The following is a 54,949-nucleotide window of genomic DNA, read 5'->3' on the forward strand; positions in this document are numbered from 1 at the left end:
ACCTGAAGCCCGAAGCGTCGCGCATTTTCCAGGGCATGTTCGATACCGCGCTCTACCAGGACCAGAAGCGCCTGCCGGAGCTGTTCTGCGGCTTCATGCGGCGCAACCAGCGCGGACCAGTCTCCTATCCGGTCGCCTGCTCGCCGCAGGCCTGGGCGGCGGCGGCACCCTTCGCCTTCCTCTCCGCCTGTATCGGCTTGGAGATCCAGCACGACCGCAACCGCATCCGGCTCCGCAACCCCACCCTGCCGGACTTCCTCGAAGGAGTCTCGATCTTCAACCTCAAGCTCGGCGAATCGCGGATCGACCTGCGTGTCCAGCGCTACGGCAGCGATGTCACGGTCAACGTGCTCAGGCGTGTCGGCGACGCGCAGGTGTCGGTGGTGAAGTAACCCTCGGGGGCGGTTCACACGCCGCCCCTCCCCTCTCCGCGGATGCAAAGCCGTGCCGAATCACGGGATACCGTGAGTGGTCGCGAGGCGATAAAAAAGCCGCTTCCCGGATCGGGAAGCGGCTTTCAATGTTCTCAAGTCCAGTGAAGGGATGGAAAGCGTCTCAGCGCGGCGCCAGGATCATGATCATCTGGCGGCCTTCGAGCATCGGCTCGCTTTCCACCTTGGCGATTTCCTGGGTCTCGTTCTTCACCCGCTCCAGCAGGCGCAGACCGATATCCTGGTGAGCCATCTCACGGCCGCGGAAGCGCAGGGTGACCTTCACCTTGTCGCCTTCCTCGAAGAACCGGATGACGGCCTTCATCTTGGTGTCGTAATCGTGCTTGTCGATGCCGGGGCGGAGCTTGATCTCCTTGACCTCGACCGTCTTCTGCTTCTTACGGGCCTCGTTCTGCTTCTTCTGTTCGTTGAAGCGGAAGCGGCCGTAATCGAGCAGCTTACAGACGGGAGGAACGGAGTTCGGCGCGATCTCCACGAGATCGAGGCCCGCCTCTTCGGCGAGGGCCAACGCGTCGAAGAAGGCGACGACACCGCGGTTCTGCCCGGTATCATCGATGAGCTGCACTTCGCGGACGCCACGGATGTCCCTGTTGGCGCGCGGCCCGTCCTTCTGCGGGGCCGGCATGGCTCTCATTGGTCTACGAATGGCTTCAATCTCCTCGTGAACGACGAAACGGCAGCCTGCGGACATCGCCCCGAGGGCTAGACCTGGCCACCAATCGCTCCGGCAATCCGGTTGCGGACACCATGTCCGAACTGCGTCTCGTGTCAACAGGCTCGAACCGCTTTGGTTCACGAACCCGTCGATACGGCATCATCGCGCGCGGCCCGCGAGGAGCTCCGCATAGATGTCCAAGGTGGCGCCCACCATGCCGTCGAGGGAGAAATGCGCCTCCACATGCGCACGTCCCCGGCGGGTCATGGCGTCCCGCGCGCTGGCCCCGAGATTCAGCGCCTCGAGCAAGGCCTCTGCCAGGGCCGGTGCGTCGCCTGGAGGCACGCGCCAGCCGGTGCGCTGCGCGGCGGGCACTTCCGGCGGGGCGAGCACCGTTTCGGGCACCGCGCCGAGGTCCGAGACCACCACTGGAGTTCCGAGGGCCTGGGCCTCCACGGCCGAACGCCCGAATGCCTCGGGCTCTACGGAGGGGACGGCCACCACCGAGGCCGCCCGGAAGGCGGCCGGCATGTCGGTGCAATGACCGACCCGCAGCACGATATCGCGGAGCCCGCGGGCCTCGATCAGCGCATCGAGCTCACGTTCGTAGGCAGAGCGACCCTGCGGGTCTCCGGCCAGGATGAACGCGACATCGGCGACACCCCGGTCCCGCAGGACGGCCGCCGCTTCGATCAGCACGCGCTGGCCCTTCCAGGCCGTCAGCCGGGCGGCGAGAAGAACAACGCGCTGGTGCGGGGCGACCCCCCAGGATCGGCGCAGGGCCTCGACGCGCGCCGGTGCCACGGCGCCGGGCGAGAACTGGGCGAGGTCGGTACCGCGATGGACGACCCGCACGCGGTCACCGGCCTGCTCGGGATGAAGCATCCGGATGAGGTCGGCGGTGTAGTGGGAATTGGCGATGACCACGTCGCCCCGCGCCATGACCGAATTGTAGAGCACCTTCACCCCGGTCCGGCCGGAATAACTGCCGTGATAGGTGGTCACGTAGGGGATCTTCAGCCGTCGTACCGCCCCGAGCGCCACCCAGGCGGGCGCACGTGAGCGGGCATGGACGATCTGAACTCCCTCGCGCCGACACAGGCTGGCGAGGCGGCCGATATTCACGGCCATGGCGAGGGGATTCTTGGAGGCAGCCGGAAAGGGAAGCCAGGTTCCACCCTTGGCCTGCATCTCGCCGACGAGCCGCCCGCCTTCCGTCGCCACCAGGGCACGGGCCCCGACGGCGGCCAATGCCGCTGCTACATCCACCGTCGTACGCTCCGCGCCGCCGGCATCGAGGGCAGGAATGATCTGCAGGATCGTTGCGCCCGCCAGAGGCTGGATGTCACCGGGAAAGCCTGCGCCCGACCGCTCGCCGCCGTTCACTCCGGTGATCCTTTTCGGAACCGGAGACACGACGGACATTGGTTTTCGGCGCAGGCCCGGTATTCGTCTCGTGTCTCGATCATGGTCTCCAGCATCGGGGGCACGCTTTACGTCTCGGTAAACGAAAAGCGACTCCGAGGCATTCAATTCTCGTTTTCTTCGGATTACGGATGAAGCATGGATTTCGCGACCCGCCAGAACCCGATCTTCATCTCGGTTGGAGAGGGAGACGCCGCGCGCCGCATCGCGATACGGATCCGCGAGGGGGACGGGCCTCCGCTCGTCTGGCTCGGGGGATTCCGATCTGACATGGGGGCGACCAAGGCGACAGTCCTCGACGCTTGGGCGCGGGACCAGGGCCGCGCCCTCATCCGGTTCGACTATACCGGACATGGAGAATCGGAAGGCGAGTTCGCCGCCTCGACCATCTCCACATGGCTGGAAGACGCCATGGCGGTGCTGGACGCGACCGTGACGAGGCCACCGATCCTCATCGGTTCGTCGATGGGGGGCTGGATCGCCTGTCTGGTCGCGCGAGCCCGAGCCTCGCGCGGCGACGCCGCACCGGCCGGAATGGTGTTGATCGCACCGGCCGTCGATTTCACCGAGACGCTGATGTGGGAGCGTTTCCCGCCGGAGATCCGCGCGACGATGGAACGGGACGGCGTCTGGTGGCGGGCGACGGAATACGGGCCCGACCCGGTCCCCACCACCATGTCGCTGATCGAGGACGGACGCCGGCACCTGCTGCTCGATGCGCCGATCGATCCGGGCTGCCCCATCCACATCCTGCAGGGCATGAAGGACCAGGATGTGCCTTACGAACACGCGATCGCGACGGTGGGCCGGCTGCCAGCCGCCGGCACAGTCCTCACCCTCATCGCCGATGGTGACCACCGGCTGTCTCGTCCGCAGGATCTAGCCCGACTGACGGCAGCGGTGGCCGAGATCGCCTGAGCGCCCCCTTGCGCCTCAGTGGAGGCTGACGGCGAAAAGGTCGTTGGCCATGGCGTTGGCGACGATCGCATCCCGCGAATCGGCGAGGAGGATCGGAGCCCCGCTGGCCGAGAGCAGGGCGAACAGGTCGAGGCCCGGCGACAGTTCGGGAGCCTGCGGGAACAGCCGCTTCACCTCATCGGAACGGATCGGGCGCACATAGGCAATGTGGCCTTCGCCGAGGGCGGCGAGATCGGCAGCGTTGAATTCGGCCGGGTCGAGATCGGCCTGGGTGATCGGGTTCGCATTGAAATCGGTCATGATGCCCTCCTTTCGAGGCAGAGCGTATAGGATCGGCGCCGCGTTCGGCCCGTATCCGGGTGAAAACTCAGTGTGCCCTCAGACCTCGTCGCGCGACGCGATGGTGATCTTGCGGACGATCCGCTCCGGCTCGGGGCGGGTCAGATCGATGGACAGGAGCCCGTTCGAAAGGTCCGCGCCCATCACCTCCATGCCGTCGGCGAGAAGAAACGCACGCTGGAACTGACGCGCGGCGATGCCTCGGTGCAGGAATTGCCGCGCCTTGTCGTCGACTTGCCGCCCTCGCACCACGAGTTGGTTCTCCTCCAGCATCACGTCGAGCTGGTCCCGGGTGAACCCGGCCACCGCGAGAGTGATCCGCAGCCGCTCCGGTTGATCGTCGGAACGGGCCACCCGCTCGATATTGTAGGGCGGATACCCGTCATTGGCCGCCTTCGACACGCGGTCGAGGGCCTGTTCGATTTCGTCGAAGCCGAGAAGAAACGGATGTCCGAACGGTGAAGGCCGTGTGGTCACGTGATCTAGTCCTTGGCGAAGCCCCGGGGTCGATAGATGAGGCACTTCGATCTGTCGGAGCCCGCCTGAAGCAGCACTCCTCCCGGCGGTCGTCTGCCGGTCACCGCGATATGGAGATGTGGAAAAGCGGCATCAAGGGCACCGCTCTCAGACCGGTCCTCGCGTCGACTCGCCTCCCTGACCGCACGGAAATGTCGAGCCTGAAGATCAGCGGAGCGGACAGGAAGAGGCTGTGGATGTCGTCAAAAAGGGAAACCTGGGATGATCAAGCAATAGACATGGGAGCATTAGGCAATCCCTTCGCTGCGCCGAGCGTCGCAGTAACAGTTTGGAACTGCTCTGATTTTCAGCGCAAAGCTTGATCTTACAGGGACAACTCGGATACTCCGCGCCACGTCGAACGATGCGGCGGTGCGAGCGCCGGGCGTCATGCGTCAGGTTGGAGCGGCACCGCACCGCGAGCGTCGCGCTCAACGCCAGAGGAACCGCCGAAGACGATCCCCTTGGGGGTCTCTGCGATTGCCGTTCGCGAAGGCGCGTCGACGCAGGCGACCTGGGCAGGTGACCTGGACACGCAACTTGGGCATGCGACTTGGGACTGCCGTAACCGAGGAGAATCGGACCGTTATGAACGAGGCGCACTGCGTGACCGAATTCCCATCCTTCCCGGCCGGCCGTGCCATTGGCGCCGCGCTGATCGCTGCTGCCCTTTCGGTGGGATGGGGCGCGCCCGCCGTCGCCCAGGATGCGAAACCCAGCCCCCTGAAGCTCGAGCTCAACCGTCTCGAGCCGGCGGGCGAGGCGTGCCGCACCTATCTCCTCGTGGACAACAGCCGCGGCCCCGCGCTGAAATCCCTCAAGCTCGACCTCTTCGCGTTCGATACGGAAGGCGTCGCGCAGAAGCGCCTCGCCGTCGAACTCGGCCCCATTCAGGACCGAAAGACCATGGTGCGGCTGTTCGATTTCCCGGCCCTTTCCTGCCCGAAGATCGGCCGCGTCCTCCTGAACGACGTGCTCGCCTGCGAAGGCGGCGAGGCCAGCCGCGAGACATGCCTCGACCGGATCGAGACCGAGAGCAAGACGAGCGCGAGCTTCACGCGCTGATCCCACGGGCTGACACGCCGACCTTCTGATTGCCGATCCGGTCGCCCCTCGGCGATCGCCACCACCCAACGAACCCCGAGGAGCCCGCCATGGATCCGACTTCCGCGCCGGCCGCTGTCGCCCACGACTTTTCCTTCATCGGCCTGTTCCTTCAGGCAGACCCGATCGTCAAAAGCGTCATGATTCTACTGGTGATCGCCTCGATCGCCTGTTGGACGGTGGTGTTCGAGAAGCTGGTGCGTTTCGCCGCCGCCAAGCGTCAGGCCAAGGCCTTCGACACGCTGGTGCGCTCGGGCGGCTCCCTCGAAACGACGGGATCGGGTATCGATGCCGGTATCGTGCAGGCCGGGCTCGAAGCCTGGCGTGACCAGGACGCCACCGAGACCCGCGCCGAGCGGCGCGAACGCATCGAGCGCGCCATGCGGGCCGCCCTGACGCTGCGGGTCAAGCGCCTTCAGACGGGCCTGCCGCTCCTGGCGACCTCCGGTTCCACCGCCCCCTTCATCGGTCTCTTCGGCACGGTCTGGGGCATCATGAACTCGTTCTCGTCCATCGCCCAGAGCCAGGACACCTCGCTCGCCGTGGTGGCCCCCGGCATCGCCGAGGCCCTCTTCGCCACGGCGATCGGCCTCATCGTCGCGATCCCGGCGGTGATGGCCTACAACAAGCTCACGAACGATCTCGGCCGGGTGCAATCCGCCTTCGTCGCCAGCATCGGTACCCTCGGCAACCGCCTCGCGCGGGACCGCAAGAGCGTGCCGCACGCCGCGGCCGCCGAGTAGCGCGGCGTCTCCCACGCAACGAACATTCCATGGCCGGCGCGGACGCGACGGCACGATGACGACATGCGGCGGGCCATCGAGCCGGCCGCCGAAGCCCCGGAGGGCTAAACGATGGGTATGGGTTCGGTCCGCGCCAGCGGCGGCGGCGATGACGAGGATGACCTCGATTCCGCGCCGATGTCTGAGATCAACGTCACCCCGATGGTGGACGTGATGCTGGTGCTGCTGATCATCTTCATGGTCGCGGCGCCGCTGATGACGACGGGCGTGCCGGTGCAATTGCCTAAGACCACCGCCGCCAAGGTCGCACAGGCGAAGAAGCCTCTGGAAATCTCCATCGACAAGGAAGGCAAGCCATTCCTCGCCAAGGACGAGCTGACAGCGGAGACGATCATGCCGCGCCTGAAGGCGCTGGCGGCGGAAGACCCGTCCCAGGTCATGCTGGTACGCGGCGACAAGGACGTGCCCTACGGCAAGATCATGGAAGTGATGGGCCTCGTCGGCCAGGCCGGCTTCACCAAGGTGTCCCTCATCGCGCAATCCCCGGGCGGAGCGCTTCCGGCGGCCCCTGCGGCGAGCGGAGCGACGCGGTAGACCCGATGAACGCCCTCGTCTCGACACGTGAGCCCGGACAGCGAGGTCCCACGGGCCTCGCTGCGGCCTTCCTCGTGGCCTTCGTCCTGCACCTGACGGTTCTGGCGGGCATGATGCTGTTCGGCCAGCCGCCCAAGGCGCCACCCGGCGAGAACACGATCACCATCGATCTGGCGCCGCAATCGACCGAGGCCGAAGCCCCGTCCGCCCCCGCCATGACGGAGGCGGTGCCTCCCCCGGCGGAAGAATCCCCCGTCGAGACGCCGGACGTCGTCGAAGAGGTGCAGCCGCCGGAGATGGCGGAGGTGACGCCGCCCGAGACTGCGGAAGTTCCACCCGAAGAGACTCAGCCCATCGTCACGCCCGACACGATTACGGAGGTGCCGCCGGAGGAGCAGGTCGTGACTTCCACCGCCGAAGTGGCCGAGCCCCTCGCTCCCCCGCCGCCCGTCGTGGCCAAGCCGCCCGAGCCGGTGAAGCCGCCCAAGCCCGTCGAGATCGTCAAACCGAAGCCGAAGCCCGATCCCAAGATCGAGGCGAAGCGTCGGGAAGAACTGGAAGCCAAGCGCGAGGCCATTCGCGAAGCAAAGCTGAAGGCGGCCAAGGAGGCCAAGCTCAGGGCTGCGCGTGAGACCAGCCGACGCGCCGCTCAGGAGGGCGGTCCGAGCAGCTCGGCCTCGTCCGCGAGGCAGGCGAGCACGGGCTCATCCGCCTCCGGCAACGATCCCAGCGCCCTGCGTCAATGGCAGGGAGCCCTCGCCTCGGCCATCAATGGGCGCATGAACCGTAACGCGGCGGCGGGGACGGCGGGCGGTACCGCCGTGGTGCGCTTCACCGTCTCGCGGTCGGGTCAGGTGCTCAGTGCCGGGCTGGCTAGCAGCAGCGGCATCAGCGTCATCGACGGGGCGGCGCTTGCCGCCGTGCGCGGATCGCTGCCGGCGGCTCCTCCTGGCGTCACCGTGAGCAGCCTCGCCGTCACCGTCCCCATGCGCTTCCGGCCAGGCGGCTGAGCCGGGAGGGGCGGTGGCGGTCTGGTTCACCAGCGATACGCATTTCGGCGACCGGCGTGCGCTGAATATCGACCGCCGCCCTTATCCGGACCTCGCGGCCCATGATGCCGGGTTGATCGCCAACTGGAACGAGAGGATCGCACCCGACGACACGGTCTGGCATCTCGGCGACGTGGCGGTTGGCCCCTCCGACGCGCGCATCGCCGAGATCGTCGGCGCCCTCAACGGCGTGAAGCACCTCATCATCGGCAACAATGACGGGCCCGGCACGCTGGCGCTGCAAGCCTGGGCCTCGGTGGGCCATTATGCCGAGATCGACGTGGACGGACGCCGGCTCGTGCTCTGCCATTATGCGTTCCGAACCTGGAACGGCATCGGGCGGGGCGCACTCAACCTACACGGACATTCGCACGGCAAGCTCGCGCAGGCCCCGCGCCAGTACGATGTCGGGGTCGACGTTCATGCCTGCGCCCCGGTGCGACTCGACGAAATTCTGGTTTCTCGCAGACGCAGGAAACCTGCGGAACCTTCGCCGTGAGTTCGCCGTTTGTGACGCAGACTGGACGATAGGGATGTGTCTTTGGCGCTAACCTTGCTCTGGCACTGAACTCGAAAGACGGACATCCGCCTTCAACGAGACGCACAATTGGATTTCCCCATGCGCTTCGCTCCTGCAACGCCCATCGCCGCATTTGGCTTCGTGCTGTGCATGATCACTCCGACCCTGGCGGCGCCGTCATGCCTCCAGGGTGAACGGAAGGTCCAGGAAGCCGCAGCCCTTCGCTATCAGGCCCGTGAAGAAGCGCGGCTCGGTAATCGCGACCGGGTCTGCGAAACACTCGATGAAGTGGGCGATCGCTACGAGGAGGCCAAGGACGCGTTCGAGGATTGCGGTGCCGGCATCGTCGCCATCGACCTACGCAGCGAAACGCGGGCGTTGCGCGCAGCAAAATCTGTCAATCGCTGCGACTGAACTCTGCGGCCGGGATGCCGATACTTCCTCCCGGCCACGCGCTACCGAAGATCAGTATCTGACAACACTTTCACATATGTGGATATTTTCCGCACGTGCTGACCCGGTGCGGCCACGCACAGCCACGCTTTTCCGTTCACATCACAGATCAAGGAACGACGGAGGACTTGTCCGTCGGGAGGCCAACCCCATGAACGCATCCGCCCAGCATAGCGATCTCTCCCTGCTTTCGTCCCAGGCTACGCATACGGCTGCAACCGGTCCGTCCTTCGCCGCAGCCTTGTGCGGCTTCCTCTCGACGACGGTCGCCACGACGATGGTGATGTTCCTGCTCAGCAGCCTCTGATCGAGCGCCGCGGCTACGGGGCGACGAACCAGAACCGTCGCCGGGAGAACAGCATGTCCGCGTTGCCGACGCTCTGGTCGCCCTGGGGACGAGCCGGGACCAGACTGCAGGGAGGCTCGATCCGCGGCGGTGCAGCGGGGAGCAGAAGCGCCGACGAGACTGGATGAAGACCGAGCTTGGTCTGTACCTCCGGATGACGCACGGCGACGATGGTCACGATTCCGGCGATGAGACCTCCGGCGAGCGTACCGAGCAGAAAATTCATCATGTCAGTGAAGGGGCGTACCCGTCGGGGGCCCGACTCGGCCCATCTCCAGGATGCTCGCAAAACCTGACGGATGCGTTGCAAAAAGCCGGATCTCGGTGACTATGTGTTGCAATGCACGCCATCGATATAGGTTGATCCCGCCGGATTGATCAGGGTCGCTGCCCCGTCGCTCCGTCCTCCCCCAGCTTCCCGGCATGATTGGGGCGATCCCGCCGCCTTACCGTCTTTTAACCTTACCTCGACTACGGTCTGATTCGAGCGGCACGAATCGGCATGGCCGCGTCGGGAGAAGGAGCGATCATGTCCTATGGAGCCAGTGCCTATGCGCGGGTCGCGCAGACCGCGTTGACGCCTCGCGGCGCCGAGGCAGCTGTCCTTATCAAGGCGGCAGGTAGGCTCCAGGCAATTCAGGCGGATTGGGACAATCAGCGCCCGGCTTTGAACGATGCCTTGAACTTCAACCAGAAAGTCTGGACCATCATCGCCGGCTCCGCAACCGAACCGGAGAATCCGTTGCCGGATTCGATCAAGACGAGCATCGCCGAACTCTCGACCTTCGTGTTCAAGCGCATGATCGACACGATGATCGAACCCAAGGCCGAAAAACTGACGGCACTCATCAACATCAACCACCAGATCGCGGCCGGCCTACGGACCTGACACCTCGCTGGGCACTCACGACGCGAAGCGAACGCCCATCGCTGGCGTCGCAGCGGAACGTGCCTCGCTACAAGGTCGGCGGAGCCCGGATAAGTGCGGGCTCGAGCGGCGAGCCCGCCGCGCCTTGTGACGCTCACACCGCCCGAATGCATCCATTTGGGAGACCGGGTTCGTCTCGGCCGAAGCGGAGCCGTTTCGATCGTCCACAGGCTCAGCGAGCCTGAGTTGGGCGTCCTGCGCAAGTACCAAAAGGCCGGAGCCTTCGCTCCAGCCTTACGTGTTTCCTATCGATGAATGGGGCGATGCGTCGGCCCTGATCAGGCGGTCCGATCCACGGGCTGCTCGTCTTCCGTCGCCCGGAAGGCGCTGGCCCGATTCGCCGTCGCCTCCGCATAGGCGCGCGCTCTCAGGAGAGTGGCCTCGGGCAGTTGCACGACCACGTCGCCGGAATCCGGGTCCACTACCTGATACACGATGCTCTTGGTGTCCTGATCCACGATGACCCGACGCTCATCTGCGGTGGGCAGCCCAATATCCGACTTGGACGCCGGTTCATCGGCGGCGGGTGTTTCGTCCCGGCGAACATCGAACTTCACAGGCGGGTCCAGAGGCGTGGCGACGCGCGTCACGGGCGCAGCCTTGGGCACCGGCGTCGGTGAATTCACGGATGGATTATTTGGAGCGACGGGAGCCGTCGACACCGAAGAAATACTCAGGATCGTCATTGCACGCCCTTTCGAAGGTGGTCGTGTCATGCAACCAAAAACGATGGCGAGGATGAATCGCTTCTTAAGATGGGCCGGTTACTCACCGCTGTTCAACAGAACGGCAAAGAAGTCGTTCAGAGAAAGCATGAAATTTTAACGATCCTACCAGCCCGCCATCAGATCTCCACCGGCGCGGGCCCGGCCGTCCCCACCCCCTGGGGATCGAAAGCGATGCTTTTCACCACGGCATAGACGGCGCGGCCGGGCGCAAGGGCGAGATCGCGCACCGAGGCGCGGGTCAGGCGGGCGGCGAGCAGCACGCCGTGGCAATCGATCTGAACCATGGCGGCCGCTTCCCCGAAGGCATGGATCGAGACGACATGCCCTTCCAGAATATTGCGCGCGCTCAAGCCGACAGGGGCTTGCGTCGCGAGGAGAACGTCCCGCGCCGGCACGCGGATGCGGACGGCTGTGCCGATGCTTCGTAGCAAGCGGGGAACCCAAAGGCGACCGACGCGTCCGCTCAGACGGGTCAGGCCAGTCTCGGAATCCGTCTCCTCCACGATCATGTCGAGGATCGCACCGGCTTCGGCCTCCTGCGTTGCGAGAAGATCGGCCCGCCGAAGGACGGTATCGGCCGCTCCAACGGCAGCGACGCGACCCGCTTCGAGCACCACGACGGTGCGCGCCAGTCGCGCCACCTCCGAGACCGCGTGGCTGACATAGACGATGGGCAAGCCGGCCTCGTCGCGCAGGCGCTCGATATAGGGAAGGATCTCCGCCTTGCGGCCCTCATCGAGGGCAGCGAGGGGCTCGTCCATGAGCAGGAGCCGGGGCCGGCTGAGCAGGGCCCGGCCGATCGCTACTCTTTGCGCTTCACCACCCGAGAGACCCGCCGGTCGCCGTTCGAGCAGATGGCCAAGCCCCAGCAGGTCGACGACGCCCTCGAAGGCGATGCCGTCGCTGCGGCCGCGGGCGAAGGCTCGGCCATAGCCGAGGTTCCGGCGTACCGAGAGATGCGGCATCAGCCGCGCCTGCTGGAACACCACGCCGATACGCCGGCGATGAACCGGCACGGCGATGCCGCGCTCCGTGTCGAGCAGCGTCTCACCGGTCACCGCGATGCGACCCCGATCCGGTCGTGCCAACCCGGCGATGAGATCGATCACCGTGGTTTTGCCCGAGCCCGAGCGACCGAACAGGGCGGTCAGGCCAGGGCCGGCGGCGAACGCGACTTCGAGGCTGAAGGCACCCCGGTTCAGCGAGACGTCGATATCGAGCGTCGCGGACATAGGGGGCCTCACCCGGTTCCAAGGCGGCGGGCGAGGCGGCGGGCCAGCAGCTCGGACACGAGAAGAGCCGTCATCGACAGGGCCACCGAGATCAGGGTGAGGCGCAAAGCACCCGCCTCCCCGCCCGGCACCTGTGTCAGACTGTAGATCGCGGATGGCAGTGTCTGGGTCTCGCCGGGGATGTTCGAGACGAAGGTGATGGTGGCACCGAACTCGCCCATCGCCTTGGCGAAAGCCAGCACCGCCCCGGCGAGAATCCCCGGCATGGCGAGCGGAAGGGTGACGGTGAGGAAAACCGCGCTCGGCCGTGCTCCGAGCGTGGCGGCCGCCTGTTCGAGGCGTCGGTCCACCGCTTCGATGGACAAGCGCATGGCCCGGACCATGAGGGGGAACCCCATGATCGCGCAGGCCAGGGCTGCTCCGGTCCAGCGGAACGAGAACACGATCCCGACCTCGGCGAGCGCCGCACCGAAGGTGCCGCGCCGCCCGAACGACAGGAGCAAAAGATATCCCGTCACCACAGGCGGCAGGATCAGGGGAAGGTGGACGAGGCCATCGAGCAGGGCGCGGCCGGGAAAACGCCCACGCGCCAGAAGCATGGCGACGAAGAGACCGGGGATCAAACTCGCCAGCGTGGCCACGGCAGCGACCCGCAGGCTGAGGCCGATGGCTGTCCATTCGTCGGGTGTCAGAGCGATCACCGGCGACGGATCAGCGCCGGCTTCCAGGGAACCGAGGGCCTCTGCACTGGATCATGACGACGCGCGCTCCCTCATCCGCCGGAGGCGTCGATAGCACGGAATCCTGTCTAGGATCAGGGCTTCGAAACGTCGTCCTCACTCGCTGCCTGACGCTCGGCGCGATGCAGCCGGCTGAGAAGCACCAGCATCGAGCCCGGGACAGGCTCGAAATTCGGCTCGGAATCCAGGAGACCCGACGTTCCGTTGCGACGGAGACGCCTGGCGGTCCTCTTGCCGACGATGGCCACGGGGGCCCGGGTCATGTTTTTCTTCTGGTTCGTACTCAACACCGCACCCTCGAACGCCACGGGGACGACAGGAGAAGCGCAGGAAAACGCCGATCGCGGCGCACGGTTCCGCGACGGTGGCGGGGAATCCTCACGGATGCTAGAGCCCCTTTCATGCTCGAAGGCCTTCACCCCAACCGTCCGACCCACGTGCTGCGCCTCCTCACCGACGAGAGGTCGGCGCGGGCCATGACCGATATCCTGGGCGAGATGTTCGACCCGACGGAGACGGCCGTCGCCGCTTTCGAGGCGGAGGATGGCAAGACCTGGCGGCTGGAGGCCTATTTCGCCGATGCGCCGGACGAGGAGATGGTCCGCGACCTGATTCGCCCCCTTGTGGGCGAACAGGCGGACGCCGCCATCTTCGAGACGATCGACCAGCAGGATTGGGTTCGAGCTTCCCTGGAGGGGCTGAATCCGGTCCGCGCCGGGCGGTTTCTCGTCCATGGCTCGCATGACCGCCACACGATACGTCCGAACGACCTCGCCATAGAGATCGAGGCGGCTCTCGCGTTCGGCACCGGGCATCACGGCACGACGCTGGGCTGCCTCAAGGCCCTGGTCGATGTCATGAAGAAAGGCCGACCGGCGCATGTGCTCGATGTGGGCACGGGCACCGGCATCCTCGCCTTCGCGGCGGCCAAGGCCCTGCACCAGCCGGTCCATGCCGGCGACCTCGACCCCGAGGCGGTCTCCACCGCCAAGGGCAATGCCCGTTTGAACGGTCTCGGCGGCCTCGTCCGGCTCTATGTCGGACCCGGCGTGCGCCATGCGAGCGCCGACCGTAGCCGCCGCTTCGATGTAGTCTTCGCCAACATCCTCGCCCGGCCCCTGAAGCGCCTCGCACCGACCCTCACCGCGACGGTGGCCGACCACGGCGTGCTCATCCTCTCGGGGCTGATCGAACGCGACGTGCCCGGCGTTCTCTCGACCTATCGTCATCGCGGCTTCCACCTGGCCCGGCATGGCCTGATCGAAGGCTGGGCGACCCTGGTGCTCAAGCGCGGCGGAGCGGCACCGCGCCCGCTCTGAGGGCGGTTGCCGCCTCGTCCGGCGGCGCGTAACTCTCGGCGCCATGAGCCGCGCCCGCTTCCAGACCTTCGACGATCCGAGCCACCGGGAGGGCGCGACGCGCATCGCCGCCCTGAGGGAGGCGATGCGGCGGGCGGGGATCGATGGGTTCGTGGTGCCCCGCGCCGACGAGCATCAGTCGGAATACGTGCCCACGAATGCCGAACGCCTCGCCTGGCTCACGGGCTTCACCGGCTCGGCCGGCACTGCCGTGATCCTTGCCGACGAAGCGGCCCTGGTGGTGGACGGGCGCTACACGCTGCAGGCCCCCGCCCAGGTGGACACCACGATCCTCACCCCGGTTCAGCTCGCCGAAACCAGTCTCGAAGCCTGGATCGGCCGGCATCTGAGGCAGGGTTCCGTACTTGGCTACGATCCATGGCTTCACACCGCCGAGGGCGTCGCCAAATTGGAGAAGGCGGCGACCAAGGCTGGGGCCCGCATCACGCCGGTCCCTGAGAACCTCGTCGATGCAGTCTGGACCGGCAGGCCGGCCTCTCCCGCGGGCGCGGTGGTGGCGCATCCCCTCGAACTCGCCGGGGAATCCGTCGAGGCCAAGCTGAGCCGCATCCGCGAGGCGTTGGGACGCGGCGGCTGCGACGCCCTGGTGATCTCCGATCCGCACAATCTCGCCTGGGCCTTCAACCTGCGCGGCGGCGACGTGGCACATACGCCCCTGGCGCTGGGCTATGCCGTCGTCCCCCGGACGGGACGCGCCGCCCTCTACCTGACCTCGTCCGCCATCGATCCCGACTTGCGGGACGCGCTCTCGTCCGCCGCGGACATCGCCGGGCGGGCGGATTTCGACGCCGCCCTCGCCGCTCTCGCTGCCGGAGAGTCCAGGATCAGGCTCGATTCCGCCACCGGCGCGTCGGCGCTGGCGACACTGGTGGAACAGGCCGGGGGCCGGGTCGATCCCGGCCCGGATCCGATCACGCTGATGAAGGCGGTAAAAAACGCGGGCGAGATCGCCGGATCGCGCGCGGCCCATCAACGCGACGGAATCGCAGTCACCCGCTTTCTCGCCTGGCTCTCGCGGCAGGCGCCGGGCGGCCGCCTCACCGAGATTGCCGCCGTGGAGGCTCTGGAGGATTTTCGCGGCGAGACCTGCCTGTTGCGGGACATCTCCTTCCCGACCATCTCGGGCAGCGGCCCGAACGGCGCCATCGTGCATTACCGCGTGACCCGCGACACAGACCGTACGGTCGGCGAGGGCGAACTGTTCCTCGTGGATTCGGGCGCGCAATATGCCGACGGCACCACCGACATCACCCGCACCGTCGCCATCGGGACACCGACGAAGGAGATGCGCGACCGCTTCACGCGCGTACTCAAGGGCCATGTCGCCATCGCGCGAGCAATGTTCCCGAAGGGCACCACGGGTGCGCAGATCGATTCCTTCGCCCGCGCGCCGCTCTGGGAGGCGGGGCTCGATTTCGATCACGGCACCGGCCACGGCGTCGGCGCGTTTCTCTCCGTCCATGAAGGCCCGCAGCGCATCGCCAAGACCGGCACCACCGCCCTTTCTCCCGGCATGATCCTCTCCAACGAGCCCGGCTACTACCGGGCCGGCGCCTACGGCATCCGCATCGAGAACCTCGTCCTCGTGGAAGAACGGGCGATCCCCGGCGGGGACCGGCCGATGCTCGGCTTCGAGACCCTGACGCTCGCCCCCTACGATGCCAGCCTCATCGACCTCTCGCTGCTGGACGAGGCCGAGATCGCCTGGATCGATTCGTATCACGCGCGGGTGCGGGACGCCCTGAACGCCGATCTCGACGACGAGACGCGGGTGTGGCTCGAAGCGGCGACGCGGCCTTTGCAGGCGAACGGGCGCCGCGCTTGATGACGAGGCTCATCGACATATCCGCACGGGAACAGAACCGATGACCGCCCAGACGGGTCTTCACGTGGTCGTCATCGGCTCAGGCGCGGTCGGGACGGTGAGCGCCATCGAATGCCTGCGGGCGGGCCACCGAGTCACCGTAGTCGATCCCGGTTCTCCTGGCGGCGAGCAGGCGTCGAGCTATGGCAATGCCGGCTGGCTCTCGTCGCATTCGGTCATCCCACCGGCCGAGCCCGGCATGTGGAAGCGGGTGCCGTCCTTCCTCCTCGATCCGCTCGGGCCGCTCTCGATCCGGTGGGCCTACCTGCCGAAGGTGATGCCCTGGCTCACGCGGTTTCTGCTCGCCGCCTCCACCACGCCCCGGATCGAGCGGACCGCACGCGCCCTGCGGACACTCCTCGTCGATGCGCCCAAGCTCCACGCGACGCTCGCCGAGGAGGCGGGGGTCCCGCAACTCGTCGAGCGGCGCGGCGTGCTGCATGTCTATCCCGACCGGGCGGCCTTCGAGCGCGAGGCGCGGTCCTGGGAGATCAGGCGCAGGGTCGGCGTCACGTGGCTCGAACTCTCGGCCGATGAGTTGCGGCAGAGGGAGCCGACCTTGCATCGGCGCTACACGTTCGGCCTCGTGGTCGAGGAGGCCGGCCATTGCCGCGATCCCGGCGGATACGTCGCCGCCCTGTCCGATCTGGCACAGGCGCGCGGGGCCGCCCGGATCGCCACCCGCGCGACCGGGTTCCGGCTTGAACGCGGGCGCCTCGCCGCCGTCACGACGGAACAGGGCGAGATACCCTGCGACCGCGCCGTCGTCGCGGCGGGCGCCCGGTCTAAGCCTCTCGCCGCGTCCCTCGGCGATCCGCTGCCATTGGAGAGCGAGCGCGGCTACCACGTCATGGTGACCGGTGCCGAGGCGGGGCCGCGCACGCCGGTCATGGCATCGGATGCCAAGATGATCGTGAACTTCATGAATGGCGGCCTGCGCGCGGCTGGTCAGGTGGAGTTCGCCGGGCTGGCGGCGGCCCCCAACTGGAAGCGCGCGGAGATCCTGCGCGACCACCTGATCTCGATGTTTCCCGAATTGCCGAACCCGATACCGGCCGACCGCCTGAAGGTCTGGCTCGGCCACCGCCCAAGTATGCCGGATGGGCGGCCCTGTATCGGCACGGCGCGCAAGACCACGGATGTCGTCTACGCCTTCGGCCATGGCCATGTGGGTCTTGTCGGTTCGGCGCGGACCGGACGCCTCGTTGCCCAGCTCGTCGGCGGCGCGACACCGGAAATCCCCCTCGCGCCCTTCGACCCCCGACGCTTCCTGTGAACCTCGCCGACTCACGTGAAGCGCACCATTGCGGCGATTCCGTCGCGGGCAATCGCGCGCCGCCGGTTTTACCCCGGCACCAAACGGCCATATCTAGGCGTCAGGGTGCCATGTTCGGTGCCCCCTCCGCCTCAAGGTTTCGATGATCCGGCTCCTCGCCCTCCTGCTCCTCGCGCTGATCGGTGCGGCTGGCGCCTCGGCGCAAGGCCTCAAGCCGCCGGCCGACCTCGTCAAGGCGAACCTCGTGGCCGAGCCGGGCGCGATCCGGGCCGGGGAACCCTTCACCATCGGTATCCGCATGGTGATGCGCCCGCACTGGCACGTCTACTGGCGCAATCCGGGCGATTCCGGTCTTTCGCCGGAAGTCGCCTGGTCGCTGCCGCAGGGCTTCACGGCGGGCGCGATCCAGTGGCCGACGCCGAGCCGCATTCCAGTGGCTCACCTGGTGAATTTCGGTTTCGAGGGTGAGACGGTGCTGCTGGCCGAGGTGACCCCGCCGGCGGTGCTGCCGCCCGGCAAGGCCGTGACACTCACGGCCAAGCTCACCTACCTCGTCTGCGAGCGCGAATGCATTCCGGGGTCCGCCGACCTGAAGCTGAGCGTCCCGGTGGCCGCTCCAGGAACCAGCACCGGCAGTTCGGCCACCAACATCCTGCTGTTCGAGGATGCCCGCGCGGCCCTCCCCGTTCCCTCGCCCTGGCCGGTGAAACTCACGAGCGAGGGCGACAGGCTGGTCCTCACAGCCGACGCGCCCGGCCTGAAACCCGACGCGATCCGCCAGCCGGCCTTCTTCCCCTATTCCGAGACGGCGATCGAGAACGCCGCTTCGCAGACCCTGACCATCGACGACAAGGGGTTCCGTTTGAGCCTTGCGCGGGCGACACCCGGCGAGCCCGCGCCGACGGAGCTTCCCGGCGTCTTCACCTTCGACGAGCAAACCGCCGATGGCACGGTCCAGCGCTCCTATGCCATCGGCGACGCGCCGGCGGCGTCTCCCGGTGGGGCAATTCCGGGGGAGACAGCGCCCACGGCGCGACAGGCGTCGCCCGAGGAAAGCCTGACCCTGTGGAGTGCGGCCGGCCTCGCCTTCCTCGGCGGGCTCCTCCTCAACCTGATGCCCTGCGTCTTTCCCGTGCTGTCGATCAAGGTGCTGAGCCTCGTCAAGCATTCGGGCGAGCCGGCCTCCCGCGTGCGCCTGCACGGTCTCGCCTATACCGCCGGCGTCCTCGCCGCCTTTCTCTCCCTGGCGGGGCTGCTCATCGCCCTCAAGGGCGCGGGCGCCGGGATCGGCTGGGGCTTCCAGCTGCAATCACCCCTCGTGGTGGCGGGCCTCGCCTACCTGCTCTTCGCGATGGGCCTCAGCCTCTCCGGTGTGGTCCATCTGGGCGGCGGAATCGCCGGGCTCGGCGATGGGCTGACCCGGCGGGCGGGGCTCGAAGGTTCGTTCTTCACCGGCATCCTGGCAACGGTGGTGGCCACCCCCTGCACTGCCCCCTTCATGGGCTCTGCGGTAGGGTTCGCACTCACGCAGGCACCGCTGGTGAGCCTCACGGTGTTTGCGAGCCTCGGCCTCGGCCTCGCTTTGCCCTTCCTCGTCCTCACCACATGGCCGGCGGCTGTACGGCGCCTTCCACGTCCGGGCGCCTGGATGGAGACGCTGAAAGGGGCGCTCGCCTTCCCGATCTACGCCACCGTGGCTTGGCTCGTCTGGGTGCTGTCCCAGCAGGTCGGTTCGGCCGGCCTTCTGGCCGCGCTGACCGGCCTCGTTCTCGTAGGCCTCGCTGCCTGGGCCTGGGAGCGGGCCCGCCACGCGGGCGGGATCGGCGCCGGGCTCGCCCGCCTGACCTCCGTTGCGGCCCTGGCGGCGACCCTCGCGCTGACCTTCGGCCTCGATCAGGACCGGGCCTCGGCGGATATGAGGAATGCGACGGCCGAGGGCATCACCCCGTTCACCCAGGCCCGCCTTGATTCCCTCGTGGCCGAAGGCAAGCCGGTCTTCGTCAACATGACGGCCGCCTGGTGCATCACCTGTCAGGTCAACGAACGCACGGCGCTCCGCACGCAGAGCGTGGAGGCCGCGTTCAAGGCGCGTGACGTGACCTATCTCAAGGGCGACTGGACCAACCAGAACCCCGAGATCACCGCCCTGTTGGAAAAGCATGGCCGCAGCGGCGTGCCGCTCTACCTGCTTTACACCGGGACGGGCGAGCCCATCGTGCTGCCGCAGATCCTGACATCGGGAATCGTCCTCGACGAACTCTCCAAGATCCCTGAGAATACCGCCAACCAGCGCGCCGCCCTGGAAACCACGAAAAGGTGAGAGCCATGGCCCTGCCCCGCCGGATGTTTCTCGGAGCCGCCATCGCCTCCGCGCTGGCCGGTCCACTGTGCATGCACGCAGCGATGGCGGCAGGCCCACAGGTGGGTAAACCCGCTCCCCTCTTCACCGGCACGGATGCCGATGGCCGGACCGTCCGGCTCGAGGATTACAAGGGCAAGACCGTCGTCCTCGAATGGACCAACCACGATTGCCCCTTCGTGATGAAGCATTACGGTGGCCAGGCGATGCAGGCCCTGCAGAAGAAGTGGACCGAGGCCGGGATCGTCTGGCTGTCGGTCATCTCGTCTGCTCCCGGCGAGCAGGGCGCGGTGGACGGGCAGGCAGCGAACCGTCTGACACAGACCCGCGGCGCCTCCCCCACCGCTGTCATTCTAGACCCAACCGGCACGATCGGTCGGGCTTACGCTGCCCGGACGACGCCGCACATGTTCATCGTCTCAGGAGACGGAACCCTGCTCTTCCAGGGCGGCATCGACGACAAGCCCTCCGCCAATCTCGACGATCTCAAGACCGCAAAGAACTACGTGGACCTTGCCCTCACCGAGATCGCCGCCGGCAAGCCGGTGAGCGTTAGGACTGCAAAGCCCTATGGCTGCACGGTGAAATACGCCTCGTAGGGACGCCGCCCCGTTACGAGAAATCTTCGGTGACGATCCGAGCCCAGGTCTCGCCGGCGATACCGCCGAGAAACACATTACCGCCGCGAAGTGTCGCCGCCAGCTCCGGATCGCGCGTCCAGGCGATCGTTCCCATGACGTGGTGATAAAGAAGGCCCTTCTGGCGGAAGAGCCCCTTCATCAGGTCGGGTGAGGTCGCCCCGCGCACGGCCACGGCCCCAAATTCAGCCGCATCGACGAACATCTGGCCGACGACGAGTTCCTCGCGGTTGGGCAGTGCCAAGATCTGGAGCGCATAGGCGACGCCGTCGCGGCGGGCGTAGAGGAGATACAACCCGATCCGGCGGCCGATCCGATCCACTACCTCGCGGATTTGGAGGGGGCCATACTTGGTCTGGAGACCGGCCTGTTCGACGAACCAGCCGAGTTCGGCCGGGTCCGGCTTGAGATCGTAGTGAGCGAGGAAGGGACGGGCGGCCTCCGCGAAATCGGCGGCGGCAATAGGGCGCGAGACGATACCGTCGGGGAGCGGGGAGCCGAAGGGCAGGAATCGCCAGAGCACGCTATCCGCCACGCGGGCGATCGGGATGATCCAGCGCGCGAGCCGGGGCAGGCGCTTACCCAGGAAATACGCCGCCGTCCCCGCGGGCCGGTGGATCTTCACCCATTCGAGGCTCTGCGCCGGCAGGATCACGAAGCGAGTGGCACGGGCGATATCGAGGGACGTGCGGTTGGCGGTGTCGGTGAAGAGGAGGTCGAAATCGCGGGCGGTGACGCCCCGGATGAGGCTGACGCCGATGCCGGGGTTGTTGTCGGGATCGGCGGCCATGTAGGCGCTGAGGATGCCGGCGCGCAGGGTCCGCTCCCCGACGACCATGGTCATGGAGATGACACCCATGAAACCGTTCACGGCCCCGTTTCTGTCCAGATGGACGATGGAACCGGTGCCCTCGGTATAGCCGGGCGAATCGAAATAGGTCGCTTCCAGGCAGGCCGCGAGCTTGGCCGCCTGATAAGTCTTACCGAGGCGGAACGTCTGCGAAAACAGGTGACAGACCTGCGGAATATCGCTCCTCTGGAACGCACGGATCGAGCCGCGTGAAGACGAAGCCACGATATTTTGAACGTCAGCCGGAAGCTGAGCTTGGCCTTCCGGGTTCAGCCCAAGGCTAGTTTGGTTCATGCTGGCACAACCCGATGACGCTCCGTCCCGACCAGCAATTATTCGGCCGATAGATTAGCAATTCGACAAGGCCGCACTTCGCATGCGGCATAGCTGCGGCATCACTGTCGCACCCTCGGCGTTGTAGAGACGATGCGGTGCGGCTCTCCCTTCACGCCCTTGGCCCATCGCTCATGACAGCATCCGCCGCGCCCCGCTGGTCGGTCTTCCGCAACGGCGATTTCCGGCTGTACGGAGCCGCACGGTTTCTCACCGGCCTCGCCTACCAGATGCAAGCCGTGGCGGTGGGATGGTTCGTCTACGACCTGACCCGTTCGGCTCTCGCCCTCGGCCTCGTTGGGCTCGCGAGCTTCCTTCCGGCGATGCTCTCCGCCCTGATCACCGGGCACGTGGCCGACACCTACGACCGGCGTCTGGTGACGGCGATCGCCTATGCGACCTTGGCCGCGGCCGATCTCGGCCTCGTCGCCATCGCCTTGTCCGGCACCGGTTCGATCTGGCCCATCTACGCCCTCGTCGTGGTCATCGGCACGTCGCGCGCCTTCGCCAACCCGGCGCTCCAGGCACTTCTTCCGACCTTGGTTCCGCGTCCCCTGTTCGGATCGGCCATCGCCTGGAACGCCTCGCTCTGGCAGAGCGCGTCGATCCTCGGCCCGGCCGCCGGTGGGTTTCTCTACATGCTGGGCCCTGCGGCGGTGTTCGGGGCGGCGGCGGCGAGCTTCGCCCTGGCGAGCGCCCTCGTGGTCGCGATCCGCTTTCGGCCCGCTGCCGTGACGGAGCGTCCACCCGTGACCTGGGCCACCCTCTCGGCTGGCCTGTCCTACATCCGCTCGCAGCCGGTGGTGCTCGGCGCGATCAGCCTCGATCTCGTGGCCGTGCTGCTGGGAGGAGCGACCGCCCTGCTGCCGATCTTCGCCGCCGAGATCCTTCATGTCGGCCCCCTTGGGCTCGGGGCGTTGCGAAGCATGCCGGCGGCCGGTGCGGTGGTCACCGCCATCCTCCTCGCCTATCGCCCCCTCGAACGCCATGCCGGTAAGCGGATGCTGCAGGCGGTGGCCGTCTTCGGCGTCGCCATCACGGCGTTCGGACTGTCCACATCCCTGCCGCTCTCGATGGCCTGCCTGTTCGTCACGGGGGCGGCCGACATGATCAGCGTCTACGTGCGGCAGACCTTCGTCCAGGGTGAGACGCCCGATTCCATGCGCGGACGGGTCTCGGCAGTGAACACGGTGTTCATCGGCGCCTCCAACGAACTCGGCGAGTTCGAATCCGGCACACTCGCCGCCCTCGTCGGCGCGGTACCGGCCGTGGTAGCGGGCGGGCTCGCGACGATCCTCGTGGCGGTGCTGTGGGGCCGCTTGTTCCCGGCGCTCAAGGCGCGGGACCGGCTATTGGCGGCGGAGTGATTTGGACGCCGTAGCCCCGGGGTACGCATCCCCACCACGTCCGTGGTGGCATTATCCCTTTCCCGTCACGCAAGGGCTCGGCAAGGGATAATGCCTTTCGACGGAAGCACTTGGCTTGGGGGAATGCCGGCGACAACGCCGTCAGCCGCTCCCCCCTACTTCCCCGCGAGCAGCGGCGACCAGGTCGGGTCGGAGGCGTAGGACGGCGTCGGGACCGGCTGCTCCACCTTGCCGGTGATGTCGACCATGTAGAGCTTGCCGCCACCCTGGCCGCCCGGATCGCGGAAAAACAGGAGGTACTGGCCGTTCGGCGCGAAGGTCGGCCCTTCGTTGTGGAAGCCTTCGGTGAGCACGCGCTCGCCGGAACCGTCCGGCTTCATCACGCAGATGGCGAAGCCACCCTTGCGCTGGCGGGTGAAGGCGATGAGGTCTCCCTTGGGCGACCAGGCCGGTTGCGAGGCCGAGCCCTCGCCGAAGGAGATACGGGTCGGGTTCGAGCCGTCGGCGCCCATCACGTAGATCTGCTGCGAGCCGCCGCGATCCGATTCGAAGACGATCTGCCGCCCATCCGGCGAATAGGTCGGCGAGGTGTCGATGGCGTTGCCGTTGGTGATCGGCGTTTGCGCCTTCGAGCCGAGATCCATCTTGACGATGTCGGCGTTGCCGCCCTGCTGTACGCTCATGACGAGGTGGTGACCGTCCGGCGCGAAGCGCGGGCTGGTGCTCATCGAATCCATCCGGCCGATGGCCTGGCGCGCGCCGGTCTCGAGGTTGATCACCTGAACACGCGGCTGCTGGCCGGTGGACTGGGTCATGAACGCGATGTCCTGCGTCGAGGGCGAGTAGCGCGGCGCCACCACGGCGGATTCGCCGTTGGTGAGGGCGCGGACATTGGCGCCGTCCTGGTCCATCACCATCAGGCGCTTGCGGCGGTTCTCCTTCGATCCGGATTCGTCGACGAAGGCGATGCGGCTGTCGAACCAGCCGCCGAGGCCGGTGATCTTGGTATAGACCACGTCGGAGATGAGATGGCCGGTGCGGCGCGCATTGGCGACATCCGCGCCGTATTGCTGGCCGGTGAGCTGCTGGCCCGAGGTCACGTCCCAGAGCCGGAATTCGACCTTGAGCTTGCCCGAAGGATCACGCCCGACCCGGCCGGTGATGAGAGCCTGGGCACCGGCGGCACGCCACTTGTCGAAGCCCGGCACTGCATCGAAGCCGGGATTCTCAGGGAACTTCCCCTTCTCCAGGGGCACGAAATAGCCGGACCGCCTCAGGTTGTTCGTGACCACGCTCGACACCAGCAGGCCAAGGCTCGGATCGCCGGAGAAATCGGCGACGGCGATGGGCATCGGCTGGAACGAGCCGCCGCCGATCCGCAGGTTCAGCTGCGCCTGTGCGGGCACGGCGAAGGCGAGCACGAGGGCCAGCACCGCGAGGAGCGACGCCAGGGGCGAGGCGAGCCGCCGGTGGAGAATGTCGGTCATGAAGAGATTCCGAAAACCTTGAACAGGGATTCTGGGAGCGTCGGTTCTTCCTATCCTCGACCTCACCCTAAGGTGTCCGCGTCAGCGGGCCTCGAAGGAGATTTCCAGACAGCACGAGGGCCCTGGATGCCTCCTTCGAGGCCGTCGCTCACGCTTCGGCACCTCAGGTTGAGGGAGAGGGATTGGACGAATCCGAAGGAAGGATCACCGACCTGTATCACACCCGCGAGAACTCGAATTCCGCGTTGATCGCCTTCCAGTCGTCATAATACGGCGCGAACTGGGGCGGGATCTTGTAGGGCGCACAGCGCTTCACGGCACGAAGCGCGGCCTCGGCGAGGGAGCGGTCCACGGCGTTGGCGCCGCCGCGCATGATCCGCGGCTCGGTGCTCAGCGAACCGTTGGCCGAGAGGCGGATGTCGAGCATCGGCAGCACCACGCCCTGCGAGGCGCCAGGGGGCGCCGAGTAGCAGCGCTCGATCTGCTGGGTCAGCATCCCGATCAGCGAATCGCGCATGGAGGGCGACAGACGCTGCGAGGTGCCACTGGCGGCTCCCAGCGAGGCCGTGCGCTGGACCTCGTGGCCGGTAGCGCCGGTGGATTGCGAGGGCGCCCGCGAGGCGAGCAGCTGCTTGATGTCGCCGGAATTGAACTTGTCGGCGAGCTCGGCCTGCTTTTTCGCCTTGGCCTCCGCATCGGCCTTGGCGCGGGCATCCGCCATGGCTTTCGCCTTGGCCTTGGCGGCGGCATCTGCCCTGGCCTTCGCTTCGGCCTGGGCCTTGGCATCCGCAGCGGCTTTGGCCTCCGCGACGGCCTGCTGACGTTCGGCCTCGGCCTTCGCCTTCGCTTCGGCCTTGGCTTCCGCCTCGGCTTCGGCCTTCTCCGCCTTGGCGAGCGCTTCGGCCTTGGCCTTCGCATCGGCCCGCGCCTTCGCCTCGGCCAGAGCTTTGGCTTCGGCCTGGGCCTTGGCTTCCGCCAGGGCCTTGGCTTTCTCGGCCTTGGCGGCTTCCGCTTTGGCGATGGCCTCGGCCTCCTGGCGCTCGATGAGCTCGGCGAGTTTCTCGCGCTTCTCGGCCTCGACCTTGGCGGCCTTCACTGCCTCGGCCTTGGCTTCAGCCTTGGCCGCTTCCGCCTTGGCAGCCTCGGCCTTGGCGGCGGCCTTAGCCTCAGCCTTAGCTTCCGCCGCAGCCTTGGCTTCTGCTGCTTTCGCGGCCTCGGCTTTGGCGGCTTCCTTGGCGAGCTTCGCCGCTTCGGCCTTGGCGGCGGCCTCTGCCGCTTCCTTCTCGGATTCGTGGTCGGGCATGCGCAGGGGCATCTCCTCGGCGCTGGCGACCTTCATGTCGGCCGGGCGTTTCGGCGGCGCGGGCGCATCGACCTTGGCATTCTCGGGCTCGCGCTCCTCGACCTTCTCCGCGACCTTGTCGGCGCGGGGCTTGGCGTCGGGCATCGGCTTGTCGGCGTTCTTCTCGCCCTTGGTCAGTTCCGAGAATTGCTGCTCGGTCATCACCTCCACCGGTACACCTTCCTGGGCGTCGGGCAGGGCGGGAGCGGCGACGGACATCAGCGCCACGGTGAGCACGGCGACATGCACGCCGCTCGACACCCAGACGCCCGGTTCCCGGAATTTGGAGGGAAGCTTCACGATCCGCCGCGCCCGTTACTTCTGGTCCGGCTCGGTGACGAGGGCGACCTTCTTGAAGCCGCCTCCGGTCACGATCGCCATCACCTGGGCCACGCGGCCATAATCCACCCGCTTGTCGCCGCGCACGAAGACCCGCTCCTCGAAGCCGGATTTTGAGGTCTCTACCAGCTTCGGCACGATGGTGTCGTCGGTGAGTTCGGCCTCGCCCATGAAGACCTGGCCGGTCTGGCGGATCGACAGGGTCACCGGCGTCGAATCAGAGTTGAGAGGGCTCGCCTTGGATTGCGGCAGGTCGAGGGGAACGCCCACCGTCATCATCGGCGCGGCCACCATGAAGACGATCAGCAGCACGAGCACGACGTCGATGAACGGCGTCATGTTGATCTCGTTGATGGCGCCGCCGCGGCGCGCACGACGCCGCCTGCTGCCACCCTGCGCCGCTCCGTGGGCCATGCCCATGATCGTGCCTCGCTCTGTTGTCGGTCTGGATCAGGCGGCGAGCGACAGGCGCTCGTCGATCTGACGCGAGAGGATGGCGGAGAACTCGTCGGCGAAGCCCTCGAGCCGCGACTGGGCCTTGGACACGTTCGACTGCAGCTTGTTGTAGGCGAGCACCGCGGGAATGGCGGCAAACAGGCCGATGGCGGTGGCGAACAGGGCCTCGGCGATACCGGGTGCGACCACGGCCAGGGACGTGTTCTTCGAAGCCGCGATGGCCGTGAAGGAGGTCATGATGCCCCAGACCGTGCCGAACAGCCCGACATAGGGACCGGCCGAACCGATGGAGGCGAGGAAGAGCAGGCGCGACTCAAGACGCTCGACCTCGCGCTGGATGGTGACGTCGAGCACTTTGTCGATGCGCTGGGACAGGCTCTGGATCTGCCGGCCGGAGCCCTCGAACGAGCGCTTCCATTCGCGCATGGCGGCCACGAACAGGGCGCCGAGATTGGTGGCGGGCCGGTCGTTGAACGAGCGGTAGAGTTCCTCCAGCGAACGGCCGGACCAGAACGCCTCCTCGAACGCGTCCATCTCGGTCTTGGTGCGGCGGAACAGCAGGGTCTTGTCAACGATGATGGCCCAGCACCAGACGGAGCAGCCGAGCAGGCCCACCATCACCAGCTTCACCACGAGATGGGCGTGCCAGAACAGGTTGAACAGGCTCATGTCCGGCGGCGGCAGCGCCTGCATGGCATCGGCGGGATTCATGCGTTCGTCCTCGTCCCGGGTCGACCGGGCGGTCGACTCCCGCGCTCCACCTGACCCGGGCGGTATGTTCCCCAGATCGCTGGTGAATCTGTCGAAAGTATGGGGTGCATCGCAAAATGCACGCCGCACCTTCCTCGTCCGTCAAGGTTAATGAACCATGAGGAAGTGTCGGATTCTCTCTCGCCGGACGTCTCGCTGTCCTGGGCACATCGCTTAACCGACGGAAAGCCAGGCCGGCCCGCGAGAGCCTAAAGCGACGGGCTCTCGAAACGCTGCGACATGGCCCGGCGGAGGCTGTCCGGAAGTCGAACGGCGCGGCCATCCCGCACCGCCGCCACGGTGACCTCGGCCTTCAGCAGGACCTCGTCGCCGCGCCGCACTTCCTGGATCATCGGCATCGAAGCGCCGCGCAGTTCGACGACGGTGGTCATGATGGCGAGCATGTCGTCCATCCGCGCCGGCTTCAGGAAGTCGAGCACCATGCGCCGGACGACGAAGATCAACCTGGCATCGCGCTGCAGATCGACCTGCTCCATGGCGAGGGCGCGAAGCAGCTCGGTGCGGCCGCGCTCCATGTAGCGCAAGTAATTGGCATGATAGACGAAACCGGAGAAATCGGTGTCCTCGTAATAGACGCGGATGTCGATGCGATGAGAGGTCATGCGATGGCTTCCGAGGATAGGTCGACCACGACGATCTCGGGGGGAACGCCGAAGCGAACCGGCGCGATGCTGTTGCCGAGGCCGCCGGAGACGACGAGATCCGCCTGCTCGCGGACATGGCCGTAGGCGTAACGGTTGGCGTAGCGCGACGGAACCACGGGAGAATAGCCGAACAACCGCACCTGCCCGCCATGGGTATGGCCGGACAGGGTCAGCGCCACATGAGCCGGCACTTGCGGGAAGATGTCCGGCTCATGCGCCAGCAGGATCGTCGGTGCGCCCTGCGGCACGGCGGCGAGCGTCTTGTCGAGATCGTCGACCCCGATACGGGCATGGCCGTGGCGCTTGGCGCCCGGAAGGAGGGCGAGCTGGTCGCCCAAACCCGCGAGCCAGAACCCGCGCCCGTCCTTTTCCAAGCGGATCGCCTCGTTGTCGAGGACGCGGATGCCCGTGCGCGTCAGGGCCTCACCGGCGATGGTCGGGCCGGCGCCACGTGCCTGTGCCGTACGATCCTCCCACCAATCGTGATTGCCGAGGATGGCGAAGGTGCCCAGCGGTGCCCTGAGGCGGCCGAGTTCGGGCGCCCATTCGGCGGCCTCGACGGTGCGAGTGACGAAGTTCTGCCCGGTGACGTAGTCGCCGAGGAGCACCGTCAGGTCGCCGCCGAGCGCATTGGCGGTCTCGACGATGCCGGCGATGCGGGCGGCACTCATCCACGGCTCGCAGGCATGGATGTCGGCCAGCGCCACGATGCGGAGCTTCAGCCCGGCGGGCCAGTGGCCCTTCGGCGTGATGGCGTAGCGCGTCACCGACAGGCGCATGGGCTCGATGCCGAAGCCGTAGGCCGCCGTCGCACTTCCTGCGAGGGCCATGCCGCCGAGGCCGGCGAAAACCGTCCGGCGCGTGATCCTCACCGCTTGTGTCCTAGAGGGCAGAGCCTCCTCGCCGATCCGATCGTCAACCGGGTTCATGCCATGGGCTCCGAGGACAGGTCGACCACCACGATCTCTGGCGGAACCCCGAAGCGCACCGGCAGCCCGCTCATACCTAGGCCACCGGAAACCACGAGGTCAGTCTGCTCGCGCACATGGCCATAGGCATAGCGACGCCCATAGCGGGAGGGAACGACAGGTGCGTAGCCAAGGAACCGGACCTGTCCGCCATGGGTATGGCCCGAGAGAGTGAGGGCCACATGGGCGGGCACCTGCGGGAAGATGTCCGGCTCGTGGGCGAGGAGGATGGAGGGCGCGCCGTCGGGGATGGCGGCGAGGGTGGCCGGCAGGTCGTCGCTGCCCTTCCGGGGGATACCGAAGCGCCACCATGTGCGCTCGAAGCTCAGTTGATCGCCGAGCCCGGCGAGCCAGACTTCGTGTCCCCTCACCCGAAGCGGCAACGCCTCGTTCTCGAGCACGCGTATGCCGGCGCGGGTCAGGGCCTCCCCGGCAAAGGTCGGGCCGTGCCCGCGCTCGCAGGCGGCGCGATCCGCCCACCAATCGTGATTGCCCAGGATGGCATAGGTGCCGAGGGGCGCCTTCAACGCCCCGAAGACGGGCGCCCAATCGGCGGAGTCCACGATCCCGGCGAGCCGGTCCATGCCACTCACGTAGTCGCCGAGCAGCACGATCACGTCACCGCCGAGGCCGTTGGCCGCCTCGACGATCCGCCGAATATGCGCGGGGGTCATGAACGGATCGCAGGCATGGACGTCGGAAACGGCCACGATCCGCAGGGTCAGGCCGGCCGGCCACGGCGCCATCGGGGTGATCCGGTAGTGCGTGATGGCGAGACGCATCGGCTCGACCCCGATCCCGTAGGCCGCCGTGCCGCTGCCCGCCAGCGCCATTGCCCCGAGGCCGAGCAAGACGGTGCGGCGGGTGATCCGGACCGGGGAGGATGCGGGGTCGGAGCTCATGGGGTGGAGGTCGCTTTTCGGCCGGTTCTATCGCAGAGGACTTGCTGTTCGGACCGACGTTAGCCCCCGTCTTCCCGCCCACGGGGAGAGGGGATGTGCACACATCGTCTCACTTCAAACACGCTGCCCATCCGTCATCGCACTGTCTTTGCAGGGAGCAGAACGCAGACGCCATTGGCTGCCTCAGCCATCGGGATCCTCCGACCCGAACAGCCCGAACTGCGAGGCCGGATCGCGCCGGGGCACGGCAAAACCCATATGCTTGTAGGCGTGCGGGGTCAGCATGCGCCCACGCGGGGTGCGCTGGACGAAGCCCTTCTGGATGAGGAAGGGTTCGATGATGTCTTCGATGGCGTCGCGCGGCTCGGAAAGCGCCGCCGCGATGGTCTCGATTCCCACCGGGCCGCCGCCGAAGGAGGTGGCGATCATGGTCAGGTATTTGCGGTCCATCACGTCGAGGCCGGCCGGGTCCACGTCGAGAAGCTGGAGCGCCCGGTCGGCGATGGCGCGCGTGACGGTGGGAGCGTCGGCCACGATGGCGAAGTCGCGCACCCGGCGCAGGAGGCGCCCGGCGATGCGCGGCGTGCCCCGCGCCCGTTTGGCGATCTCGTTAGCGCCCTCCGCCGACATGCCGATGCCGAGCACCCGCGCGCCGCGCGAGACGATGAGCTCGAGTTCGTCGACATCGTAGAATTCGAGGCGGATCGGGATGCCGAACCTGTCGCGAAGCGGCGTGGTGAGCAGGCCGGCGCGGGTAGTGGCGCCCACCAGCGTGAATTTCGGGAGTTCGATCTTCACCGAGCGGGCGGCCGGCCCCTCGCCGATGATGAGGTCGAGCTGGTAATCCTCCATCGCCGGATAGAGGATTTCCTCCACCGCCGGATTGAGGCGGTGGATCTCGTCGATGAAGAGGACGTCGCGTTCCTCGAGATTGGTGAGCTGCGCCGCGAGGTCTCCCGCCTTGGCGATGACCGGGCCGGAGGTGGAGCGGAAATTCACCCCGAGTTCGCGGGCTACGATCTGCGCCAGGGTGGTCTTGCCCAGGCCCGGCGGCCCCACGAACAGGACGTGATCGAGGGCCGAGCCGGTCTTTTTCGCGGATTCGATGAAAATCTGCATGTTTGCCCGCGCCGCGCGCTGCCCGATGAATTCGGGAAGGCTCAGCGGACGGATCGACTGCTCCACATCGTCCGGCCGCCGCTCCGGCGTAAGGAGCGATTCCGGCAGCGGATGAAGGGTGGGCGATTTCGGCGATCTAGGGAGCTTGCTCACACGGGCTCTCGGTCGGGGCCCGGCACAGGGCCTGCTCCGGTGGATGGGCGTTTCGCCCGATGTCGCACAACGCCGCCGCGCGCGCTACGTCGCCGGCCGGCGACAGGCGCCCGCCGCCACGAAGGCGGATGCGTGGCACGAGGGTCTCACGGTGACCCTGCGCACCTGAATGCGTGACGGATCGGCACCATCTCGCCTTCTTCCCGCAAGAACAAAGCAGAGTGGCCTCGGTCCAGCACGACCTCGCTCCAAGCGTCACGGATCAGCAACGCCTATGACGAGCCCGAACCGCGGGAGCGACTATCTTATGTAAACACAGCGCATGATCCAGGTTAACGCCGATTTTTGCTATGTCTTATGCCTGACACAACGACAATTTTCTGGAACTCTACGCTTCAGAGAGATTTATCAAGCCAGGACGATGGGCGATTGCGGCAAGACAACATGGTCTTGTCTATAACGACCATGGCAGTTCTGGAGATCGTGGCCGCACCGGCGATATCTCCGACACATCTGCTCGTGACTTGATGACCGGAGACCGTTGGCGCTCCGGGCAGCGTCGCGGCTGGCGGATTCACCTCTGGGCCAGGGCCGCCCGAACGACCTTACGGCCGCTTATAGGACTAACTTCTTAAATTAGCGATCCATCGGCGGTCAATCCGCCGATGGCCGCATCATCTCACTCGAAAGGGCCGACCAGCATGTTCTATCTCGACAAGCGTCTGCAATATCCCGTTCGGGTCGAGTCTCCCGATCCGGTCTATGCGCGGATGTTGCAGCAGGCCATCGGCGGGATCGAGGGTGAGATCCGCGTCTGTATGCAGTACTTCTTCCAGGGCTGGGGCGCACGCGGACCGACGACCAAGTATCGCGATATGCTCCTCAACACCGCGACGGAGGAGATCGGGCATATCGAAATGCTCGCCACCGCCGTCGCCCTCAACTTGGAGACAGCTCCGACCAAGCTGCAGGAAGCGGGCGTGAAGGATGCGGTAGTCGGCGCCGTGATGAACGGTGAGAACCCGCGTCACGTGGTGGAAGGCATGCTCCACCGCCACATCCTCTCTACCGGCATGGCCGCCTTCCCGGCCAATTGCGACGGCGTTCCCTTCGACATGTCCCACATCTACGCCAGCGGAAACCTCGCGGCGGACATGTATTGCAACGTCGCCGCCGAGACCACGGGACGAACCCTCGCCGTGCGCCTCATGACCGCGACAAACGATCCGGGCATGCGCGACATGTGGAGCTTCCTCATCGCGCGCGACACGATGCACCAGCAGCAATGGCTCGCCGTCATCGAGGATATGGGCGGCATGGAAGCGAACCTTCCGATCCCCAACAGCTTCCCGCAGAGCGAGGAGAGCCAGAAGCACAGCTACAGCTTCTTCGTCTCCACCGCCGACGATTCGCCTCTCCCCGAAGGACGCTGGACCAGCGGCCCGTCTCTCGACGGAAAGGGTACGTTCAACGTGGTCAAGAACGCCCCCATGGGCGAAGAGCCGGTTCTTGGTCCGGCACGCCCGGATAGTGGCGCCCAGACGCAGCAGATGTCCTGAATGCAAAAAAGGCCCGCCCCATTCCGGCGCGGGCCTTACCTTCATCGTCCGACGAAACCCCTCGGAATGCCGCCTGCATTCCGGGGTGTTGGTGTGATGTCAGTCCTTTTCGGGAGCGATCGCCTCGAGGCCACCGATATGCTTCTGGGCGTAGAGCGGCAGGCCGATCTGAGCGATCAGGGTCTGCTGGGTCTCGAGGAAATCGATATGGCCTTCCTCGTCGGCGGCCAGCTCCTCGAACAGGATCTTCGACACGCGGTCGTTGATCGAATCGCAATACTGCGCGGCTTCGAGATAAAGCGCGCGGGCCTCGGTCTCGGCCGCGAGATCGGAGGCAATGATCTCTTCGATATTTTGGCCGATCCGCAGCGGATCAAGCTCCTGCAGGTTCGGAAACCCATCGAGGAACAGGATCCGGTCGATGAACCGGTCGGCATGGTTCATCTCTTCGATCGATTCCTTGCGCCAGAACTTGGCGAGGTCGATGTAGCCCCAGTCGTTCAGCATCCGGAAATGGAGCCAGTACTGGCTCACGGCCGTCAGCTCGCTGCGGAGACCTCGATTGAGGTACTCGACGACCTTCACATCACCCTTCATAACACTCACTCCCGTTCAGCTTCTCGAGCATGAAGGGGAGCGTGGAGCCTCGCACAGGCCCTCAGGCGGCGATCCCCTCCTCCGCAGTTTGGAATTGAACCAAACTACAAGCGCTGGCGCAACCCGTTCCGCACGCATGGCCGGCTTCCGCCACGGCGTCTTGCAGAGCACCCTGCAGGGCCGCCTGCATGATCGAGCGGATCGTCCGGGCGCAGCGACCGCATTTCGGGCTGCAACCGAGACAGGCCTGGACCTGTGCCGGCGTGCGCGGACAATCAGGCCCATCCTTGAGGCAGGCGCGGACGGCGCCGTCGGACAACACGTTACAGGAACAGACGATCATGACAGCTCGCTGGACGGGATGAGAGGCTTCGATCGACCACGAAAGAATCGTGCGCGAGGCAGATTCCCCGTTTCGTGCATCGACTTGAGCGCCTCTTTAGAACTCTTAAAATCTATCGCATTCTCAATAACTTAACTGGCATGGGATTTTTGCGCAAGGCGCGCAGACCTGCCTGCGACGACAGGAGCCAGCCCCGTGGGCGTGCAACACCGTCTCTGGGGCGCAGTCTCTCGGGTCGAAGTCGGGTAGGTCACACAGCCGTGGCCATCGGTACCGCGACCGTCCTCGCGGCAGCGATATCCTGGCGGGGACGAACCCGCTCAGAAGACGTGGAACGCGACGCCAGCGAGGAAGCTCTTCTCTTCCGTACCCTTCAGGGTCGCCGTTTCGAGATTGCCGAACTTGTTCAGCCAGTACTGGAAGCCGATGAACACATCGACGCGGTTGGGCTGGTCGTAGACGAGCTTGCCGAGGTCGAGCACCAGATTGGTGCGGGAGACGAATTCGAGCCCCGTCTCTCGATTGAAGGCGAAGATCGCTGGATTACGGACACCGCGCCCCTTGGGCAGGACAATGTTGTTGATGCCGGTGACGCTGAGCGGCAGGCCGGTGAAGGCCAGCGGGAAGCTATAGGCGATCTCGATCTCGGGGACGGTGTCGTAGCTGATGTCCCGGTTCGGATAGGGATTGAAGCCGTTGCGGTTCCACTCCTTGTAGGCATGGACCGAGGCGTTGAGAAAACCGGCCGGCACGTCGAAGGAAAGGTTAAGACCGCCGACGACGTTGCGCTTGCGGGGGCCGAAGGCAGTATCCTTCGTATTGGCGTCGAACCCGTAGGACAGGGAGATGTCCTTGACGAGGCCGGGCACCACGAACGCCTTGGTCCCGGTGAGCGCGTTGAGGCTGAGTGTGCCGCGGTAGAGGCCGTAGACTTCCGTCGCACCCTCATCGCGAAGCAGGAACCCGCCAGGCGCGTTGGTGGTACCGGCTCGCTCCTGCGCTCCGGATTTCAGGATGTCGAGCGAGAACAGATTGGTGCCGTAGGCCCAGGCATTGGCATGCGCGACATTGAAGATCTGTTTGGGGATACCGCGCGAGCGGAACGACCCGTCGGCGTCCCGCACCCGTATACCCGGCTCGGCGGCGGGGAACTGGTAGTGGTAGCTCACCTGGGTATCGGTAAAGAGAAAGAACGGCGAAGGCGCATCCGGAACGGGTGGCTGCGCGCCGGCCGGATCGGCGGCCAGCGCCGGTGCCACTGCCGCGCAGGAGACCAGCGCGGTCGCCAGGAATGTCCAGAAGCCCGTCATATTCAATCCCGGAGCGCGGTCCGCCCAGTCGGGGCTCCGGTCGATAGCGGATTAGACAGTTTACCGGAAGGACGAAAGCTGGTTCTCCCGTGGGACGATGGGCAACTATGTAGCATAAACCGTTAAAACAGGCGTCGGGCCGGACGCGGATTTGCGCCTTGGACCATCCGATTCACCGGGCGAGTTCGCGCAGGCCAAGGCGGATAAGGGTCTTGGCTTCGGCGCCCTCACCGGCTCCCTTCATCGCGGCGGCGATGGCGGCGGAGGCCTGGACCGGGGCGTAACCGAGATTGACCAGGGCCGAGATGGCATCGGCGGCGGGCTGAGGCGCGGTTCGATCCTCCACCGCTCCGGAGAGGGCCAGGACGGCGGGGTCGATCGGCGCGAAGGCGGGGGCCTTGTCCTTCAATTCGGCGGTGAGCCGGGCGGCGAGGCGTGGCCCGACCCCGGGCGCGCGGGCGATGGCGGTCTTGTCGCCCATGGAGATGGCGGTAGCGAGGGCCTCCGGCTCCAGCACGGAGAGCAGGCCGAGGGCCACCTTGGAGCCGACCCCCTGAACGGTCTGAAGCAGGCGAAACCATTCGCGCTCGGCATCGGAGCGGAAACCATAGAGCCGGATCATGTCCTCGCGGACATGGGTCTCGATGGCGAGGGAAGCGGCCTCGCCCGCGCCCGGCATCCGCTGCAAGGTCCGGGCGGAACAATGCACCACGTAGCCGACCCCCTGCACGTCGAGGATCACGAAATCCTCTCCGTAGGAATCCACCACACCCTTCAGCTTGCCGATCATGCATCATCTCGTCATCAGAGACAGGGTCTTATCAGGGACCGGCCCTCCTGTCCGACCAGCCATAGAGAAAGTGACCGCATGATGCGCACGCGCCTCCTCGCCCTCCTGCTTCTGGCCTCGCCCTGCGCCTACGCGCAGGAGACGCCACCCGAAGCCGGTCCGTCGCGCGACCCGACCCAGGTCAAGCCCGGCACCTACGTGCTCGATCCGGCACACGGCAAGATCACCTGGTCGGTGATCCATCTCGGCTACTCGACCTATTATGGGCAGATCACCGATGTGGCGGCCAAGGCGGTTCTGGATCCGAAGGAGCCGGCAAAGAGCCAGCTCAGCGTCACCATCGGCATGGCCAGCATCAACGGCCTCAACGATGCCTTGAACAAGCATCTCCAGGCCCCCGAGTTCTTCGACACGGCCAAGTTCCCCACCGCCACCTACACGGCGACCCTGGTGGAGCCCACCAGCCCGACCACGGCGCGGATCACCGGCACCCTCACCCTGAAGGGTGTGACGAAGCCCGTCTCCTTCGACGCCACGTTCAACCAAGCCGGCACCAACCCCGTCGACAAGCGCTACACCGTGGGCTTCGATGGCTGGGCCGTGATCAAGCGTTCGGATTTCGGTGTCTCGGCCTTCGTGCCGGCAGTGAGCGACGAAGTGAGCCTGCGCCTGGAGGGCGAGTTCAAGGCCCAGTAAACCCGCCCAGGACGTAAAGCCCCCTCTCCCCGCGCCCAGCGCCGGGAGAGGACATGCTCACCTCTTCGCCAGAGCCGCCGCGATCCGTGCGGCGGCAAGCCCGCTCACCCCGGCGACGGGAGCGTGGAGCTTCTTCAGCGCATGCGCACCGCGATGATTGGCATGGGTGACGGCGATGGCGAGGGCATCGGCGGCATCTGCTGTCTTGAACTCGGCCTTGGGCATCAGAAACTTCACCATCGCCTGGATCTGCACCTTCTCGGCATGGCCCGAGCCGCAGACGGTCTTCTTCACCAGGTTGGCGGCGTATTCGGAGACCGGCAGACCCGCCAGAGCCGGCACCAGCAGGGCGATAGCGCGGGCATGGCCGAGCTTCAGCGTCGCCTGCGCGTCCTTGTTGACGAAGGTCTCCTCCACGGCGACCTCGTCGGGCGAGAAACCCGACACGACGCGGGTGATGCCCTCGTGCAATTCCCGCAGGCGCAGGGCGAGAGGCAGGTCCCCATCCGACGTCACCACGCCGCAATCGACATAGGTCAGCTTCGTCCCGACGACGGAGATGAGACCCCAGCCGGTCCGGCGCAGGCCGGGATCGATGCCGAGGATGCGGACGGAGCCGGTCATGCGCTCAAAACCAGAGGTGACAAAATCATGGGTTGGACAGGTCCGGGCGCGAGCGCCGCGCCGATCTGAGCGTTAAGGACATATCGTGAACGAAGTCTTGTGCCAAGGCATGGGCGATGGCATGGGCAAGACATTGCCGCCCTCGTCGCCTGAGCTGGCGGGAAACGATCCTATCCATGGGGGGACGGACCCACAGCGTCGTGGTCACCGCCGTCCCACCGGATCTCGTCGCCCGTCTCTACGTCTCCAGCGCATAGCTCGTCGCGGATACCGGCGACGCGCACGTAAGCTCCGGTGCCACGAGTCCGGCGTATCCGAAAGATCAGAATTCCGATGGCGGATATCGAGACTTGCCGGCGGAGCTCCGACTGATTCCTGAGCATCTGCCTCTGGCTAATACTGCCGATCGCCGGGCCCGGAGCTCAGTTCAGCGGGAACGTTCCGACAGGGCCGATCCTGGCGGCAACCGTTCTGGCGGGGCTCGGAACGCTGACGCGCCGGCGTTGGTCAACCGCTTCCTCGACACCGTAAAAGCAGCCTGATCCTGGCTCCGCTCGAACGAAGCGGATGCCGGATCAGCCGAGCACGCGCGGCACCAGAGTGAATCCCGGATCCGCCATCATGAAGGGGACTATCGGATCTGGAATGATCGCTTGTGGCTCCGGGCCGCTCACCCTTCGAGCTTGGCGACCAGAGCGTCGGAGAGAGCGAAATTGACGTAGACGTTCTGGACGTCGTCCTGGTCTTCGATGACTTCGACGAGGCGGATCAGCTTCTCGCCGGTCTCGTCGTCGACCTCGATGGTGTTCTGGGCCTTCCAGATCAGGGCCGTGCGGCGCGGCTCGCCGAAGCGGGCCTCCAGTGCCTTGGAGACCTCGCCGTAGGAATCCTGGGCGCAGGTGATCTCGTGGCCGTCCTCGGAGGAGCGCACGTCGTCGGCGCCTGCCTCGATGGCAGCCTCGAGCATCGTGTCGGCATCCGCCACCTTGGCATCGAACTCCACCACGCCGACATGGTCGAACATGAAGGAGACGGCGCCGGTCTCGGCCAAGCTGCCGCCGGACTTTGTGAAGGCCGAGCGCACGTCGGAGGCGGTACGGTTGCGGTTGTCGGTCTGCGCCTCGACGATGAGGGCAGCGCCCCCCGGGCCGTAGCCCTCGTAGCGGATCTCGTCGTAGCTTTCGGCGTCGGCGCCCGAGGCCTTCTTGATGGCGCGCTCGATATTGTCCTTGGGCACGTTCTCGGCCCGTGCCGCGATGATGGCGGCGCGCAGGCGCGCATTCATCGCCGGGTCGGGCATGCCGAGCTTGGCCGCAACCGTGATCTCGCGGGCGAGCTTGCCGAAGATCTTGGAACGGACCGCATCGACGCGGCCCTTGCGGTGCATGATGTTCTTGAACTGGGAATGGCCGGCCATAGCGTGACCTTGGGTCGTGTCGGAGGTGGAGCGGAAGTGCGCGCGCGCGTCACCGCAACGGGGTTGAGCCGGGTTATAGGCCGGGTCCGCTCATCGAGGCAACGCGGTGAGGCCCCCGGCGTTGATGCGGCAGGGGAGTTTCTCTCCCCGCAACGGGGACAGAAGCGATGGCAGACGAAGGAAACGGCGGCGCGGTGCGGCCCTGGTGGCGCCTTGCCTTTACCGCCTGCCTCGGCATCGTTGCGGGCTCGACTTTGTTTCCGCGGCCCGCGAAAGGGGTCACCCCGCGTGCCGGGCGTGCCAGTCCTTCAACGCCGCGAGAGTGATGACGTCGCCGGGCCATGCCGATCCGGCGAGATGGCTATGCGGCGCCTCCCTCTCGCCGAGATCGGAAACGGCCGAGAACGCGCCCTCCAGGCTGTGACCACCGGTATAGAGGCTGCGCGTGGCGATGACCGGCAGGCCGGCATCCAGGGCGGAGCGAATGCCGGGGGCGGAATCCTCGAAGGCGATGGCCTCGCCCGGTTCGACCCCGAGGCGCTTCAGGGCGAGCACGAACACGTCTGGATGGGGTTTCTTGCGCTCGGCCTCGTCGCCGCAGGCGATGGCATCGAACGGATTGCCCTCGGGGAAATTCACGGCGATCAAGGTATCGATATTGGGCCTGCTCGTGGTGCTGGCCACCGCGAGACGTAGGCCCGCGCGTTTCGCCTCCTCGACCAGGCGCGCAATGCCAGGGCGCAGGGCGAGCGCCCCCTGCGTGACGAGATCGCCATAGATCCTGGTCTTGCGGTCGTGGATCTCGCTCATCTGGACGCGACGCTGCGCATCCGGCTCGCCATGCTCGGTCCGCACGTAATGCGCGAGCCTCTCCTTCCCGCCCATGACGGTGAGAAGGTCGGCATAGGCCTCCGGCGACCAGTTCCAGTCGAGCCCCAGTTCGGCGAAGGCCCGGTTGAATGCCTGTCGGTGCAGGTCCTCGGTCTCGGCGAGTGTCCCATCGACGTCGAAGATCAGCGCCTTCAGCATGCGACGGTGCCGCTGGCGCCCGCCCGGATGGCGGCGATGCGCCCGGCATAGCCGGCGGGCCCGCCCTTGAATACGGCGCTTCCGGCCACGAACGCGTTGGCTCCGGCGGCAGCGGCGAGGCCCACATTCTCGGGCGTGATGCCGCCATCCACCTCGATATCGATGTCGCGTCCGGCGCTCATCGCCTTGATCCGGGCGATGGTCTCGAGCGTCGAAGGGATGAAACTCTGCCCTCCGAACCCTGGATTCACCGTCATCACCAGGACGAGGTCGACCATGTCGATCAAGGGTTCGATGGCGCTCGCAGGGGTGCCCGGATTCAGCGCGATTCCGGCGCGCTTTCCGAGGTTCAGAATAGTCTGGAGCGAGCGGTGAATGTGCGGACCGGCCTCCACATGGACCGAAATCGCATCCGCTCCCGCCTCGGCGAACGCCGCGAGATACGGGTCGGCCGGCGCGATCATCAGATGAACGTCGAACACCTTGTCGCTGTGGGGTCGGAGCGCTTTCACCACATCGGGCCCGAAGGTGATGTTGGGCACGAAATGCCCGTCCATCACGTCGAGATGAATCCAGTCCGCCCCCGCCTCGGACACCGCGCGAACCTCCTTGCCAAGGGCGGCGAAGTCAGCCGAGAGGATCGACGGGGAGATGATGGGGCCGGTCGTGCGGGTCGTCATTCGGACTATCTCGTTCACTCTGTCGGTCCGGCAAGAGCATGAGCCCGGACGTTCGGCGGTCTCAGGCAAGCCGGCGCTTGCGCTCCACCAATTGCATGATGATCGGCGTGAGGATGAGCTGCATGGCGATATCGAGCTTGCCGCCCGGGATCACAATGGAATTGGCGCGGCTCATGAAGGAGCCCTGGATCATCGAGATCAGGTAGGAAAAATCGATGCCCTTCGGGTCCTTGAAGCGGATGACCACCATCGATTCGTCGGCGGTGGGAATCCAGCGGGCGATGAACGGGTTCGACGTGTCGACCGTGGGCACGCGCTGGAAGTTGATGTCCGTCCAGGTGAATTGCGGGCAGATCGTCTGCACGTAATCGGGCATGCGCCGCAGGATGACGTCGGTGACCGCCTCGGTGGAATAACCGCGGAACGAGCGGTCCCGGTGCAGCTTCTGAATCCATTCGAGGTTGATCACCGGTACTACGCCGATCTTGAGATCGGCGTAGCGGGCCATGTCGACATTGTCGTCGACCACGCAACCGTGGAGTCCCTCGTAGAACAGCAGATCCGAACCAGGCTGAAAATCCTCCCAGGGGGTGAACGTGCCGGGCTCTGCCCCATACGCCTGAGCGTCGGCGGCGTCGTGGACGTAATGACGCGTCCGCCCGATGCCTGATTCGCCATAGGTGCGGAACACCTCCTCCAGCTCGGGGAGAAGATTGGCGCGTGGCGCGAAATGGCTGAGCGTCGGCTCCTCCGCCATCGCCTTGCGCATGGCATTGCGATCGAGGGCGTGGAAAGCGTCGCCCTCGATATAGACGGCACTGACATCCTCGCGGCGGAAGATCTGCTCGAACGTGTTGCGTACGGACGTCGTGCCGGCCCCGGACGAGCCGGTCACCGAGATGATGGGGTGACGCGCCGACATGAACGATGCCCGACCGGTTCCAGTCTCTGCCCTGTCAGCCGCGCATCAGGCCGCGCTGGCCGAACAGGGGTGAACGGCCGGCAGCGGGATTGCGGCCGCCGTAGTACTTCGCGACGCAGGCGACTTCCTCGGTCGATCCAAAGACCAAGGGCACGCGCTCGTGAATGCCGGTGGCGCTGATGTCGAGGATGCGGTTGGCACCGTCCGTTGCAGCGGCTCCGGCCTGCTCCATCAGCATCGCGATGGGAGCTGCCTCATAGAGGAGGCGCAGACGACCCTGGGCATAGCCCTTCCGGTTGTCGCCTGGATACAGGAACACTCCGCCGCGGATGAGAACCCTCTGGGCGTCCGCCACCAGCGAGCCGAGCCAGCGCATGTTGAAGTTCTTGTCGAGGGGGCCGTCAGCGCCGGCCAGACAATCCTCGATATACGCCTTGACCGGCGTGTCCCAATGACGGGCATTCGAGGCGTTGATTGCGTATTCCTTGGCTGTCGCCACGACTTCGATCCGCGGGCTGGTAAGGCGGAATACGCGCTCGGCCCGATCGAGGGTGTAGATTTGTGTGCCGAAGCCCAGGGTAACGACAAGGGACGTCGCCGGGCCGTAGGTGACGAAGCCGGCGGCGAGTTGTGCCGTACCAGGTGTCGTGAAGGAACCGGCCGGATTGTCCGGGGTGGCGGCGACCGGACGGATGCCGAAGATCGACCCCACCGCCATGTTGACGCCGATGTTGGAAGAGCCGTCCAGGGGATCGATCGCGACGGCAAGGGGGGCGCCCGCGTTCAGGAGCATGATCCCCTCCGCCTCCTCCGAGGCAACCTCCGCCACAGGCGCACCGCGCAGAGCCTCGGTGAAACGCTCGTGGGCGAGGACGTCGAGGGCCTTCTGAACGTCGCCGTCGCTATTCTGCTCGCCTTGCGCAGCGAGATCGCCACCGCCCAGGGCGCCGCGACCGATGACCTCGCTCACATCCACGGCCGCTTCGGCGCAGGCCGCGATCACGGCCGCCACATCGGTCAAGGCCGGATTGGCCGCAACGGCCTGAGCGAGGCATGCATCGAGACGAGACCCGATCTCCAGAGACCCCAACGACATCGGCTCACGTCCTCTTCATCGACCTGCCGGGAGAACCCGGCCATTCAGCGCCCAACCCGGCATCAAGCTTCCACGGCCTGATAGCGCCCTTTGCACGATAGCGCTGCCATCAACCAGAGCGCCAGACGGGCAATCCCCGTGCAAAGAAGGAATTATGAAAAAACTTGCGGGCAGTTCCAAAAAAACTAAAAACGGCGAATGCGCAACCTCTCGCTCAAGCAACTCCAGGCCGTCGCAGCGGTCGCCCGCCTCGGAACGATGACCCGCGCGGCCCAGGAACTCAACGTCACCTCGGCGGCGCTTTACGCGCGCATCCGCCAGCTCGAGGAGGAGGCGGGGCTGCTCCTGTTCGACCGTACGCCGACGGGCCTGAAACCCACCGATGCCGGGCGCGAAATGCTCTGGGCAATCGACAGCATCAACACCGTGCTCGAGACCTGTGCCGACAAGCTCCAGACCCTCAAGGGCGGGAGCGGCGGCCGGGTCGCCATGGGGGTGGTCTCGACGGCCAAGTACTTTACGCCTCAGATCATCGCCGGCTTCGTCGCGCGCTTTCCAGCGGTGGAGATCAACCTCGTTGTCGGCAATCGCGGCGCCATGGTCGAGGCCCTGCGCAACTACGAGATCGACTTCGCGATCATGGGCCGGCCGCCCCGCGATTTCGCGATCGAGGCCGAGACGTTCGGCGCGCATCCGCTCGTCATCATCGCCGCGCCAAACCATCGCTTCAGCACGCGCACCAATCTTACGCGGGCGGATCTGGCCGAGGAATCCTTCCTGGTTCGCGAGGAAGGGTCCGGCACCCGCACGGTGTTCGAGGAGTTCATGTCGGGCATCATGATTCAGCGCGCGAAGCTCGGAATCGATTCGGGATCGAACGAGACGATCAAGCAGGCGGTGATGGCCGGACTCGGTATCGCACTCATCTCCGCCCACACGGTAGCGGCCGAGGTTGAAAGCGGTCGCATGATCCTGCTCGACGTGCAGGGATTGCCGATCCGTCGCGACTGGTACGTGGTCCGCCGCGCCGACAAGGTGCTGGGTCCGGCGGCGGCGGCATTCTGGGATTTCACGGTGAAGGAAGGCGGACGGAAACTGCCGCGTCTGGCGCTGTCGCCAGCCGTCAGCCCGGTCACCGCGGAGTTCGAGGCGTGAACGAGGGCGGGATCGTCATCATCGGTGCCGGTCAGGCCGGCTTGCAGGCGGCAGCCTCCCTTCGGGAGTCGGGCTTCGACGGACCGGTGACGATGATCGGCGACGAGCCGATCCTTCCCTATCAGCGACCGCCGCTCTCGAAAGCCTATCTCGCTGGCAAGGTGGACGCCGCCGGCCTATTCCTGCGTGCACGCGAGTTCTATGTGGAGCACCGCATCGGCTGCGAAACCTCGTCCATGGCCGTCTCGATCGACCGTGGCGGGCGCCGAATCCGCCTCGGCGACGGACGCGAGATTGCCTACGATCATCTCGTCCTCGCCACAGGTTCGCGGAACCGGCCTCTTCCCGTATCGGGAGCCGAACTTACGGGCGTCTACCAGTTGCGCTCGATCACGGATGCAGATCGAATCCAGGAGGCCATCGGCGAGGCGCGCAACATTGCCATCGTCGGTGCGGGGTTCATCGGGCTCGAATTCGCCAGTATCTGCGCCGCGCGTGGTCTTTGTGTCACCGTCATCGAAGCCGCCGACCGACCCATGGCGCGGGCCGTGTCCGAACCCGTCGCCGCTTTCTTCCGAGAGACTCACGAGAAAGCCGGTATCCGCTTCTTGTTTGGCAGCGGCGTCCAGGCCATCGAGGGCCGCACCGGTCGGGTCGAGGCCCTCCGCCTGTCCGACGGCACCGCGTGCCCGGCGGATCTGGTCCTGATCGGCATCGGTGTGCTTCCGAACCAGGAGCTCGCAGCCGAGGCGGGGCTCCGTGTAGAAGACGGCATCGTCGTCGATCCTGTCCTCGTCACCGACGATCCGTCGATCTCGGCTATCGGCGATTGCGCCAGGTTTCCAACACGTTTCGCCGCGCATGGCGTAGCGCGCGTAGAATCCGTCCAAAACGCGATCGACCAGGCACGTTGTGTCGCCGCCCGCATCGCTGGACGCCCGGCGCCCTACGATGCCGTCCCGTGGTTCTGGAGCGATCAGGGCGGACACAAACTGCAAATGGTTGGGTTGCCATTGCCAGGCGATGTTTCGGTACGGCGCCCGACCGCCGGAGGCTTCGCGGTGTTCCGCTATCGCGATGCATACCTGACAGGAATCGAGACGGTGGATTCGGCGACCGAGCACATGGCCGCCCGCCGGATCATCGCGCGCGGCCTTTCACCAACGCCAGATGAGGCCGCCGATCCCACGTTCGATTTGAAGGCTCTCGCCATGGGACGAGGCGGCGCGTAACGCATTCGCTCAGTGCCGATTCCCGGAGCCCCAAAGGTTTCCTTTGCGGACTTCAGTGATCGTTTTCGGTGGTCAGCGAGGAGAGCCGCGTACCTTCGTCTCCGCCCTTAGCGCGTAGGCTGACGCCGTTCTCGCGCCCCTCGTGAAAGACGATGCCGGCGCTCATCAGAGCACTTCTCAGCGCCTCGATCTGCCCCGAGGCAGGATCGTTGGCTCCGCTCTCGAAATCCTTCACATCCTGCTCTGCGAGTCCGACCCTGCCAGCAAGATCCGCTTCCGACCAGCCCAGCATCCCGCGGGCGGCCCGCGATTGCGCAGGGCTCATCGTATTCAGCCCTGATCCACCACGCCCGCTCTCGTCCAGTCCCGACACGGAAACTCTCCCCTTCCTCGGCGGCGCTCCACCTGCCGCAGCCTCTAAGCTGGCTTAACGAGACTGGCATCGGGATAGTTCACGTACAGCAAGCATGGAACGTCGTTTAGGAGGGGATGATCATGAAATCTCGCCGCCCGCAGTCTTGACCATATTTGTGCTGGAATCTTATCCGATGGGCGGTTGCACCCTGTCCACGCGACGCATCGGCCGACGCCGACCCTGGTGTGTGGCGCACGGTCCAAATGATCACGCCTCGAAACCGGGGTGAGGCGCGCGACGACGCGAGTTCGATTGATGATGACGAAGGAGGGCCTGACGATGAGAGCGATGCTGTTCGCCGTGATGGCTTTTGCCGCGACGGCAGGGATGCCGATGACGGAGGCAATGGCGCAGGGATCCAACGTCACGGGTTTCGGCAAGGACAATCGCGAGAAGCCAGAGAAGAAACAGTATGTTCCGGCCGCCAAGGCTCAGGAAAAGATGTTTCCCCTCGACGCGACTTGGACTGCCGTGAGCCTGAACGGCAAGCCGTTCAACGGCACCGACCGGCCGAGCTTCATCATCGACAAGCAGTATCGCGCACGCGGCTACGGCGGGTGCAACACCTTCGCCGCCACGGCCTTCCCCCTGCGCGAGCAGCATCTTGCGGTCGGCCCCCTCGCCTTGACGAAGAAGCCTTGCGACAAGGGTACCGGAGCGAGCGAGCAGGATTTCTTCATCGCCCTGCGAACCGCTGCCCAATGGGACCTCGTAGGCTCGCAGCTGGTGATCAAGAGCCAGAAGGGCGAACTGAAGTTCGACCGCGCGCTCTAAATCTCTGCGCTTGACCGGCAATTGCCGACCATACCGTCCCTCGTGAAAACGCGGGGCGGCAAGACACCCACTTTTTACGGCTCGTCTAACGGGCCGTAGAGCGGGCCATGAGAGATTTCCCCGGGGCTGGCAGTGTCGTGACAGTCTGCGACCTACTTCAGCGACTACTGCTGATGCCGGCTGCCTCGCACAGCCGAGCCATGAGCCCTGCGACCACCGGCGGTGCAACTGGATCGCCCGGACGAAGCGCCTCCCATGCTCTCGGGAATCGGCATGCAGACAGGCACGGGCCCGGGCGCGCGGGTCGTTTGGCATCTCGGCTAAACCTCCGAAGTCTTCGGGTCTGGAAGAGCCGTCGCAGAGAATGAGACCGGGCCGGGCCGGGCCGGGCCGGGCCGGGCCGGGGCCAGTACCGACTCCGTCGCAATCGTCAGCCTCTCTTTAAGATCGCATTGACGACGATCCAAGGTCGCGGCTTCAGCTTTACCCCTCGTTGAATGACCCTGTCGCTTTCTGCCCATCACGGCTGAGCGCAGGGGACGCGAAATGGTGAAGCGGCTTGAATGGGCGACCGGCAGTATCGTCCGGCATGGCGTCTCCGAAGAGATGATCTACACTTGCTCGCCGAGCCTGCATCCGGCCGCATTCCGGATCGCATTGTCGGCACCGCTTTGTGCGACTTTTCTCGTGCTCTCCGCGATGATCCTGTTTTCGTAGGCGCCGCCTCTTCGCCGCCTTGGCTGGGGCGCGACCGAGCAGATACTTCACGGGACGGGATAGAAGGCGGCGCCGGAGAACAATGTCCCACAGACAACGCATCAAGCAAATGAAAATGTCTACTGGCAACACTCGCACTTGACGACAGAGAAGATTTGTCTTTGCGTTAAGTCTATGAGCGATTGCTTCGCCTAGGACGACGCGATATCCCGGCGCGCACCGTGTGCAAGGTCGATCGATGCCTGCACAACGCATAAACGCCGCTCAGGAGATTTCGTCATGGCCGACACTAGCCCCTCGCAGTCCCGCAAACCCGGCCACGGCCATATCTACGGCTCGATCACGGAGACGATCGGCAACACGCCCCTCGTCCGGCTCAACCGAATCACCAAGGAGCGCGGCGTCGATGCCGAAATCCTGCTGAAGCTCGAGTTCTTTAACCCGATCGCGAGCGTTAAGGATCGTATCGGCGTCAACATGATCGACGCCCTCGAAGCCTCCGGCCAGCTGAAGCCCGGCGGCACGCTGGTGGAGCCTACCTCTGGAAATACCGGAATCGCCCTGGCCTTCGTGGCGGCGGCGCGCGGCTACCGCCTGATTCTCGTCATGCCCGAGACCATGTCCCTGGAGCGCCGCAAGATGCTGGCCTTCCTCGGCGCGGAACTGGCCCTCACGCCCGGTCCGCAGGGCATGAAGGGAGCGATTAGCAAGGCCGAGGAGCTTCTCAACGAGATCCCCGGCGCGATCATGCCGCAGCAATTCTCGAACCCGGCGAATCCCGAGATCCATCGCAAGACGACAGCCGAGGAGATCTGGAACGATACGCAGGGCCAACTCGACGCCTTCGTCGCCGGTGTCGGCACGGGCGGAACGATCACGGGCGTCGGCTCCGTGCTGAAGCCTCGCCTGCCGAACCTCAAGGTCATCGCCGTCGAGCCGACGGATTCCCCGGTGATTTCAGGCGGTCAGCCTGGCCCGCACAAGATCCAGGGAATCGGCGCCGGCTTCATCCCGGGCAATCTCGACCGTGAGGTCATCGATGAGGTCATCACCGTATCGAACCAGGAAGCTTTCGACACGGCGCGGCTCCTCGCCAAGCTGGAAGGTATTCCCGGCGGCATCTCCACAGGCGGCAACGTCGCTGCAGCGCTGAAGCTGGCGGCACGTCCGGAATTCCAGGGCAAGCGCATTGTTACCGTCGCGTGCTCCTTCGCTGAACGTTACATCTCGTCCGCGCTCTTCGAAGGGATCTGACCTCTTCTTGGACCCATCCCGATCATCGGCGCTCCCTCACGGGAGCGCCTTTTTTCTGCGCGTCGTCCCCCGAAGGGAGTGAGCTCTCCAAGCGTCAGGCAACCTCACGAGCGTTCGACAGGTTGAACCTTCAACATTGGAGGAAACCATGAGCAACGAGCAACGCGAGCGCCCCTCGCTGAAGGATTTCGACGCTTACAGCGATCGCAATGGACAGGGTCTCGGCCAGGACGATGCCCGCGACATCGGTACTCCCGCCCGGACCCAGCACGACCTGAAGAGCGATCCGTCAGGCCAAGCCGAAGCTGCGCGCATCGCTTCCGGCACACCGCGCCAGGACGCCACCGAGGCCACCGAGGCCGAGACGCCACCAGAGAACCTGCGCCATATTGGCGATGCTTCCCAGACGAGCACCGTGTCGGAGGCTCTCGACCGCGCGACCGCACCGGTCGGCAAAGATTCGGAGGACGGCGCGTGAGCGAGAAGGATAATCCCACCGATGCAGCGACGCGCAAGCCCGACGACGATGTCGGCTCGCAGGGTGCACCCGCCGTCGGGGGCGGCCGACAAACGCCCGAACAGGAGGCAGCGCGCGATCAGGGGGCCGGTGGCGTCACAGATGCCGAGCGTAATCAGAACTGGAACGAGGCCGGCGGTCAGAAGGGTCGAAACCCGGCGCCGGTAGGCGGCTCGTCTAACGGGCAATCCGATCGCCGGCAGGATTGAAAATCACTCGAGAAGGTGGGCAGCCATGAGCGAGACCGAGAGTAACACCGCAAAGAATACGGGTAAGCCAGCCAATTCGGCCCCCGACGCCGTCATGGATCCCAATGAAAAGACCGACGGCAAGCCGGGTGAAGGGCCCACGCCCGGCAAAGGTTCAAAGGGCGGCACGACACCCGACGACGAGACTGATCCGGGCGGGGGTTGAGAGTTGGTGTCTTCTTTCCGCTTCTTGCAGCATAACACGAGCGAACTATAGATTTCGTTAGGTGTGACGATCCAAGTCAGCCCGTCGTATCGAAGGGTCGATTGTCGGATGTAGATCTCCTGAGTACGATGCTTGCCAGGGAGATACATCCATGGCGACCACTACAGCCTCACAGGTTGAGCTTTCGATCTATGATCGGGACCTCGACCGGAATCCGGCGAACTATCAGCCGCTGACGCCGCTGAACTACCTGGACCGTTCGGCGCGTGTCTTTCCCGAACATATCGCCGTCATTCATGGCCCTCTGCGCCGAACCTATGCCGAATTGTATGCACGGAGCAGACGACTTGCTGCTGCACTGACGGCGCACGGTATCGGACGCGGGGACACGGTCGCTGTGATGCTCGCCAACACGCCCGAAATGATCGAGTGTCATTACGGGATACCGATGACTGGCGCCGTGCTCAACACCTTGAACACCCGCCTCGATCCTGCAGGTCTCGCCTTCTGTCTCGACCACGGCGAAGCCAAGGTATTGATTGCGGATCGTGAGTTCAGTCGCGTCGTTAGTGCCGCCCTGGAACGGGCGGGAGTGAGCCCACTGGTCATCGATGTCGACGATCCGGTCTATACCGGGGACGGCACGATCCTCGGACAGATTGGCTACGAGGCGTTTCTTGAAAAAGGGGATCCGGCACAGGACTGGGCCATGCCGGCGGACGAGTGGGATGCGATCTCGCTGAACTACACCTCCGGCACGACGGGCGACCCTAAAGGCGTGGTCTATCACCACCGCGGTGCGGCCCTTCTCTCGCTCGGCAACGTCATAACCGGTCAGCTTGGGCAGCACCCTGTCTATCTCTGGACGCTGCCCATGTTCCACTGCAATGGCTGGTGCTTCCCGTGGACGTTGTCCGTCGTCGCTGGCACCCATGTCTGCCTCCGGCAGGTCAGGGCGGGCGCACTCTACGCGGCACTGGCGGAGCACGGTGTCACCCATCTGTGCGGGGCGCCGATCGTGATGCAGCTTCTTCTGAATGCGTCCGAGGACGAGCGTCGCCCCCTCCCCCGCCGGGTCGCCTTCCTCACGGCGGCTGCGCCCCCGCCACAGGCGGTGCTCGCTGCCATGGGCAAGGCTGGCTTCGACGTCACGCACCTCTATGGCCTTACCGAGACGTACGGCCCCGCAGTCGTGAATGCTTGGCATCGCGACTGGGACGCTCTTGAGGACGAGGCGAAAGCGGCCAGGATGGCGCGACAAGGCGTGCGGTACCCTGTGCTCGAAGGCTTCGACATCCGAGACCCGGAGACCTGCGAATCCGTACCCTCCGATGGTGAAACCATGGGCGAGGCGATGTTTCGCGGCAATGTGGTGATGCGTGGCTACCTCAAGAACCCCTCCGCCACTCAGGCTGCCTTCGCCGGTGGCTGGTTCCGCTCTGGCGACCTCGGAGTGAAGCATCCTGACGGCTACATCCAGCTCAAGGACCGATCGAAGGACATCATCATCTCAGGCGGCGAGAACATTTCCTCCATTGAGGTCGAGGATGCTCTGTTCCGCCACCCCGCCGTCTCGGCCGCCGCTGTAGTGGCGCGACCCGACGAAAAATGGGGCGAGACCCCCATGGCCTTCGTCGAGCTCAAAGCCGGCGCGACCGTGGAAGCCGATGCGCTGATTGCTTGGTGTCGCGAACGTCTCGCTGGCTACAAGCTGCCCCGCAAGATCGTTTTTGGCGAGCTCCCCAAGACCTCGACCGGCAAGGTGCAAAAGTACCTCTTGCGAGAGCGGGCGAAGGAAGAGTGAGGCCTCTATCCACTCCAGCCTCTCATGTTGAAGCCCACGTCCGATCCCACCTCACGATCGGGGAAGGCGAAACGGCATCGAGGCGAGCCTTGTTGGCAGTATGAACGGAAAAGGCCGGGCGATGCCCGGCCTTTTCGTTTCTCTTCGAATGAGTAGCGTTTTACGCGACGCCGCCCGAACGCTCGAAGCGCTTGCGCTCGTTGGGATCGAGGTAGGTCTTGCGCAGGCGGATCGACTTCGGCGTGACTTCCATCAGCTCGTCGTCCTGGATCCAGGCCAGCGAGCGCTCGAGGGTCATGCGGATCGGAGGGGTGAGGCGCACGGCCTCGTCCTTCGAAGTGGTGCGGATGTTGGTGAGCTTCTTGCCCTTGAGCACGTTCACCTCGAGGTCGTTCTCGCGGTTGTGCTCGCCGATGATCATGCCCTGATAGACCTTGGCGCCGGGCTCGATCATCATCGGGCCGCGATCTTCCAGGTTCCACATGGCGTAAGCCACGGCCTCGCCCTTGTCGTTCGAGATCAGCACGCCGTTGCGGCGGCCGGGCATCTCGCCCTTGTAGGGCTCGTAGGCCTTGAACAAGCGGTTCATGATCGCGGTGCCGCGCGTGTCTGTCATGAGCTCGCCCTGGTAGCCGATGAGGCCACGGGTCGGCGCATGGAAGACGAGGCGCAGGCGGCTACCGCCCGAGGGCCGCATCTCGATCATCTCGGCCTTACGCTCGGACATCTTCTGCACGACGACGCCCGAGTATTCCTCGTCCACGTCGACCACGACCTCCTCGACCGGCTCGAGGACATTGTCGTTCTCGTCCTTGGAGAGCACCACGCGAGGACGCGACACGGCGATCTCGAAGCCTTCGCGGCGCATGGTCTCGATCAGGATGGCAAGCTGCAACTCGCCGCGGCCGGAGACGAAGAACGAATCCTTGTCGGCCGCTTCCTCGATCTTGAGCGTCACATTGCCCTCGGCCTCCTTGAACAGGCGGTCGCGGATCATGCGGCTCGTGACCTTGTCGCCTTCGGTGCCTGCCAGGGGCGAATCGTTGACGATGAAGGACATGGTGACGGTGGGCGGATCGATCGGCTGGGCCTGGATCGGGGTCTCGACCTGCGGGTCGCAGAAGGTGTCGGCCACGGTGCCCTTCACGAGGCCGGCGATGGAGACGATGTCGCCCGCCTCGCCGATGTCGATGGGTGCGCGCTCCAGGCCGCGGAAGGCCAGGATCTTCGAGACGCGGCCGGTTTCAACCAGCTTGCCCGTACGATCCATGACCTTGATGGCCTGGTTCGGCTTCACAGTGCCGGACGCGATGCGGCCGGTGATGATGCGACCCAGGAAGGGATTGGCTTCGAGCAGGGTGCCGAGCATCCGGAACGGACCCTCTTCGACCTTGGCCTGAGGTACATGCGTGAGCACGAGGTCGAAGAGCGGCGCCAGACCGTCTTCCTGAGAACCATCGGGGGACGTCGCCATCCAGCCTGCGCGGCCCGAACCGTAGAGGATCGGGAAATCGAGCTGGTCGTCGGTCGCATCGAGAGCGGCGAAGAGGTCGAACACCTCGTTGACGACTTCCGTGATGCGAGCGTCCGGACGGTCGACCTTGTTGATCGCCACGATCGGCTTCAAGCCAATCTTGAGCGCCTTACCGACCACGAACTTGGTCTGGGGCATAGGACCCTCGGCGGCATCGACGAGCACGATCACGCCGTCCACCATCGAGAGGATACGTTCCACCTCACCGCCGAAATCGGCGTGGCCGGGGGTGTCGACGACGTTGACGCGGGTATCCTTCCAGACGACCGAAGTCGCCTTGGCCAGGATCGTGATGCCACGCTCCTTCTCGAGGTCGTTCGAGTCCATCGCGCGCTCTTCGACGCGCTGATTGTCTCGGAACGATCCCGACTGGGACAGCAGCTTGTCGACGAGTGTCGTCTTGCCGTGGTCGACGTGGGCGATGATGGCGATGTTGCGAAGCTTCATAAGGTATCCGGAAGCGAGTAGAGCCCGTCACGCGACGGGCCGCAGGAATGCGGCCGGCAGCGCCGGGTCACGGGATCGAGCTATCGCGTCGCAATATAAGGTGTAGAGCGTTCCGGCAAGGGGTGTGACTGCGTGTCTGCCTCTCATCTCGCGCCGCTGCCTCGCAAGATCGCCCGGAACCCGTCGAACGGCACCTATCCCACCGGATACTTATCCGGATGGGAATAGGATGAATCCGGGTCGGCGCACGATCGCGCGGATTGGCGTCTCGCATCGGAATGAGACGGCGGTCGAAGGAACGTTCCGTCATGGATCATCGAGGCGAAGCGAGCATTCTGACTGGCGCCTACGCATCTGCCCCATGGGCGCCGGGCTCTCCACCCGACGCATAAGCGACCATGATCGCGGCGAGTAAGCCAGGGAAACGTGCGTTCACCTCCGCGCAGCGCGAATGGTTTCGCATCTCGACGCCGTGACGCTCGCACCGGATCAAGCCGGCTTCGCGCAGTACCTTGAAATGGCTGGACAACGACGATTTCGGAATCGTCCGTTCCCCGACGCCCGACAGCGCCGAGCAGGCCTCAACGCAGCCTGCCGTTGCGATTGCGGCGAAGATCGCTGCCCGGCGGGGATCCGACAAGGCGTGCAGGATTGCCTGGGGCTGGACGTCCTCGATCGCCGGGTGAAACAGCGGCCTCATATTTCATCCATTTGGGGCTTGACCTTCGCTCCATTAGTTCCGAATTTCCGAACTATGGAACTGAGGCGAACCAGTCCGAACCAGTTCCCGTCGAAGGATAGCACATATGTCGAAGCTTGACGGAAAGGTCGCCGTAGTGACCGGCGCATCGAAGGGCATCGGTGCCGCGATCGCCAAAAATCTCGCACAGCACGGTGCCGCGATCGTGGTCAATTACGCCTCGAGTAGGGCGGGTGCCGACGCCGTCGTCGAGGCCATTACGTCAGCTGGAGGCAAAGCTATCGCGGTGAAGGCCGATGTCTCCAAAGCGGAAGAGGCACAGGGGCTGATCGAGGCGGCGGTAAATCAGTTCGGCCGCCTCGACGTGCTGGTCAATAATTCCGGCATCTACGAATTCGCGACGATCGAGGACGTGACCGAAGAGCATTATCGCCGTCTCTTTGACGTGAATGTGCTCGGCGTATTGCTCACGACCCAAGCGGCAGTGAAGCATCTTGGAGAGAACGGAAGCATCGTCAATATTTCTTCGGCCATCACCCATGTCCATACACCGGCCGCAGGGGTTTATGCCGGAACCAAGGGGGCATTGAACGCTATCTCGGGCGTGCTGGCCAACGAGCTCGCGCCACGCAAGATCCGGGTCAATGTGGTCAGCCCCGGCTTCGTAGTGACCGAAGGCACCCATACGGCCGGAGTCGTCGGTTCCGACATGGAGGCCGGCTTCATCGCGCAGACGCCGCTAGGCAGGGCGGGCCAACCGGACGACATCGCCGGGGTGGTCGCGTTCCTCGCCTCAGACGATGCCCGCTGGCTGACCGGCGAGGTGATCACCGCCAGCGGCGGCATTCGGTAAGCACGACACAACGCCCGCGCGCTTACAATCGGGTACGCGCGGGATCGGTGAGCGCGATGTCGTCGCCTACCTCACATGCTCGAGCGGTTCGGTCCCGCACCACTCGGCCATAAACAACGCAATGGCTTTGGTGATGCGCTTCACCGAGGCGAGGCTCACGCGCTCGTCGGAGCCATGGATGTTCTCGCTGATCGGCCCATAGCAGAGGGCCGGAACCCGGTCGTAGAGTGCGTGGACGCGGGTATCGAGATAGCTCGGTGACATGAAGCTCTGAAGATCGACGCCCACGGCCCGCTTGTGAGCGGCGGCGAGTACGGCCTCGGCATCCGAGCCTTCGTCCAACTCGTAGCCTTCCGCGAAGAAACCATTGAAAGCCACCACCGGTGGCGACTTTGCCAGGAACGGATCGGATCGGGCGAAAGTCGCCACCGCAGATTCAATCTCTTCCGCCGCGTCCGCCGCCTTCACACCGGGATAAATGGCGATACGGCAATCGATCCGGCACCAGGCTGGGACGGAAGACGCCCAGTCTCCGCCCTCGATCCGGCCGACATTGAGGTTGATCGGATGGGCCTCGCCTTCGAAATGGCGGCGGCCTGCCTTGCGGCCATTCCACTTCTCTTCGAGTTCGCGCAAGGCACCGATCACCCGATAGGTGGCATCGATGGCGTTGGCGCCAGCACCCATCTCGCGAACATGGACCGGCGTGCCCTGCACCTCGACCGTGAACCACAGCACGCCGGTATTGGCCCGCACGAGCTTCTCGTCCTCCGGCTCGGGGATCAGCACGGCATCGGCGCGGTAATCGTGCAGATGTGCCATGAGAGCTCCATTGCCGGTGGATTCCTCCTCGACCACGGACTGGATCGTGACCGTCGCCGCCGGCTGAAGGCCGATCCGCCTGAGCGCATCGAGCGCGAACAGGTTGGCCGCGTGCCCGGCCTTCATGTCGGCGGCACCTCGGCCGTACATCCAGTCGCCCCGTATCACCGGATCGAAGGGCGGCTGGCTCCAGAGGTCGAGTGGGCCCGGTGGCACCACGTCCACATGGGCCTGCAGAATCAGGGAGCGTCCCGTCTCG

60 protein-coding genes (2 of these 60 cut by a window edge) are annotated in these 54,949 nt (G+C 65.6%); 28 read left to right on the forward strand and 32 right to left on the reverse strand.

What is annotated here, in order from left to right; all coding sequences use genetic code 11:
* Window positions 1–392 carry the end of a glycogen debranching N-terminal domain-containing protein gene (locus RQI43_RS19290; RefSeq protein WP_311276260.1) on the forward strand. 1,942 nt of this gene lie to the left of the window's left edge, so 392 of the gene's 2,334 nt are visible here — the last part of the coding sequence; its start codon lies beyond the left edge, outside the window; it ends in the stop codon at window positions 390–392.
* A gap of 163 nt (window positions 393–555) precedes the next feature.
* On the opposite strand, the gene infC is transcribed toward RQI43_RS19290, so the two are convergent.
* Window positions 556–1,077 (reverse strand): translation initiation factor IF-3, encoded by a 522-nt coding sequence (gene infC, locus RQI43_RS19295; protein ID WP_018042013.1) that lies wholly within the window; start codon window positions 1,075–1,077, stop codon window positions 556–558.
* A gap of 189 nt (window positions 1,078–1,266) precedes the next feature.
* Window positions 1,267–2,493, reverse strand: coding sequence for a glycosyltransferase (locus tag RQI43_RS19300; protein ID WP_207412290.1), 1,227 nt, complete (start codon window positions 2,491–2,493; stop codon window positions 1,267–1,269).
* Between the two features lie 177 nt (window positions 2,494–2,670).
* On the opposite strand from RQI43_RS19300, the gene RQI43_RS19305 reads away from it, so the two are divergent.
* On the forward strand, window positions 2,671–3,450 hold the full coding sequence (locus RQI43_RS19305; protein WP_311276261.1) for an alpha/beta hydrolase: 780 nt from the start codon (window positions 2,671–2,673) through the stop codon (window positions 3,448–3,450).
* Between the two features lie 15 nt (window positions 3,451–3,465).
* Here the strand turns inward: RQI43_RS19305 and RQI43_RS19310 are convergent, their stop codons facing one another.
* Window positions 3,466–3,750 carry a DUF1150 domain-containing protein gene (locus RQI43_RS19310; RefSeq protein ID WP_056434395.1) on the reverse strand — a complete coding sequence of 95 codons (285 nt, stop codon included), beginning with the start codon at window positions 3,748–3,750 and terminating at the stop codon, window positions 3,466–3,468.
* Between the two features lie 78 nt (window positions 3,751–3,828).
* Window positions 3,829–4,266 carry an Hsp20 family protein gene (locus RQI43_RS19315; RefSeq protein ID WP_207412252.1) on the reverse strand — a complete coding sequence of 146 codons (438 nt, stop codon included), beginning with the start codon at window positions 4,264–4,266 and terminating at the stop codon, window positions 3,829–3,831.
* Window positions 4,267–4,893: 627 nt separating this feature from the next.
* Here RQI43_RS19315 and RQI43_RS19320 point away from each other — a divergent pair.
* The 7 genes from RQI43_RS19320 to RQI43_RS19350 all read left to right on the forward strand — a co-directional run bounded on the left by RQI43_RS19320 (window position 4,894) and on the right by RQI43_RS19350 (window position 9,075).
* Window positions 4,894–5,370, forward strand: a complete 477-nt coding sequence (locus RQI43_RS19320; protein WP_056434399.1) for a hypothetical protein — start codon at window positions 4,894–4,896, stop codon at window positions 5,368–5,370.
* A gap of 89 nt (window positions 5,371–5,459) precedes the next feature.
* Window positions 5,460–6,152, forward strand: coding sequence for a MotA/TolQ/ExbB proton channel family protein (locus tag RQI43_RS19325; protein ID WP_056434401.1), 693 nt, complete (start codon window positions 5,460–5,462; stop codon window positions 6,150–6,152).
* Between the two features lie 111 nt (window positions 6,153–6,263).
* Window positions 6,264–6,746, forward strand: coding sequence for a protein TolR (tolR, locus tag RQI43_RS19330; protein WP_056434403.1), 483 nt, complete (start codon window positions 6,264–6,266; stop codon window positions 6,744–6,746).
* Between the two features lie 5 nt (window positions 6,747–6,751).
* A complete protein-coding gene (locus tag RQI43_RS19335; RefSeq protein ID WP_311276262.1) occupies window positions 6,752–7,756 on the forward strand; it encodes a TonB family protein in 1,005 nt (334 codons plus the stop codon).
* A 13-nt stretch (window positions 7,757–7,769) separates the two neighbouring features.
* The gene (locus RQI43_RS19340; RefSeq protein WP_311276263.1) at window positions 7,770–8,294 is read left to right on the forward strand and encodes a metallophosphoesterase family protein; all 525 of its coding nucleotides are present in this window, start codon (window positions 7,770–7,772) and stop codon (window positions 8,292–8,294) included.
* A 171-nt stretch (window positions 8,295–8,465) separates the two neighbouring features.
* Window positions 8,466–8,729 carry a hypothetical protein gene (locus RQI43_RS19345; RefSeq protein ID WP_246747951.1) on the forward strand — a complete coding sequence of 88 codons (264 nt, stop codon included), beginning with the start codon at window positions 8,466–8,468 and terminating at the stop codon, window positions 8,727–8,729.
* A gap of 190 nt (window positions 8,730–8,919) precedes the next feature.
* Window positions 8,920–9,075, forward strand: coding sequence for a hypothetical protein (locus RQI43_RS19350; RefSeq protein ID WP_200919252.1), 156 nt, complete (start codon window positions 8,920–8,922; stop codon window positions 9,073–9,075).
* 13 nt (window positions 9,076–9,088) lie between these two features.
* On the opposite strand, the gene RQI43_RS19355 is transcribed toward RQI43_RS19350, so the two are convergent.
* Entirely contained in the window at window positions 9,089–9,343 is a 255-nt protein-coding gene (locus tag RQI43_RS19355) for a hypothetical protein (protein WP_207412247.1), read from the reverse strand.
* Between the two features lie 300 nt (window positions 9,344–9,643).
* On the opposite strand from RQI43_RS19355, the gene flaF reads away from it, so the two are divergent.
* Window positions 9,644–10,003, forward strand: coding sequence for a flagellar biosynthesis regulator FlaF (flaF, locus tag RQI43_RS19360; protein WP_311276264.1), 360 nt, complete (start codon window positions 9,644–9,646; stop codon window positions 10,001–10,003).
* A 317-nt stretch (window positions 10,004–10,320) separates the two neighbouring features.
* On the opposite strand, the gene RQI43_RS19365 is transcribed toward flaF, so the two are convergent.
* The 4 genes from RQI43_RS19365 to RQI43_RS19380 all read right to left on the reverse strand — a co-directional run bounded on the left by RQI43_RS19365 (window position 10,321) and on the right by RQI43_RS19380 (window position 13,005).
* Window positions 10,321–10,632, reverse strand: a complete 312-nt coding sequence (locus RQI43_RS19365) for a hypothetical protein (protein ID WP_311276265.1) — start codon at window positions 10,630–10,632, stop codon at window positions 10,321–10,323.
* A 254-nt stretch (window positions 10,633–10,886) separates the two neighbouring features.
* Window positions 10,887–12,002 carry a molybdenum ABC transporter ATP-binding protein gene (gene modC / locus RQI43_RS19370; RefSeq protein WP_311276266.1) on the reverse strand — a complete coding sequence of 372 codons (1,116 nt, stop codon included), beginning with the start codon at window positions 12,000–12,002 and terminating at the stop codon, window positions 10,887–10,889.
* A gap of 8 nt (window positions 12,003–12,010) precedes the next feature.
* Entirely contained in the window at window positions 12,011–12,703 is a 693-nt protein-coding gene (gene modB / locus RQI43_RS19375; RefSeq protein WP_207412243.1) for a molybdate ABC transporter permease subunit, read from the reverse strand.
* 113 nt (window positions 12,704–12,816) lie between these two features.
* A complete protein-coding gene (locus RQI43_RS19380; RefSeq protein WP_056434417.1) occupies window positions 12,817–13,005 on the reverse strand; it encodes a hypothetical protein in 189 nt (62 codons plus the stop codon).
* 138 nt (window positions 13,006–13,143) lie between these two features.
* Between RQI43_RS19380 and RQI43_RS19385 the strand changes: the two genes are divergently transcribed.
* From RQI43_RS19385 to RQI43_RS19405, 5 genes are all read left to right on the forward strand, one after another.
* Window positions 13,144–14,061 (forward strand): 50S ribosomal protein L11 methyltransferase, encoded by a 918-nt coding sequence (locus RQI43_RS19385; protein WP_311276267.1) that lies wholly within the window; start codon window positions 13,144–13,146, stop codon window positions 14,059–14,061.
* Window positions 14,062–14,104: 43 nt separating this feature from the next.
* On the forward strand, window positions 14,105–15,946 hold the full coding sequence (locus tag RQI43_RS19390) for an aminopeptidase P family protein (RefSeq protein ID WP_311276268.1): 1,842 nt from the start codon (window positions 14,105–14,107) through the stop codon (window positions 15,944–15,946).
* A 40-nt stretch (window positions 15,947–15,986) separates the two neighbouring features.
* Window positions 15,987–17,261, forward strand: coding sequence for an FAD-binding oxidoreductase (locus tag RQI43_RS19395; protein WP_056434423.1), 1,275 nt, complete (start codon window positions 15,987–15,989; stop codon window positions 17,259–17,261).
* A gap of 142 nt (window positions 17,262–17,403) precedes the next feature.
* On the forward strand, window positions 17,404–19,581 hold the full coding sequence (locus RQI43_RS19400) for a protein-disulfide reductase DsbD domain-containing protein (RefSeq protein ID WP_311276269.1): 2,178 nt from the start codon (window positions 17,404–17,406) through the stop codon (window positions 19,579–19,581).
* Window positions 19,582–19,586: 5 nt separating this feature from the next.
* The gene (locus RQI43_RS19405; RefSeq protein ID WP_311276270.1) at window positions 19,587–20,219 is read left to right on the forward strand and encodes a redoxin domain-containing protein; all 633 of its coding nucleotides are present in this window, start codon (window positions 19,587–19,589) and stop codon (window positions 20,217–20,219) included.
* Between the two features lie 13 nt (window positions 20,220–20,232).
* Here RQI43_RS19405 and RQI43_RS19410 read toward each other — a convergent pair whose 3' ends face one another.
* The gene (locus tag RQI43_RS19410) at window positions 20,233–21,402 is read right to left on the reverse strand and encodes a hypothetical protein (RefSeq protein ID WP_311276271.1); all 1,170 of its coding nucleotides are present in this window, start codon (window positions 21,400–21,402) and stop codon (window positions 20,233–20,235) included.
* Window positions 21,403–21,575: 173 nt separating this feature from the next.
* Here RQI43_RS19410 and RQI43_RS19415 point away from each other — a divergent pair, with 173 nt between their 5' ends.
* Window positions 21,576–22,808 (forward strand): MFS transporter, encoded by a 1,233-nt coding sequence (locus RQI43_RS19415; RefSeq protein ID WP_311276272.1) that lies wholly within the window; start codon window positions 21,576–21,578, stop codon window positions 22,806–22,808.
* A 155-nt stretch (window positions 22,809–22,963) separates the two neighbouring features.
* Here the strand turns inward: RQI43_RS19415 and tolB are convergent, their stop codons facing one another.
* The 8 genes from tolB to ruvB form a co-directional block, all read right to left on the reverse strand.
* Window positions 22,964–24,295 (reverse strand): Tol-Pal system beta propeller repeat protein TolB, encoded by a 1,332-nt coding sequence (gene tolB / locus RQI43_RS19420; protein WP_311276273.1) that lies wholly within the window; start codon window positions 24,293–24,295, stop codon window positions 22,964–22,966.
* A 217-nt stretch (window positions 24,296–24,512) separates the two neighbouring features.
* Window positions 24,513–25,937, reverse strand: coding sequence for a cell envelope integrity protein TolA (gene tolA, locus RQI43_RS19425; RefSeq protein WP_311276274.1), 1,425 nt, complete (start codon window positions 25,935–25,937; stop codon window positions 24,513–24,515).
* A 15-nt stretch (window positions 25,938–25,952) separates the two neighbouring features.
* Entirely contained in the window at window positions 25,953–26,396 is a 444-nt protein-coding gene (locus RQI43_RS19430; RefSeq protein WP_056434437.1) for a biopolymer transporter ExbD, read from the reverse strand.
* A gap of 30 nt (window positions 26,397–26,426) precedes the next feature.
* Window positions 26,427–27,143, reverse strand: coding sequence for a protein TolQ (gene tolQ, locus RQI43_RS19435; RefSeq protein ID WP_207412235.1), 717 nt, complete (start codon window positions 27,141–27,143; stop codon window positions 26,427–26,429).
* Between the two features lie 248 nt (window positions 27,144–27,391).
* Window positions 27,392–27,805 carry a tol-pal system-associated acyl-CoA thioesterase gene (ybgC, locus tag RQI43_RS19440; RefSeq protein WP_311276275.1) on the reverse strand — a complete coding sequence of 138 codons (414 nt, stop codon included), beginning with the start codon at window positions 27,803–27,805 and terminating at the stop codon, window positions 27,392–27,394.
* Window positions 27,802–28,776, reverse strand: coding sequence for a metallophosphoesterase (locus RQI43_RS19445; protein WP_311276276.1), 975 nt, complete (start codon window positions 28,774–28,776; stop codon window positions 27,802–27,804). Before RQI43_RS19445 ends, ybgC begins: the two co-directional genes overlap by 4 nt.
* A complete protein-coding gene (locus RQI43_RS19450; RefSeq protein ID WP_311276277.1) occupies window positions 28,773–29,717 on the reverse strand; it encodes a metallophosphoesterase in 945 nt (314 codons plus the stop codon). Before RQI43_RS19450 ends, RQI43_RS19445 begins: the two co-directional genes overlap by 4 nt.
* Window positions 29,718–29,900: 183 nt before the next feature.
* Complete coding sequence (gene ruvB / locus RQI43_RS19455; protein WP_018041980.1) at window positions 29,901–30,989, reverse strand: Holliday junction branch migration DNA helicase RuvB; 1,089 nt, start codon at window positions 30,987–30,989, stop codon at window positions 29,901–29,903.
* 43 nt (window positions 30,990–31,032) lie between these two features.
* Between ruvB and RQI43_RS19460 the strand changes: the two genes are divergently transcribed.
* Together RQI43_RS19460 and RQI43_RS19465 are read left to right on the forward strand one after the other, a co-directional pair.
* Window positions 31,033–31,158, forward strand: a complete 126-nt coding sequence (locus RQI43_RS19460; RefSeq protein WP_311276278.1) for a hypothetical protein — start codon at window positions 31,033–31,035, stop codon at window positions 31,156–31,158.
* Window positions 31,159–31,690: 532 nt separating this feature from the next.
* Window positions 31,691–32,548 (forward strand): manganese catalase family protein, encoded by an 858-nt coding sequence (locus RQI43_RS19465; protein ID WP_056434450.1) that lies wholly within the window; start codon window positions 31,691–31,693, stop codon window positions 32,546–32,548.
* 99 nt (window positions 32,549–32,647) lie between these two features.
* Here the strand turns inward: RQI43_RS19465 and bfr are convergent, their stop codons facing one another.
* The 4 genes from bfr to ruvA form a co-directional block, all read right to left on the reverse strand.
* Entirely contained in the window at window positions 32,648–33,145 is a 498-nt protein-coding gene (gene bfr, locus RQI43_RS19470; RefSeq protein ID WP_056434452.1) for a bacterioferritin, read from the reverse strand.
* A 61-nt stretch (window positions 33,146–33,206) separates the two neighbouring features.
* Window positions 33,207–33,488 carry a bacterioferritin-associated ferredoxin gene (locus tag RQI43_RS19475; protein ID WP_056434454.1) on the reverse strand — a complete coding sequence of 94 codons (282 nt, stop codon included), beginning with the start codon at window positions 33,486–33,488 and terminating at the stop codon, window positions 33,207–33,209.
* Between the two features lie 320 nt (window positions 33,489–33,808).
* On the reverse strand, window positions 33,809–34,798 hold the full coding sequence (locus RQI43_RS19480) for a hypothetical protein (RefSeq protein ID WP_311276279.1): 990 nt from the start codon (window positions 34,796–34,798) through the stop codon (window positions 33,809–33,811).
* Window positions 34,799–34,970: 172 nt separating this feature from the next.
* The gene (gene ruvA, locus RQI43_RS19485; protein ID WP_311276280.1) at window positions 34,971–35,588 is read right to left on the reverse strand and encodes a Holliday junction branch migration protein RuvA; all 618 of its coding nucleotides are present in this window, start codon (window positions 35,586–35,588) and stop codon (window positions 34,971–34,973) included.
* Between the two features lie 78 nt (window positions 35,589–35,666).
* Here ruvA and RQI43_RS19490 point away from each other — a divergent pair, with 78 nt between their 5' ends.
* Entirely contained in the window at window positions 35,667–36,284 is a 618-nt protein-coding gene (locus RQI43_RS19490; protein WP_056434460.1) for a YceI family protein, read from the forward strand.
* A 57-nt stretch (window positions 36,285–36,341) separates the two neighbouring features.
* On the opposite strand, the gene ruvC is transcribed toward RQI43_RS19490, so the two are convergent.
* From ruvC to RQI43_RS19520, 6 genes are all read right to left on the reverse strand, one after another.
* On the reverse strand, window positions 36,342–36,908 hold the full coding sequence (gene ruvC / locus RQI43_RS19495) for a crossover junction endodeoxyribonuclease RuvC (protein WP_056434462.1): 567 nt from the start codon (window positions 36,906–36,908) through the stop codon (window positions 36,342–36,344).
* A gap of 670 nt (window positions 36,909–37,578) precedes the next feature.
* Window positions 37,579–38,325: a YebC/PmpR family DNA-binding transcriptional regulator gene (locus RQI43_RS19500; RefSeq protein ID WP_207412230.1), complete on the reverse strand. Its 747-nt coding sequence runs from the start codon at window positions 38,323–38,325 to the stop codon at window positions 37,579–37,581.
* 279 nt (window positions 38,326–38,604) lie between these two features.
* Entirely contained in the window at window positions 38,605–39,354 is a 750-nt protein-coding gene (locus tag RQI43_RS19505) for an HAD-IA family hydrolase (RefSeq protein ID WP_311276281.1), read from the reverse strand.
* Window positions 39,348–40,034, reverse strand: coding sequence for a ribulose-phosphate 3-epimerase (rpe, locus tag RQI43_RS19510; protein ID WP_056434468.1), 687 nt, complete (start codon window positions 40,032–40,034; stop codon window positions 39,348–39,350). Before rpe ends, RQI43_RS19505 begins: the two co-directional genes overlap by 7 nt.
* 61 nt (window positions 40,035–40,095) lie before the next feature.
* A complete protein-coding gene (locus RQI43_RS19515; RefSeq protein ID WP_056434471.1) occupies window positions 40,096–40,956 on the reverse strand; it encodes a phosphoribulokinase in 861 nt (286 codons plus the stop codon).
* Window positions 40,957–40,990: 34 nt separating this feature from the next.
* Window positions 40,991–42,052 carry a class 1 fructose-bisphosphatase gene (locus tag RQI43_RS19520; protein WP_207412228.1) on the reverse strand — a complete coding sequence of 354 codons (1,062 nt, stop codon included), beginning with the start codon at window positions 42,050–42,052 and terminating at the stop codon, window positions 40,991–40,993.
* A gap of 198 nt (window positions 42,053–42,250) precedes the next feature.
* Between RQI43_RS19520 and RQI43_RS19525 the strand changes: the two genes are divergently transcribed.
* Both RQI43_RS19525 and RQI43_RS19530 read left to right on the forward strand, forming a co-directional pair.
* Entirely contained in the window at window positions 42,251–43,207 is a 957-nt protein-coding gene (locus RQI43_RS19525; RefSeq protein ID WP_311276282.1) for a LysR substrate-binding domain-containing protein, read from the forward strand.
* A complete protein-coding gene (locus tag RQI43_RS19530) occupies window positions 43,204–44,439 on the forward strand; it encodes an FAD-dependent oxidoreductase (RefSeq protein WP_311276283.1) in 1,236 nt (411 codons plus the stop codon). The genes RQI43_RS19525 and RQI43_RS19530 overlap by 4 nt, the downstream gene beginning before the upstream one ends.
* Window positions 44,440–44,491: 52 nt before the next feature.
* Here RQI43_RS19530 and RQI43_RS19535 read toward each other — a convergent pair whose 3' ends face one another.
* On the reverse strand, window positions 44,492–44,812 hold the full coding sequence (locus RQI43_RS19535) for an XRE family transcriptional regulator (RefSeq protein ID WP_244478154.1): 321 nt from the start codon (window positions 44,810–44,812) through the stop codon (window positions 44,492–44,494).
* A 321-nt stretch (window positions 44,813–45,133) separates the two neighbouring features.
* On the opposite strand from RQI43_RS19535, the gene RQI43_RS19540 reads away from it, so the two are divergent.
* The 6 genes from RQI43_RS19540 to RQI43_RS19565 all read left to right on the forward strand — a co-directional run bounded on the left by RQI43_RS19540 (window position 45,134) and on the right by RQI43_RS19565 (window position 50,334).
* Window positions 45,134–45,628, forward strand: coding sequence for an META domain-containing protein (locus RQI43_RS19540; protein ID WP_056434721.1), 495 nt, complete (start codon window positions 45,134–45,136; stop codon window positions 45,626–45,628).
* Between the two features lie 996 nt (window positions 45,629–46,624).
* Window positions 46,625–47,599, forward strand: a complete 975-nt coding sequence (cysK, locus tag RQI43_RS19545; RefSeq protein ID WP_056434478.1) for a cysteine synthase A — start codon at window positions 46,625–46,627, stop codon at window positions 47,597–47,599.
* A gap of 148 nt (window positions 47,600–47,747) precedes the next feature.
* The gene (locus RQI43_RS19550) at window positions 47,748–48,077 is read left to right on the forward strand and encodes a hypothetical protein (RefSeq protein WP_056434480.1); all 330 of its coding nucleotides are present in this window, start codon (window positions 47,748–47,750) and stop codon (window positions 48,075–48,077) included.
* Window positions 48,074–48,325 carry a hypothetical protein gene (locus RQI43_RS19555; RefSeq protein ID WP_311276284.1) on the forward strand — a complete coding sequence of 84 codons (252 nt, stop codon included), beginning with the start codon at window positions 48,074–48,076 and terminating at the stop codon, window positions 48,323–48,325. Before RQI43_RS19550 ends, RQI43_RS19555 begins: the two co-directional genes overlap by 4 nt.
* 25 nt (window positions 48,326–48,350) lie before the next feature.
* Window positions 48,351–48,530, forward strand: a complete 180-nt coding sequence (locus tag RQI43_RS19560; protein ID WP_056434484.1) for a hypothetical protein — start codon at window positions 48,351–48,353, stop codon at window positions 48,528–48,530.
* 151 nt (window positions 48,531–48,681) lie between these two features.
* Window positions 48,682–50,334 (forward strand): acyl-CoA synthetase, encoded by a 1,653-nt coding sequence (locus RQI43_RS19565; protein ID WP_311276285.1) that lies wholly within the window; start codon window positions 48,682–48,684, stop codon window positions 50,332–50,334.
* A gap of 160 nt (window positions 50,335–50,494) precedes the next feature.
* On the opposite strand, the gene typA is transcribed toward RQI43_RS19565, so the two are convergent.
* Together typA and RQI43_RS19575 are read right to left on the reverse strand one after the other, a co-directional pair.
* The gene (typA, locus tag RQI43_RS19570; protein WP_056434487.1) at window positions 50,495–52,315 is read right to left on the reverse strand and encodes a translational GTPase TypA; all 1,821 of its coding nucleotides are present in this window, start codon (window positions 52,313–52,315) and stop codon (window positions 50,495–50,497) included.
* 346 nt (window positions 52,316–52,661) lie between these two features.
* Window positions 52,662–53,015 carry a helix-turn-helix domain-containing protein gene (locus RQI43_RS19575; RefSeq protein ID WP_056434489.1) on the reverse strand — a complete coding sequence of 118 codons (354 nt, stop codon included), beginning with the start codon at window positions 53,013–53,015 and terminating at the stop codon, window positions 52,662–52,664.
* A 106-nt stretch (window positions 53,016–53,121) separates the two neighbouring features.
* Between RQI43_RS19575 and RQI43_RS19580 the strand changes: the two genes are divergently transcribed.
* Window positions 53,122–53,868: a glucose 1-dehydrogenase gene (locus RQI43_RS19580; RefSeq protein ID WP_311276286.1), complete on the forward strand. Its 747-nt coding sequence runs from the start codon at window positions 53,122–53,124 to the stop codon at window positions 53,866–53,868.
* Window positions 53,869–53,934: 66 nt separating this feature from the next.
* Here the strand turns inward: RQI43_RS19580 and RQI43_RS19585 are convergent, their stop codons facing one another.
* Window positions 53,935–54,949 carry the 3' portion of an ArgE/DapE family deacylase gene (locus tag RQI43_RS19585; protein WP_311276287.1) on the reverse strand. 281 nt of this gene lie beyond the right edge of the window, so 1,015 of the gene's 1,296 nt are visible here — the last part of the coding sequence; its start codon lies off the right edge, out of view; it ends in the stop codon at window positions 53,935–53,937.

The sequence above is a fragment of the Methylobacterium sp. WCS2018Hpa-22 genome (assembly GCF_031843785.1).
GTDB lineage: Bacteria > Pseudomonadota > Alphaproteobacteria > Rhizobiales > Beijerinckiaceae > Methylobacterium.

Bases quoted from the DNA above. Each gene is read 5' to 3' on its own strand.
- ruvA (WP_311276280.1), bottom strand. From the start codon at position 35,588: ATGATCGGCAAGCTGAAGGGTGTGGTGGATTCCTACGGAGAGGATTTC.
- RQI43_RS19490 (WP_056434460.1), top strand. From the start codon at position 35,667: ATGATGCGCACGCGCCTCCTCGCCCTCCTGCTTCTGGCCTCGCCCTGC.
- RQI43_RS19515 (WP_056434471.1), bottom strand. From the start codon at position 40,956: ATGTCGGCGCGTCACCCCATCATCTCGGTGACCGGCTCGTCCGGGGCC.
- RQI43_RS19345 (WP_246747951.1), top strand. From the start codon at position 8,466: ATGATCACTCCGACCCTGGCGGCGCCGTCATGCCTCCAGGGTGAACGG.
- RQI43_RS19525 (WP_311276282.1), top strand. From the start codon at position 42,251: ATGCGCAACCTCTCGCTCAAGCAACTCCAGGCCGTCGCAGCGGTCGCC.
- RQI43_RS19475 (WP_056434454.1), bottom strand. From the start codon at position 33,488: ATGATCGTCTGTTCCTGTAACGTGTTGTCCGACGGCGCCGTCCGCGCC.
- RQI43_RS19575 (WP_056434489.1), bottom strand. From the start codon at position 53,015: ATGAGGCCGCTGTTTCACCCGGCGATCGAGGACGTCCAGCCCCAGGCA.
- infC (WP_018042013.1), bottom strand. From the start codon at position 1,077: ATGCCGGCCCCGCAGAAGGACGGGCCGCGCGCCAACAGGGACATCCGT.
- RQI43_RS19540 (WP_056434721.1), top strand. From the start codon at position 45,134: ATGAGAGCGATGCTGTTCGCCGTGATGGCTTTTGCCGCGACGGCAGGG.
- RQI43_RS19305 (WP_311276261.1), top strand. From the start codon at position 2,671: ATGGATTTCGCGACCCGCCAGAACCCGATCTTCATCTCGGTTGGAGAG.
- RQI43_RS19560 (WP_056434484.1), top strand. From the start codon at position 48,351: ATGAGCGAGACCGAGAGTAACACCGCAAAGAATACGGGTAAGCCAGCC.
- bfr (WP_056434452.1), bottom strand. From the start codon at position 33,145: ATGAAGGGTGATGTGAAGGTCGTCGAGTACCTCAATCGAGGTCTCCGC.
- RQI43_RS19320 (WP_056434399.1), top strand. From the start codon at position 4,894: ATGAACGAGGCGCACTGCGTGACCGAATTCCCATCCTTCCCGGCCGGC.
- RQI43_RS19400 (WP_311276269.1), top strand. From the start codon at position 17,404: ATGATCCGGCTCCTCGCCCTCCTGCTCCTCGCGCTGATCGGTGCGGCT.
- tolB (WP_311276273.1), bottom strand. From the start codon at position 24,295: ATGACCGACATTCTCCACCGGCGGCTCGCCTCGCCCCTGGCGTCGCTC.
- RQI43_RS19355 (WP_207412247.1), bottom strand. From the start codon at position 9,343: ATGATGAATTTTCTGCTCGGTACGCTCGCCGGAGGTCTCATCGCCGGA.
- tolQ (WP_207412235.1), bottom strand. From the start codon at position 27,143: ATGAATCCCGCCGATGCCATGCAGGCGCTGCCGCCGCCGGACATGAGC.
- cysK (WP_056434478.1), top strand. From the start codon at position 46,625: ATGGCCGACACTAGCCCCTCGCAGTCCCGCAAACCCGGCCACGGCCAT.
- RQI43_RS19480 (WP_311276279.1), bottom strand. From the start codon at position 34,798: ATGACGGGCTTCTGGACATTCCTGGCGACCGCGCTGGTCTCCTGCGCG.
- RQI43_RS19325 (WP_056434401.1), top strand. From the start codon at position 5,460: ATGGATCCGACTTCCGCGCCGGCCGCTGTCGCCCACGACTTTTCCTTC.
- RQI43_RS19565 (WP_311276285.1), top strand. From the start codon at position 48,682: ATGGCGACCACTACAGCCTCACAGGTTGAGCTTTCGATCTATGATCGG.
- RQI43_RS19395 (WP_056434423.1), top strand. From the start codon at position 15,987: ATGACCGCCCAGACGGGTCTTCACGTGGTCGTCATCGGCTCAGGCGCG.
- RQI43_RS19460 (WP_311276278.1), top strand. From the start codon at position 31,033: ATGGGCGTTTCGCCCGATGTCGCACAACGCCGCCGCGCGCGCTACGTC.
- RQI43_RS19550 (WP_056434480.1), top strand. From the start codon at position 47,748: ATGAGCAACGAGCAACGCGAGCGCCCCTCGCTGAAGGATTTCGACGCT.
- RQI43_RS19520 (WP_207412228.1), bottom strand. From the start codon at position 42,052: ATGTCGTTGGGGTCTCTGGAGATCGGGTCTCGTCTCGATGCATGCCTC.
- RQI43_RS19410 (WP_311276271.1), bottom strand. From the start codon at position 21,402: ATGAACCAAACTAGCCTTGGGCTGAACCCGGAAGGCCAAGCTCAGCTT.
- RQI43_RS19335 (WP_311276262.1), top strand. From the start codon at position 6,752: ATGAACGCCCTCGTCTCGACACGTGAGCCCGGACAGCGAGGTCCCACG.
- RQI43_RS19390 (WP_311276268.1), top strand. From the start codon at position 14,105: ATGAGCCGCGCCCGCTTCCAGACCTTCGACGATCCGAGCCACCGGGAG.
- RQI43_RS19430 (WP_056434437.1), bottom strand. From the start codon at position 26,396: ATGGGCATGGCCCACGGAGCGGCGCAGGGTGGCAGCAGGCGGCGTCGT.
- tolR (WP_056434403.1), top strand. From the start codon at position 6,264: ATGGGTATGGGTTCGGTCCGCGCCAGCGGCGGCGGCGATGACGAGGAT.
- ybgC (WP_311276275.1), bottom strand. From the start codon at position 27,805: ATGACCTCTCATCGCATCGACATCCGCGTCTATTACGAGGACACCGAT.
- ruvC (WP_056434462.1), bottom strand. From the start codon at position 36,908: ATGACCGGCTCCGTCCGCATCCTCGGCATCGATCCCGGCCTGCGCCGG.
- RQI43_RS19450 (WP_311276277.1), bottom strand. From the start codon at position 29,717: ATGAGCTCCGACCCCGCATCCTCCCCGGTCCGGATCACCCGCCGCACC.
- RQI43_RS19465 (WP_056434450.1), top strand. From the start codon at position 31,691: ATGTTCTATCTCGACAAGCGTCTGCAATATCCCGTTCGGGTCGAGTCT.
- RQI43_RS19445 (WP_311276276.1), bottom strand. From the start codon at position 28,776: ATGAACCCGGTTGACGATCGGATCGGCGAGGAGGCTCTGCCCTCTAGG.
- typA (WP_056434487.1), bottom strand. From the start codon at position 52,315: ATGAAGCTTCGCAACATCGCCATCATCGCCCACGTCGACCACGGCAAG.
- RQI43_RS19385 (WP_311276267.1), top strand. From the start codon at position 13,144: ATGCTCGAAGGCCTTCACCCCAACCGTCCGACCCACGTGCTGCGCCTC.
- RQI43_RS19405 (WP_311276270.1), top strand. From the start codon at position 19,587: ATGGCCCTGCCCCGCCGGATGTTTCTCGGAGCCGCCATCGCCTCCGCG.
- RQI43_RS19350 (WP_200919252.1), top strand. From the start codon at position 8,920: ATGAACGCATCCGCCCAGCATAGCGATCTCTCCCTGCTTTCGTCCCAG.
- rpe (WP_056434468.1), bottom strand. From the start codon at position 40,034: ATGACGACCCGCACGACCGGCCCCATCATCTCCCCGTCGATCCTCTCG.
- flaF (WP_311276264.1), top strand. From the start codon at position 9,644: ATGTCCTATGGAGCCAGTGCCTATGCGCGGGTCGCGCAGACCGCGTTG.
- RQI43_RS19580 (WP_311276286.1), top strand. From the start codon at position 53,122: ATGTCGAAGCTTGACGGAAAGGTCGCCGTAGTGACCGGCGCATCGAAG.
- modC (WP_311276266.1), bottom strand. From the start codon at position 12,002: ATGTCCGCGACGCTCGATATCGACGTCTCGCTGAACCGGGGTGCCTTC.
- RQI43_RS19500 (WP_207412230.1), bottom strand. From the start codon at position 38,325: ATGGCCGGCCATTCCCAGTTCAAGAACATCATGCACCGCAAGGGCCGC.
- RQI43_RS19380 (WP_056434417.1), bottom strand. From the start codon at position 13,005: ATGACCCGGGCCCCCGTGGCCATCGTCGGCAAGAGGACCGCCAGGCGT.
- RQI43_RS19310 (WP_056434395.1), bottom strand. From the start codon at position 3,750: ATGACCGATTTCAATGCGAACCCGATCACCCAGGCCGATCTCGACCCG.
- RQI43_RS19505 (WP_311276281.1), bottom strand. From the start codon at position 39,354: ATGCTGAAGGCGCTGATCTTCGACGTCGATGGGACACTCGCCGAGACC.
- RQI43_RS19415 (WP_311276272.1), top strand. From the start codon at position 21,576: ATGACAGCATCCGCCGCGCCCCGCTGGTCGGTCTTCCGCAACGGCGAT.